The sequence below is a fragment of the Corynebacterium sp. HMSC064E08 genome (assembly GCF_001811805.1).
GTDB classification, from domain to species: domain Bacteria; phylum Actinomycetota; class Actinomycetes; order Mycobacteriales; family Mycobacteriaceae; genus Corynebacterium; species Corynebacterium jeikeium_D.
The window spans coordinates 79,584-137,254 of record NZ_KV806702.1 but is presented as its reverse complement, the minus strand read 5'-3'; the positions used below and the strand labels follow the sequence as shown (position 1 = coordinate 137,254).

50 protein-coding genes (2 of these 50 cut by a window edge) are annotated in these 57,671 nt (G+C 59.0%); 13 read left to right on the top strand and 37 right to left on the bottom strand.

Annotated elements, in window-relative coordinates; all coding sequences use genetic code 11:
- From serA to HMPREF2820_RS09150, 5 genes are all read right to left on the bottom strand, one after another.
- A protein-coding gene (gene serA, locus HMPREF2820_RS09170; RefSeq protein WP_016422498.1) for a phosphoglycerate dehydrogenase crosses the window boundary here: on the bottom strand, nucleotides 1–478 show its 5' end (the start). The gene continues 1,118 nt to the left of window position 1, outside the view; 478 of the gene's 1,596 nt are visible here — the first part of the coding sequence; it begins with the start codon at nucleotides 476–478; the stop codon falls past the left edge of the window.
- 238 nt (nucleotides 479–716) lie between these two features.
- Nucleotides 717–2,441: a hypothetical protein gene (locus HMPREF2820_RS09165; RefSeq protein ID WP_049172104.1), complete on the bottom strand. Its 1,725-nt coding sequence runs from the start codon at nucleotides 2,439–2,441 to the stop codon at nucleotides 717–719.
- 281 nt (nucleotides 2,442–2,722) lie between these two features.
- The gene (gene ilvC / locus HMPREF2820_RS09160; RefSeq protein ID WP_038628558.1) at nucleotides 2,723–3,739 is read right to left on the bottom strand and encodes a ketol-acid reductoisomerase; all 1,017 of its coding nucleotides are present in this window, start codon (nucleotides 3,737–3,739) and stop codon (nucleotides 2,723–2,725) included.
- A 53-nt stretch (nucleotides 3,740–3,792) separates the two neighbouring features.
- Nucleotides 3,793–4,296: an acetolactate synthase small subunit gene (ilvN, locus tag HMPREF2820_RS09155; protein ID WP_048735338.1), complete on the bottom strand. Its 504-nt coding sequence runs from the start codon at nucleotides 4,294–4,296 to the stop codon at nucleotides 3,793–3,795.
- A gap of 34 nt (nucleotides 4,297–4,330) precedes the next feature.
- Entirely contained in the window at nucleotides 4,331–6,241 is a 1,911-nt protein-coding gene (locus HMPREF2820_RS09150; protein WP_070603759.1) for an acetolactate synthase large subunit, read from the bottom strand.
- A gap of 360 nt (nucleotides 6,242–6,601) precedes the next feature.
- Between HMPREF2820_RS09150 and HMPREF2820_RS09145 the strand changes: the two genes are divergently transcribed.
- The 3 genes from HMPREF2820_RS09145 (at nucleotide 6,602) to ilvD (ending at nucleotide 10,812) form a co-directional block, all read left to right on the top strand.
- The gene (locus tag HMPREF2820_RS09145) at nucleotides 6,602–8,257 is read left to right on the top strand and encodes a mechanosensitive ion channel family protein (protein ID WP_070603848.1); all 1,656 of its coding nucleotides are present in this window, start codon (nucleotides 6,602–6,604) and stop codon (nucleotides 8,255–8,257) included.
- Nucleotides 8,258–8,314: 57 nt separating this feature from the next.
- Nucleotides 8,315–8,833 (top strand): PH domain-containing protein, encoded by a 519-nt coding sequence (locus HMPREF2820_RS09140; RefSeq protein ID WP_070603758.1) that lies wholly within the window; start codon nucleotides 8,315–8,317, stop codon nucleotides 8,831–8,833.
- A 134-nt stretch (nucleotides 8,834–8,967) separates the two neighbouring features.
- Entirely contained in the window at nucleotides 8,968–10,812 is a 1,845-nt protein-coding gene (ilvD, locus tag HMPREF2820_RS09135; protein WP_070429318.1) for a dihydroxy-acid dehydratase, read from the top strand.
- 15 nt (nucleotides 10,813–10,827) lie between these two features.
- Here the strand turns inward: ilvD and HMPREF2820_RS09130 are convergent, their stop codons facing one another.
- Both HMPREF2820_RS09130 and HMPREF2820_RS09125 read right to left on the bottom strand, forming a co-directional pair.
- Nucleotides 10,828–11,712 (bottom strand): hypothetical protein, encoded by an 885-nt coding sequence (locus tag HMPREF2820_RS09130; RefSeq protein ID WP_241482424.1) that lies wholly within the window; start codon nucleotides 11,710–11,712, stop codon nucleotides 10,828–10,830.
- Between the two features lie 75 nt (nucleotides 11,713–11,787).
- Nucleotides 11,788–13,161 (bottom strand): DoxX family membrane protein, encoded by a 1,374-nt coding sequence (locus HMPREF2820_RS09125; RefSeq protein WP_224784010.1) that lies wholly within the window; start codon nucleotides 13,159–13,161, stop codon nucleotides 11,788–11,790.
- Nucleotides 13,162–13,237: 76 nt separating this feature from the next.
- Here HMPREF2820_RS09125 and HMPREF2820_RS09120 point away from each other — a divergent pair, with 76 nt between their 5' ends.
- Entirely contained in the window at nucleotides 13,238–14,314 is a 1,077-nt protein-coding gene (locus tag HMPREF2820_RS09120) for a glucose dehydrogenase (protein ID WP_224433177.1), read from the top strand.
- Between the two features lie 12 nt (nucleotides 14,315–14,326).
- Here HMPREF2820_RS09120 and gatB read toward each other — a convergent pair whose 3' ends face one another.
- Nucleotides 14,327–15,835, bottom strand: coding sequence for an Asp-tRNA(Asn)/Glu-tRNA(Gln) amidotransferase subunit GatB (gene gatB, locus HMPREF2820_RS09115; RefSeq protein WP_070603756.1), 1,509 nt, complete (start codon nucleotides 15,833–15,835; stop codon nucleotides 14,327–14,329).
- Nucleotides 15,836–15,888: 53 nt separating this feature from the next.
- Between gatB and HMPREF2820_RS09110 the strand changes: the two genes are divergently transcribed.
- Nucleotides 15,889–16,722: a class I SAM-dependent methyltransferase gene (locus HMPREF2820_RS09110; RefSeq protein ID WP_070603754.1), complete on the top strand. Its 834-nt coding sequence runs from the start codon at nucleotides 15,889–15,891 to the stop codon at nucleotides 16,720–16,722.
- A 22-nt stretch (nucleotides 16,723–16,744) separates the two neighbouring features.
- On the opposite strand, the gene HMPREF2820_RS09105 is transcribed toward HMPREF2820_RS09110, so the two are convergent.
- The 7 genes from HMPREF2820_RS09105 to gatC all read right to left on the bottom strand — a co-directional run bounded on the left by HMPREF2820_RS09105 (nucleotide 16,745) and on the right by gatC (nucleotide 24,394).
- On the bottom strand, nucleotides 16,745–18,181 hold the full coding sequence (locus HMPREF2820_RS09105; RefSeq protein WP_246822254.1) for a YkvI family membrane protein: 1,437 nt from the start codon (nucleotides 18,179–18,181) through the stop codon (nucleotides 16,745–16,747).
- Nucleotides 18,182–18,366: 185 nt separating this feature from the next.
- Complete coding sequence (locus HMPREF2820_RS09100; protein ID WP_070603847.1) at nucleotides 18,367–19,398, bottom strand: ATP-dependent 6-phosphofructokinase; 1,032 nt, start codon at nucleotides 19,396–19,398, stop codon at nucleotides 18,367–18,369.
- Nucleotides 19,399–19,451: 53 nt separating this feature from the next.
- Nucleotides 19,452–20,576, bottom strand: coding sequence for an ABC transporter substrate-binding protein (locus tag HMPREF2820_RS09095; protein WP_070603750.1), 1,125 nt, complete (start codon nucleotides 20,574–20,576; stop codon nucleotides 19,452–19,454).
- A 10-nt stretch (nucleotides 20,577–20,586) separates the two neighbouring features.
- Nucleotides 20,587–21,387, bottom strand: a complete 801-nt coding sequence (locus HMPREF2820_RS09090) for an ABC transporter ATP-binding protein (RefSeq protein WP_070603749.1) — start codon at nucleotides 21,385–21,387, stop codon at nucleotides 20,587–20,589.
- Nucleotides 21,388–22,455, bottom strand: a complete 1,068-nt coding sequence (locus HMPREF2820_RS09085) for a FecCD family ABC transporter permease (RefSeq protein WP_083308471.1) — start codon at nucleotides 22,453–22,455, stop codon at nucleotides 21,388–21,390. It lies immediately after the preceding gene.
- Nucleotides 22,456–22,570: 115 nt separating this feature from the next.
- A complete protein-coding gene (gatA, locus tag HMPREF2820_RS09080; RefSeq protein ID WP_016422480.1) occupies nucleotides 22,571–24,085 on the bottom strand; it encodes an Asp-tRNA(Asn)/Glu-tRNA(Gln) amidotransferase subunit GatA in 1,515 nt (504 codons plus the stop codon).
- 15 nt (nucleotides 24,086–24,100) lie between these two features.
- Nucleotides 24,101–24,394: an Asp-tRNA(Asn)/Glu-tRNA(Gln) amidotransferase subunit GatC gene (gatC, locus tag HMPREF2820_RS09075; protein WP_070603746.1), complete on the bottom strand. Its 294-nt coding sequence runs from the start codon at nucleotides 24,392–24,394 to the stop codon at nucleotides 24,101–24,103.
- A 227-nt stretch (nucleotides 24,395–24,621) separates the two neighbouring features.
- Between gatC and HMPREF2820_RS09070 the strand changes: the two genes are divergently transcribed.
- Nucleotides 24,622–25,287 carry an ACT domain-containing protein gene (locus HMPREF2820_RS09070; protein ID WP_048735304.1) on the top strand — a complete coding sequence of 222 codons (666 nt, stop codon included), beginning with the start codon at nucleotides 24,622–24,624 and terminating at the stop codon, nucleotides 25,285–25,287.
- A gap of 144 nt (nucleotides 25,288–25,431) precedes the next feature.
- Entirely contained in the window at nucleotides 25,432–27,798 is a 2,367-nt protein-coding gene (locus HMPREF2820_RS09065; RefSeq protein ID WP_070603744.1) for a glycogen/starch/alpha-glucan phosphorylase, read from the top strand.
- A 37-nt stretch (nucleotides 27,799–27,835) separates the two neighbouring features.
- Here the strand turns inward: HMPREF2820_RS09065 and ligA are convergent, their stop codons facing one another.
- Nucleotides 27,836–29,956, bottom strand: a complete 2,121-nt coding sequence (gene ligA / locus HMPREF2820_RS09060; protein ID WP_141751997.1) for an NAD-dependent DNA ligase LigA — start codon at nucleotides 29,954–29,956, stop codon at nucleotides 27,836–27,838.
- 96 nt (nucleotides 29,957–30,052) lie between these two features.
- Here ligA and HMPREF2820_RS09055 point away from each other — a divergent pair, with 96 nt between their 5' ends.
- Nucleotides 30,053–30,721 (top strand): 3'-5' exonuclease, encoded by a 669-nt coding sequence (locus HMPREF2820_RS09055; protein WP_070603742.1) that lies wholly within the window; start codon nucleotides 30,053–30,055, stop codon nucleotides 30,719–30,721.
- 138 nt (nucleotides 30,722–30,859) lie between these two features.
- Nucleotides 30,860–32,020 (top strand): ATP-binding protein, encoded by a 1,161-nt coding sequence (locus HMPREF2820_RS09050; RefSeq protein WP_070603740.1) that lies wholly within the window; start codon nucleotides 30,860–30,862, stop codon nucleotides 32,018–32,020.
- Between the two features lie 5 nt (nucleotides 32,021–32,025).
- Here HMPREF2820_RS09050 and HMPREF2820_RS09045 read toward each other — a convergent pair whose 3' ends face one another.
- The 8 genes from HMPREF2820_RS09045 to HMPREF2820_RS09010 form a co-directional block, all read right to left on the bottom strand.
- Nucleotides 32,026–33,078, bottom strand: coding sequence for a uroporphyrinogen decarboxylase/cobalamine-independent methonine synthase family protein (locus HMPREF2820_RS09045; protein WP_070603738.1), 1,053 nt, complete (start codon nucleotides 33,076–33,078; stop codon nucleotides 32,026–32,028).
- Nucleotides 33,075–34,214 carry a tRNA 2-thiouridine(34) synthase MnmA gene (gene mnmA, locus HMPREF2820_RS09040; protein ID WP_070603736.1) on the bottom strand — a complete coding sequence of 380 codons (1,140 nt, stop codon included), beginning with the start codon at nucleotides 34,212–34,214 and terminating at the stop codon, nucleotides 33,075–33,077. The genes HMPREF2820_RS09045 and mnmA overlap by 4 nt, the downstream gene beginning before the upstream one ends.
- Nucleotides 34,215–34,277: 63 nt before the next feature.
- On the bottom strand, nucleotides 34,278–35,429 hold the full coding sequence (locus tag HMPREF2820_RS09035) for a cysteine desulfurase family protein (protein WP_070603845.1): 1,152 nt from the start codon (nucleotides 35,427–35,429) through the stop codon (nucleotides 34,278–34,280).
- A gap of 254 nt (nucleotides 35,430–35,683) precedes the next feature.
- Nucleotides 35,684–36,628 (bottom strand): electron transfer flavoprotein subunit alpha/FixB family protein, encoded by a 945-nt coding sequence (locus HMPREF2820_RS09030; RefSeq protein ID WP_016422471.1) that lies wholly within the window; start codon nucleotides 36,626–36,628, stop codon nucleotides 35,684–35,686.
- A 54-nt stretch (nucleotides 36,629–36,682) separates the two neighbouring features.
- On the bottom strand, nucleotides 36,683–37,468 hold the full coding sequence (locus HMPREF2820_RS09025; RefSeq protein WP_049194091.1) for an electron transfer flavoprotein subunit beta/FixA family protein: 786 nt from the start codon (nucleotides 37,466–37,468) through the stop codon (nucleotides 36,683–36,685).
- Nucleotides 37,469–37,805: 337 nt separating this feature from the next.
- Nucleotides 37,806–38,990, bottom strand: a complete 1,185-nt coding sequence (locus tag HMPREF2820_RS09020) for a THUMP-like domain-containing protein (RefSeq protein WP_070603734.1) — start codon at nucleotides 38,988–38,990, stop codon at nucleotides 37,806–37,808.
- A gap of 54 nt (nucleotides 38,991–39,044) precedes the next feature.
- Entirely contained in the window at nucleotides 39,045–39,884 is an 840-nt protein-coding gene (locus HMPREF2820_RS09015) for an NUDIX hydrolase (protein WP_070603732.1), read from the bottom strand.
- Nucleotides 39,885–39,890: 6 nt separating this feature from the next.
- Entirely contained in the window at nucleotides 39,891–40,727 is an 837-nt protein-coding gene (locus HMPREF2820_RS09010) for an ABC transporter ATP-binding protein (RefSeq protein ID WP_048735276.1), read from the bottom strand.
- Between the two features lie 140 nt (nucleotides 40,728–40,867).
- On the opposite strand from HMPREF2820_RS09010, the gene HMPREF2820_RS09005 reads away from it, so the two are divergent.
- Both HMPREF2820_RS09005 and glgB read left to right on the top strand, forming a co-directional pair.
- Nucleotides 40,868–42,898 (top strand): alpha-1,4-glucan--maltose-1-phosphate maltosyltransferase, encoded by a 2,031-nt coding sequence (locus HMPREF2820_RS09005; RefSeq protein ID WP_049194095.1) that lies wholly within the window; start codon nucleotides 40,868–40,870, stop codon nucleotides 42,896–42,898.
- Between the two features lie 180 nt (nucleotides 42,899–43,078).
- Nucleotides 43,079–45,274, top strand: a complete 2,196-nt coding sequence (glgB, locus tag HMPREF2820_RS09000; protein ID WP_049172061.1) for a 1,4-alpha-glucan branching protein GlgB — start codon at nucleotides 43,079–43,081, stop codon at nucleotides 45,272–45,274.
- A gap of 128 nt (nucleotides 45,275–45,402) precedes the next feature.
- Here the strand turns inward: glgB and HMPREF2820_RS08995 are convergent, their stop codons facing one another.
- Nucleotides 45,403–46,575: a serine hydrolase gene (locus tag HMPREF2820_RS08995; RefSeq protein ID WP_049172060.1), complete on the bottom strand. Its 1,173-nt coding sequence runs from the start codon at nucleotides 46,573–46,575 to the stop codon at nucleotides 45,403–45,405.
- 333 nt (nucleotides 46,576–46,908) lie between these two features.
- On the opposite strand from HMPREF2820_RS08995, the gene HMPREF2820_RS08990 reads away from it, so the two are divergent.
- Nucleotides 46,909–47,304 carry a TIGR02611 family protein gene (locus HMPREF2820_RS08990; RefSeq protein WP_016422463.1) on the top strand — a complete coding sequence of 132 codons (396 nt, stop codon included), beginning with the start codon at nucleotides 46,909–46,911 and terminating at the stop codon, nucleotides 47,302–47,304.
- A gap of 51 nt (nucleotides 47,305–47,355) precedes the next feature.
- On the opposite strand, the gene HMPREF2820_RS08985 is transcribed toward HMPREF2820_RS08990, so the two are convergent.
- On the bottom strand, nucleotides 47,356–48,405 hold the full coding sequence (locus HMPREF2820_RS08985) for a co-chaperone YbbN (RefSeq protein ID WP_070595727.1): 1,050 nt from the start codon (nucleotides 48,403–48,405) through the stop codon (nucleotides 47,356–47,358).
- Between the two features lie 84 nt (nucleotides 48,406–48,489).
- Nucleotides 48,490–48,795: a thiamine-binding protein gene (locus tag HMPREF2820_RS08980; protein WP_049172056.1), complete on the bottom strand. Its 306-nt coding sequence runs from the start codon at nucleotides 48,793–48,795 to the stop codon at nucleotides 48,490–48,492.
- A gap of 31 nt (nucleotides 48,796–48,826) precedes the next feature.
- Here HMPREF2820_RS08980 and mce point away from each other — a divergent pair, with 31 nt between their 5' ends.
- Complete coding sequence (gene mce, locus HMPREF2820_RS08975) at nucleotides 48,827–49,279, top strand: methylmalonyl-CoA epimerase (protein ID WP_005509354.1); 453 nt, start codon at nucleotides 48,827–48,829, stop codon at nucleotides 49,277–49,279.
- A gap of 364 nt (nucleotides 49,280–49,643) precedes the next feature.
- Here the strand turns inward: mce and nucS are convergent, their stop codons facing one another.
- From nucS to atpB, 10 genes are all read right to left on the bottom strand, one after another.
- Nucleotides 49,644–50,336 carry an endonuclease NucS gene (gene nucS / locus HMPREF2820_RS08970; protein ID WP_005509457.1) on the bottom strand — a complete coding sequence of 231 codons (693 nt, stop codon included), beginning with the start codon at nucleotides 50,334–50,336 and terminating at the stop codon, nucleotides 49,644–49,646.
- A gap of 77 nt (nucleotides 50,337–50,413) precedes the next feature.
- Complete coding sequence (locus HMPREF2820_RS08965) at nucleotides 50,414–50,917, bottom strand: DUF2550 domain-containing protein (protein WP_016422460.1); 504 nt, start codon at nucleotides 50,915–50,917, stop codon at nucleotides 50,414–50,416.
- Nucleotides 50,918–51,134: 217 nt separating this feature from the next.
- The gene (locus tag HMPREF2820_RS08960) at nucleotides 51,135–51,506 is read right to left on the bottom strand and encodes a F0F1 ATP synthase subunit epsilon (protein WP_016422459.1); all 372 of its coding nucleotides are present in this window, start codon (nucleotides 51,504–51,506) and stop codon (nucleotides 51,135–51,137) included.
- Nucleotides 51,507–51,517: 11 nt separating this feature from the next.
- Complete coding sequence (gene atpD, locus HMPREF2820_RS08955) at nucleotides 51,518–52,957, bottom strand: F0F1 ATP synthase subunit beta (RefSeq protein ID WP_005509621.1); 1,440 nt, start codon at nucleotides 52,955–52,957, stop codon at nucleotides 51,518–51,520.
- 2 nt (nucleotides 52,958–52,959) lie between these two features.
- Nucleotides 52,960–53,940 carry a F0F1 ATP synthase subunit gamma gene (locus HMPREF2820_RS08950; RefSeq protein ID WP_005509705.1) on the bottom strand — a complete coding sequence of 327 codons (981 nt, stop codon included), beginning with the start codon at nucleotides 53,938–53,940 and terminating at the stop codon, nucleotides 52,960–52,962.
- Between the two features lie 53 nt (nucleotides 53,941–53,993).
- Nucleotides 53,994–55,637 (bottom strand): F0F1 ATP synthase subunit alpha, encoded by a 1,644-nt coding sequence (gene atpA / locus HMPREF2820_RS08945; RefSeq protein WP_005509387.1) that lies wholly within the window; start codon nucleotides 55,635–55,637, stop codon nucleotides 53,994–53,996.
- Between the two features lie 54 nt (nucleotides 55,638–55,691).
- Nucleotides 55,692–56,510 carry a F0F1 ATP synthase subunit delta gene (locus HMPREF2820_RS08940; RefSeq protein WP_048735245.1) on the bottom strand — a complete coding sequence of 273 codons (819 nt, stop codon included), beginning with the start codon at nucleotides 56,508–56,510 and terminating at the stop codon, nucleotides 55,692–55,694.
- Nucleotides 56,511–56,515: 5 nt separating this feature from the next.
- Nucleotides 56,516–57,079, bottom strand: a complete 564-nt coding sequence (locus tag HMPREF2820_RS08935; protein ID WP_005509352.1) for a F0F1 ATP synthase subunit B — start codon at nucleotides 57,077–57,079, stop codon at nucleotides 56,516–56,518.
- A 32-nt stretch (nucleotides 57,080–57,111) separates the two neighbouring features.
- Nucleotides 57,112–57,363, bottom strand: coding sequence for an ATP synthase F0 subunit C (locus tag HMPREF2820_RS08930; RefSeq protein WP_016422456.1), 252 nt, complete (start codon nucleotides 57,361–57,363; stop codon nucleotides 57,112–57,114).
- 141 nt (nucleotides 57,364–57,504) lie between these two features.
- Nucleotides 57,505–57,671 carry the end of a F0F1 ATP synthase subunit A gene (gene atpB, locus HMPREF2820_RS08925; protein WP_016422455.1) on the bottom strand. The gene runs 628 nt beyond the window's last position, so only the last 167 of its 795 coding nucleotides appear in the window; the start codon falls outside the window, past its right edge — the gene reads right to left on this strand; it ends in the stop codon at nucleotides 57,505–57,507.

The following is a 57,671-nucleotide window of genomic DNA, read 5'->3' as shown; positions in this document are numbered from 1 at the left end:
CAAACAGCTGGCCGATGTGACCGAAACCGACGATACCGACGGTCTTGCCGAAGATTTCGACACCCTTGAAGGAAGAGCGCTTCCACTCCCCCTCACGCAGGGACGCGTCCGCAGCCGGCAGCTGGCGAGCGGTGGCCAGCAGCAGTGCGATTGCGTGCTCACATGCAGAGTGAATATTAGAGGTCGGAGCGTTGACAACCATGACGCCGCGCTTGGTAGCGGTATCGATGTCGACGTTATCCAGGCCAACGCCGGCGCGACCGACAATCTTCAGATTCGGAGCAGCCTCGAGGACTTCCTGATCCACGGTGGTAGCGGAGCGGACGAGAAGTGCGTCAGCATCACCAACCGCAGCCAGGAGCTCAGCGCGGTTCGGGCCATCTACCCAACGGACCTCAACGGAATCCCCCAATGCGTCCACAGTGGACTGTGCCAGCTTGTCGGCGATGAGGACAACGGGGCGAGCGTTCTGGCTCACAAGCATCTCCTGGTTTGTCTCGAAAAGTTTATGCAGTATGTGCGGTGTCACTTAAGAAAACTACTAAAGCGTGCACGCGCATTACGTCTCATCATAAACTCTGGGGGTGAGACACGGGGGGACTTACCTAAGCAAAACGGCGCTTACTACCCTTTGTTTAGGGAGTAAGCGCCGTTGCCCCCGACATTCAAGTCGGCAAATATTTCGCGTTATATTTTTATTTCTGCTGGTCTATAACCTACTGGTACGTAACCAACCACGGACGCGGCTCGATGTTCATGGTCTCCTCAGGAGTAAACATCGGCTGATCCTCGTCGATGAAGTTCTTCCACGCTTCGAAAATCTCCGGCTGCAAATCCTGCAGCATGACGTTCCAGGTCTCAAACTTCTCCTGCGCGGTGCCATGGCCGTCGGCATGCAGAACGAATGCGAGCTCCGGGTGCGACAGATCCAGCGTCTCGCGGTCGCGAATCATCTGTAGCTGGAACTGGTGCAGCATCAGCATCTTCTGCGGAAGGTTGTTCTTACGAGTCAGCTCAGCCAGCCAATCAGCAACGCGGTTGACTTCTTCAGCCTTAACGTGACCAACCTGGGTCGCCGGAACCTGCCCCGGTTCCATCTTCCACTCCGGGTCCAGCGCCAGACCGACGTTTGGCATCTTCAGCAGTTCTTCGTAGAACTTGGCCTGGTCCAGGAAGTCCGCACTACCCGGCTGCAGGTCGATGATGACGTAGCCGCCGGCCTTGGTCATGGCCTCGACGTACGGCTTCAGAGTCTCAACCGGAGCTGGCTCGGAGTAGTCACCGCGTGGACCCGGGTCAGCCTGCGCGACCGAAGCGATAATCTCGAAGGCCGGCAGTACCGGGTCATCGGCGAACTTCTCGTACTGCTTGACGTAGTCCTTCGCACGTGCGACGGCATCCTCCGGATCATCCTCGCCCATCACGCCCAATGGAGCGACACCTGGGTGACCATACGTTGCAATCAGATGACGACCGGGGAACAGCAGTGTGCCTCCACCTGGCAGCTCCTTAACCTTGTCATCTTTGGCAAGCTCGATGGACTGATCAAACTTGTCCTTATCGCCGAAAACCTTACCCAGAGCAATCAGGGACTCGCCGTCGCGAGCAGCGGAAATCGACTCAGAGGTAGCACGCGCGTCGCCCACCGGCAACCAACTGACCTTCAGGCCAGCGGCACGGGCCGTAGCAATGGAGGCCAAACCGGTACCCGGTGCGGCCAGTGCCAATGTGTCCTTGACCTCCTTCGGAGATCCCTTCGGCAGGGTGACGCTCTCCTGTCCCTTGTCGTCCTGCCCATCGCTGGCGCGATCCTGAGCCTCCTGGTTGGCTGCCCCATCCTTCGTTGCATCGCCCTCGACGACAGTTGGCTTCTCCGGATCCATCTCAACGACAGCGCGAGTCGGCTTCGACTCCGTCTCCTTGAGAACCTTAAACTCGGTACCGACGAGCTCCTTAAGGCCATCGGTCGTACCCGGATCCGCAATGATCTGACGGCCCTCTTCCCCAGTCAGGTCAACTGCCCCCACAGTAAGGACTGTCTTTGCGCCCAGGCGGTCAATCTCTTTTTCCACATCGGCGATATCGGCGCCGGTATCACGGCCACGAGCATCCTTCTTCGGGCTCTTGGCAGTAGTGTCATCTTCCGCATCTTCGGCAGAACCAGCCACTAGCATCGGCAGACCAGCAGCAACCGCGATGCCTGCCGCCCTACGCTGCTCAGCAGAGCCAGCCGAGGAAACGACAACCGCTTCCGAACTGTCGATCAGGCTTTCCGACGCTGCGATGTCGTCGCTAAGCACCGTCGATTCAGCGTCCACCTTCTTCGTGGAAACAGCGCTGTCGGAATTTCCACACGCGACCAAGGCGCTTGACCCCAACGCCAGGCTGACCGTCAGGGCAACGGTTGCCGTCACGCGCCGCGTCATTGCGGATACTCGCACATTTACCTCCGTGAAATGATTTGATTTCAACGATTAGACTATCGAACGTCTTTGTTGAGGGAGACCTTTCAACCCAGATTAGAACCCCGGATAGGACTGGGGCTACACCCGTTTGGCAGTAGTTGCTTTTGGCTCAGACGTTTATCCCACACGTCTACCCCACACGGTTCAGTGAAAGAATACTAGTGAGAGAGATACGAAAAGGGCCTCATCACGGCGGTGAAGCTCAGTGATGAAGCCCTACTTCGCGAACAAGCGGGGGATTCGCTTAAGCAACAAACTTAGGCAGTCTCAGCGCGAGCGTCGACCTTAACCCAGCTCATCAGGTCGCGCAGCTTGGAGCCGACCTCTTCAATCTGGTGGTTGTTGTAGGAAGCGCGCAGGTCCTCGAGCTCCTTGTTGCCGCCCTCGACGTTGGCAATCAGGCGCTTGGTGAAGGTGCCGTCCTGAATGTCAGACAGAATCTCGCGCATGTGCTGCTTGGTATCAGCGGTAATAACGCGCGGGCCAGACAGGTAGCCACCGAACTCAGCGGTGTCGGAGACCGAGTAGTTCATGTTGGCAATACCGCCCTCGAACATCAGGTCAACAATCAGCTTCAGCTCGTGCAGGCACTCGAAGTATGCCATCTCCGGCTCGTAGCCAGCTTCAACCAGAACCTCGAAACCGACCTTGACCAGTTCCTCGGTGCCACCACAGAGAACAGCCTGCTCACCGAAGAGGTCGGTCACAGTCTCTGCCTCGAAGGTGGTCGGGATAACGCCAGCGCGGGCGCCACCGATAGCTGCAGCGTAGGACAGAGCCAGGTCGCGGCCCTCGCCCTTCGGGTCCTGGTCAACGGCAATCAGGCACGGAACGCCCTTGCCATCGACGAACTGACGACGAACCAGGTGACCCGGGCCCTTCGGAGCAACCATACCGACGGTGATGTTGTCAGCCGGCTTGATGAGGTCGAAGTGGATGTTCAGACCGTGGCCGAAGAACAGCGCGTCGCCGTCCTTCAGGTTCGGCTCGATGTCCTCGCTGTAAACCTTTGCCTGGGTGGTGTCCGGAACCAGCACCATAATGACGTCTGCCCATGCAGCGGCATCTGCGTTGGACTTAACCTCGAAGCCAGCTTCCTGAGCCTTCACAGCGGACTTGGAGCCTTCACGCAGACCGATAACAACCTCGACACCGGACTCGCGCAGGTTCTGAGCGTGAGCGTGGCCCTGGGAACCGTAGCCCAGGATGGCAACCTTACGTCCCTGGATGATGGACAGATCAGCATCGTCGTCGTACAGCAGTTCAATAGCCATTAAAGTTAGCCTCTTTTCGAATCGGATTCGTTAAAAATCTTAGCGTTTAGTTGTTAGCGGGCCTGGAGCATCGGCTTCGGCCCACGTGCCATTGCGACGGTACCGGACTGAATGAGCTCACGGATACCAAACGGCTCGAGGACCTCCAGCAGGGCTACAAGCTTCGAGCGCTCACCCGTCGCCTCAATGATGACAGACTCTTGAGAAACGTCCACCACACGGGCACGGAAGAGATTGGCGGCATCGACTACCTGCGGACGATTGGTGTTGTCGCAGGAAACCTTCACCATCAGCAGTCCGCGCGACACCATGGTCTCTGGGGGCTGGCGGACCACTTTCAGCACGGGCACCAGCTTGTTCAGCTGCTTAGTAATCTGTTCGATCGGCAGCGTCTCCGTCTCAACCACGACGGTGATGCGGTTGACTCCCTCGGTCTCAGTTTCACCCGAGGTAATCGACTGGATGCTGAAACCTCGGCGGGTGAACATGCCCGCAATGCGGACCAGAATACCCGGCTCATCGAGGGTCAACACGGATAGAGTGTGCAGTTCAGCCATTTTGGGACTCACTTCCTGTTGCTTCGGATCCCGATTAGCGGGTCTTCATGGACGGGTGGTTAGCGTCGGGCTGCTTCGCGGCGTCCTCGGAGTTGTCCACAACAGTGCCGTGGATGTCAGCCGGGGCCTCAGCTGCTGAATTCTCATCGTTGAACAGCGGGCGCAGACCGCGGGCGTATTCGACCTCATCATTGGACTTGCCAGCTGCCACCATCGGCCACACCTGAGCATCCTCACCGACAATGAAGTCAATAACCACCGGTCGGTCATTAATCTCGCGTGCCTTCTTAATCGCCGCCGCGACATCTTCCTTCTTGGTCACGCGGATCGCCACGCAGCCAAGCCCCTCGGAGAGCTGGACGAAGTCCGGCAGGTAGGAGTTGTCCTCCGGGCGCAGCTTGGTGTTGGAGTAGCGCTGATCGTAGAACAGCGTCTGCCACTGACGAACCATGCCCAGATTACCGTTGTTAATCAAGGCAACCTTGATGGGAAAACCTTCCATTGCACAGGTGGTCAGCTCTTGATTGGTCATCTGGAAGCAACCATCACCGTCGATGGCCCAGACTTCCTTTTCTGGAGCAGCCGCCTTGGCACCCATCGCAGCCGGGATTGAGTAGCCCATCGTGCCGGCACCACCGGAGTTAAGCCAGGTGCGCGGGTTCTCGTACTGGACGAACTGCGCTGCCCACATCTGGTGCTGGCCGACGCCAGCGGCATAGATGGCCTCTGGACCAACGATGTCGGACAGAGTCTGAATTACAAACTGCGGAGCGATTGCACCATCAGCGGGCTCTTCCCACCCGAGGGGGAACTCGTCGCGGAGACCGTCGAGAAGCTTCAGCCAGTCGGCAATCTGCGGGCGACTAAGACCGAGCTTGGTGTAGGACTCGCTAAGTGCGGCAAGGACCTCGCGGGCATCGCCGACGATGGGAACATCAACTTCGCGGAGCTTGCCAATCTCTGCCGGGTCAATGTCGGCGTGGATTACCTTCGCGTTCGGCGCGAAGGAATTCAGATCACCGGTAACACGGTCGTCGAAACGCGCGCCAATAGTGATGAGCAGGTCGGACTTCTGCAGAGCAGCGACGGCTGACACCTTGCCGTGCATGCCCGGCATACCCATGTGCAGCGGGTGCGAGTCCGGGAATGCGCCGCGAGCCATCAGCGTGGTCACGACCGGAACCCCAGTCTGCTCGGCGAACTCGACCAGCTCCTTGGAAGCATCGGCCTTAATGACGCCACCACCGATGTAGAGCACCGGACGCTTTGCCGCAGCAATCATCTCAGCGGCTTCGTCGATCTGTCGCTGGTGCGGGGTTGTCACCGGACGGTAACCCGGCAGGTTGATCTCCGGTGGCCAGGTGAAGTCGATCATCGTGTTCTGGAGGTCCTTCGGGACATCGACCAGAACCGGACCTGGACGACCAGAAGAAGCCAGGTGGAATGCCTCAGCGAGCGCGCGCGGGATGTCCTCAGCTTCGGTGACCATGAAGTTGTGCTTCGTAATCGGCATGGTCACACCGCGGATGTCAGCCTCCTGGAAAGCGTCAGTACCCAGCAGCGGGCGACCGACCTGACCAGTGATAGCGACAACCGGAACGGAGTCCATCTGAGCATCCGCGAGCGGGGTCACCAGGTTAGTAGCACCCGGGCCGGAAGTCGCGATACAGACACCAACCTTGCCGGAAACCTGCGCGTAACCAGTGGCAGCGTGGCCAGCTCCCTGCTCGTGGCGCACCAGGACGTGGCGAAGCTTCTCCGAGTCATAAATCGGATCGTAGAGCGGAAGCACTGCACCACCGGGAATACCGAAGGCTACCTCGACGCCGAGCTCTTCAAGGGATCGGACAATGGCTTTTGCACCAGAAATTCGCTCGGGGGCGCTGGTACGCGCCTTGGCCGCGAATTGGGCGGGCGATGGGGTGTGCTGCTCGTGCGCGTTCACGATTTCGCTCCTGGATCATGGTGGGCAACTACTCAACTCACATTCCCGCTAAGAAGCTACGAATGTGGCGTTGGCTACAACCCTAACGTCCACATAGTGAGAAGTCAATCCCGTCAATTGGACACGCCATCCGTATCACACCCCGAGCACCCACCCGATTCCAACGAGAACCCCGCCCCAACTTTGGGAATCACTCTACCCAGAAACTCTCCGACCACGACCCCGGGGACACCCAAGCCTGCACACCCGAGCCCTACACGCCCAAGCCCCGCAAGCCCCAAGTCCAAAGCTCGTCTTTATGCATAATTCTTTACCTTTAAACTCAGCGCATATTAAGGCGAACGACCTACGGTGGATGGCATGGAATTCTTGCAATACATGTTGTTACGGACATGGCAATGGGTGGCCAATAACGGCCTTGCCATCGCATGTCTGGCCATTCTGCTAATTCTTGTTCCCCGCATCCGACGTTTCGTTCTGGCAATTGCGGACGGAAACATCTCCTCTTCAGAGGAGCAGTCCAAGGGACGGCGCGCACTGATTGGCGCTGTGGTTTACATCGTCGAAGTCATTGCATACTTCGTCTTAATCATCGCGATTCTGTCGAAATTCGGAATCTCACTGACCGCTGCCGCTATCCCCGCGACGGTTGTTTCCGCCGCTGTTGGTTTTGGCGCACAGGGAGTCATCGCCGACTTCCTTGGCGGATTGTTCATCATCGCCGAGAAGCAGTACGGCATTGGCGACTGGGTTGAGTTCCATGCCCCTTCGGGCACCGTGCAGGGTGACGTGGTCAATATGACATTGCGCGCCACCACCATCCGCACCCTCAACGGCGAGGAAATTATCGTGCCGAACTCCGAGGCACGCATGTGTATCAACTACTCCTCGCAGTGGTCCCGTGCTGTTGTTGAAGTTCCCGTACCGATGACCGCCGGTGGCTCCATTAAGGACCTGGAAGAGCGCACTGTCGCCGCCGCCAAGCGTGCAATCGCACTGGACTCCGTCAAGGACGCAGTTCTCTCTGAGATCAAATTGCAGTCCTCCACAGAACTCAATCCGCCAACGGTTATGGGACTGCCGTGGACCGTCACTATGCGCTTGATTGTCGACTGCAAACCGGGCGACCAATGGCTCATCGAGCGCGCCATCCGCGCCGCAGTCATCGACACTTGGTGGGATGACTACGGCGAGCGCGCCCAACAGACCCCGTTTGCTCCCGCCGAAGAAATCACCGGTCATGTCCGCGATGACACGATGATCGAACAGCTCAGGCAGGCCGATGCTAAGCAAGAGAAAAAACAACAGCTTGACGACGGCGACAGCGCTCCAACCGAAGTTGTCGAAGCGGTAGCGGACACTACTGCCCAGCCGGATACCGCAGAAACCAAACTGATGGAAACTCAGACCGTCGATAAGCAAGACGGGAACGAGCGATCCGACCTGCCGCATGCGGGTGCTGACCTCGATGATGCTCGACGCGAGCAAGAGGACAGCGGAAGCAACAATGCCATCCGCAAGCTGGTTAGCCACCCTGACTGGAAGACGCTCACGACGCGCCAGAAGATCCGGCGATTCCTCTCTGCCGGTGGACGTGCTCGCGTTTCGACAATCATGCTCTTGGCAACCCTAATTGTCCTCGGCGTTTTGAATCTCATGACGGTCGAGACCGAGGGCGGCCCATCCGGATGGCTAGCACCGAGCAGGTGGAGCGATCGGGTAACGACACAGGAAGAGGACTCGGAAGAGTCATCAGCTCCGCAATCATCGAACCAGCCGACTAGTACCACACAGAGTGTGCAGCCCACCGAGACTTCACAGCAGACTCAGACATCACAGAATCAGCCGTCCAAGACTTCACAGCAGCCTCAGAGCACGCAGAACCGCGCACCTTCGACCGCCACCTCCACCGAGCCAGACTCTACCCAGAGCAACACCGACAACGAGAACACTGGCGGATCACAGTCGACAGACTCCACTAACAACGCAGAACCAAACTCGGCCGGGGCGCAATAACGCGCAACTGCCTACCGCGCATTAACCAATCCGAACTACCCGCTACAATCAAAGGCCATGACTGACTCGACTCCACAGCTAAAAATTGCGACGCAGCGATTTCGCCCACAGAAGACGCATCTGTTCATCGTTGCGTTCATGCTCGTGCTGTGTGTAATTGCCACCGGTTTTGCCCCGTGGCTGGCCATTACCTTCCTGGCACCGTTGATTTATACGCTTTGGATTTTCCGAGTACGCACCACCGTAGGGCCACGCGGCATCACTGCGGTGTACCTATTGTCCAAGCGCCGTTCGGTGCCCTGGGGCGATTTTGCGGGCATCTTCTTCAACAAGGGCGGCCGCGCCTTTGCGGTAACCAAGTCAGATGAGCGCATCGCCCTGCCGGCCATCTCTTTTAATTCGCTGCCGGAGTTGAAGGAAGCCACTGGCGGTCTGATTCCAGATCCGATCGCTTCGGCTCGTATGGCGGAAAATGACAAGGTCGAGGTTTTCGACCGCGATGGCCACTCCGTAATGAAGAAGGTCAGTGAGGTTGAGGCTGATGCCAAGGCTAAAGGTGACGCCTCTGCCGAGTAACATATAAGCAGTCCACAAAGCCCCTAAATCTCATTATGCGGACACCAGTGACCACGAAATGAGACATTAGGGGCTTTTTGTGATTAATATGGATAATTAATTACCTTGCACCCTATCTAGGAAGGGCAGCCCCCATGATTCCCCTTCGCTCTAAAGTCACCACTGCCGGCCGTAATGCTGCAGGTGCGCGTTCGCTATGGCGCGCAACTGGCATGACCGATAACGACTTCGGCAAGCCGATTATCGCAATTGCCAACTCTTACACTCAGTTCGTTCCCGGTCACGTGCACCTGAAGGACGTTGGCGACATCGTCGCAGAAGCTGTAACCGCAGCCGGTGGCGTCCCCCGTGAGTTCAACACCATTGCTGTCGACGACGGAATTGCGATGGGCCACGACGGCATGCTCTACTCGCTGCCGTCCCGTGAGATTATTGCTGACTCTGTCGAGTACATGGTCAACGCTCACACCGCTGACGCATTGGTCTGTATTTCCAACTGTGACAAGATCACGCCGGGCATGCTCAATGCGGCTCTGCGTCTGAATATCCCGGTGGTCTTCGTTTCCGGCGGGCCGATGGAATCGGGATCGTCGATTGTTATCGATGGCGTCGTCAAGCCCGGCTCTGACCTCGTCTCGGCTATTTCTGCATCCGCGAACGACAAGGTCGATGACAAGAACCTGCTCGACATCGAGCGCTCGGCATGCCCGACCTGCGGATCGTGCTCGGGCATGTTCACTGCAAACTCGATGAACTGCCTGACCGAGGCCCTCGGCCTGTCCCTGCCGGGTAACGGTTCTACCCTGGCAACTCAGCAGGCGCGTCGCGATTTGTTCACGCGCGCCGGTGAACTGATTGTGGACCTGGCGAAGAGCTACTACCACGATGGTGACGAGTCCGTGCTGCCGCGCAACATCGCCAACCGCGACGCGTTTGTCAACGCAATGACGCTCGACGTTGCCATGGGCGGTTCCACCAACACGGTGCTGCATATTCTCGCTGCCGCCCAGGAGGGCGAGATCGACTTCGACCTCTCCGACATCGACGCGATTTCCCGCCGCGTGCCTTGTCTGTCCAAGGTGGCACCGAACTCGGACTACTACATGGAGGACGTCCACCGCGCCGGTGGTATTCCAGCCATCCTCGGCGAACTGCGCCGCGCGGGCCTGCTGCAAATGAATGTCCGCTCCGTTCACTCCCCATCTCTGGAGGAGCACCTGGACAACTGGGATATCCGCGGCGGCAAGGCCACTGACGAAGCGATTGAACTGTTCCACGCAGCCCCTGGCGGCGTGCGCACCACCGAGCCGTTCTCCACATCCAACCGCTGGGAGAGCCTGGATACGGACTCCGAAAATGGCTGCATCCGCGACTTCGACCACGCCTACACGAAGGAAGGCGGTCTGTGTGTCCTGCGCGGCAACATCGCCGAGGACGGCGCTATCCTGAAGACCGCCGGTATCGGCGAGGATCAGTTCCACTTCGAGGGCACCGCTCGCGTCGTAGAAAGCCAGGAAGAGGCTGTCTCGGTCATCTTGAACCGCACCTTGCAGCCGGGCGAAGTTCTCTTTGTCATCTACGAGGGTCCTTCCGGCGGCCCGGGCATGCAGGAGATGCTGCACCCGACCGCATTCATCAAGGGCGCTGGCCTGGGTAAGGTCTGTGCACTGGTCACCGATGGTCGCTTCTCCGGGGGTTCCTCCGGACTGTCTATCGGCCACGTTTCCCCGGAGGCCGCTGCCGGCGGCGCAATCGGTCTCGTCCGCAACGGCGACCCGGTGTACATCGATGTCGCTGAACGACGCCTTGAGATTCAGGTGTCCGACGAGGAGCTGGCCGCTCGTCGCGATGAGGAGCTCAAGCGCGATAAGCCATTTACTCCGCACAAGCCGCGTCCGCGCAAGGTCTCCAAGGCGCTGCGCGCATACGCCAAGATGGCGTCCAGTGCGGATAAGGGCGCGATCCGCATTGTCGACTAGCTAGATCAAACCCGTTTAAAGGCCTGTGCTTACCGCACGGGCCTTTGGCGTTTCTAGAGTGGCTTTGCGCCCAGTCTTCTGCGTGGGCTTCACCAAATCCCGGTACTCGACGTCGGCAATCCCCTCAGCGACGTCCTCGGTGTGTGCATATTTGCCGCCCTCGGTAATGGCCGCCATTACATATCCGGGGCCAAAAACAACGGAAGAGTGCCACGAACGCCGGTTGGACCAGCCCATTTTCGCGCCTTCAGAGCCGGGCAGCCCGGCAAGACCAAAATTCTGTCGATAGCCATCGGCAGCAATCGGCGACCAGTGTCGCATCGCCTCGAGCACCTCAGAATTAGGATGCTTCAGACGAAGCTGGGAAATAAAAGACACCACATCTTCCGCGGTGGTCCTCGATACTCCCCACTTTTCTCCGCCGGAAGTGTTGAACAGGCCGTACTCGGTCGCAATGGAATCGACCGATTCCGGGTACTTCCGGTAAAAGTCGGCGGCCAAATCGTCGTCGGAACGCGAAATCATCTTTTCGACGCGCTCGGCATCGTCGGCAGTGCCGTGTTCGAGCACATACTGACCGATATACAACTTAATCAGGGATAGCGCCGGCAGCGGGCGTTGCGATGCCTGGCTGCTGTACCCCACGCCCACCGGCTCGTAGCTCACCGCCATTTGCGTGCGCGGGTCAGTCTCAATCAACCCTTCGGCGTTGAGGTTCATGCGCGGCAGACTCACCTCATGAGTCGGCCAGGCGCTTGCCGACGAGACGGAGGCTGCAACCTCATTGTGCTCGCCGGCAGCGGCTGTCGAAGGTGAGTGAATCGACGTTGTAGCGCCTATCGAAGACATGAAAAAGACCACCGCGAGGGTGGTCTTTAGTACGTGTCTCGACTTTGGCATAGGGGGCATTGTACCCCGGCCCTAACGGAGAACCTAGTTTAGGTCGCTCGACTGTTTGTGCAGCTGCGAGCCGCCTTAGCCAACAAACGGCAGCGTGCCGGTCGTCAGCCACCACAGGCCAATTGCTGCGGCGATGGACAGAATTCCGAAGATCCACGACGATGCCAGTGGTCGACGAGCCCAGCCGCGTCCGAAATCGATGCCGATACGGCCCGGGCCGGTGAACTGCAAGCCAAGCGCCATGGCGGTCATCAACAGCTGTAGTTGGAGGTTACTGGAGTCCTGGCCAACGATATTCACACCATTGGCAGAGGTAGCCACATCAAACATGCTGAGGTAGGCGGACAATGCCAGCGCCAACGCCGCGGCCAGCGGTGTCGCGAGACCCAAGATAAGCAGGGCACCCGCGATAAGCTGAACCGTTGGGATGGCAGTGGCCATTACAGGGCCGAGGGCAAAGTTGTTCTGGCTAAACTGTGTCTCCAGCGCAGTGGTGCCACCGGAGTTGCCCCAGCCGAGCAGCGTTGTCAGACCATGGACCAGCAGTAGCGCACCCAATCCAAGACGCAGCAGCAGGAGGCCGAAGTCAGTGGTACCGCGACGGAACTCCGGTTCGTTGTCGTCGTAGAAGTCCGTGTCTTCATCGTCGTCAGCAGCGGCGGTAGTCGTAGCAGCAGTTGCCCCGGCGGCTCCTACGCCTGCTCCTGCAACACCAGCGGCGCCAGCTGCACCAGCGGTATCGCGGGACGCAGCCGGTTCAGCGAAATCCGATTCATCGAAATACTGAGTCTCAGCTGCGGAATTGCGTGAAGAGTCATAGGTCGGCTCCGCCTCATCGTCGAATGCTGGCTGTGCTTCCGACTTATTTGCAGTAGCTCCCGCTGCGGACGCTCCTGCCGCTTCAGAAGCCGAGAAGGCTTGCGTCGGCTGGCTGAAATCCTCGTCTGAATCAACGCGCTCACTACGAGCCGGCTGCTCAAAGATTTCGGTTGCCTCCGACTCCGGGGCCACCTCCGACTCTTTATCAGCCGCGGGCGCTGACTCAGTTTCAGCCTGTTCATCCCGCGGCGAAGGCTTACCGGCAGGGCTAATCACCTGAGGTGCCGTGCGGCCTGCAGCGGCGTAGGCGTCGTAGCGCTTCTTCGGCTCATCCTGAACTTCAGGCTCCGGTTCCGAGCTCGGCTCAACCTCTGTCTCTGCCACTGTCTCTGATGCAGCGGTAGGTTCCGGAGTCAGGTTTTCTTGGTCTGCCTCCGACTCCTCCGCTACGCGCTTTTCCGGCACACCCGGAAAAACCTGCGTTGCGGTGTTGTCGCTGTCATCACGGTTGGTTTCTTCGTTCATTGGCTCAGCGAGCTTGCGGTAGGTCGGGACGTCGAGATCGTCATCGAATCCGTCCTCCACATTCTCGAGGGCGCGGTCGTTCGGGTACTTCTCTGAGTCGCTCACATCGTCCACATTAAATCTACTGCCTCACTTTTGGTCGCAGGCGTGGCCGTGAAACGAGGCTGTATTGTGTATGCCTATGGGATTCCACCTCGTCCACACCAGCAGTGCACAGGCTCGCGCTCGCGGGCGGCGTCGTCGTGCTGCGCTCGCCGCTGGTGTCATCGGGATGGTCTCTCTTTCCGGCTGCATGAGTGCCTCGAACGCGCTTGAGTTGCCGTTTACGGAAGACAAGTCAGAGCCGACGGGCATTGCCATGCCGAAGTTTTCCTCCCCTGATTTGCCCTCTACCCCGGTCCCAACCACGGAAAGCAAAGCCAAAGACAAAGGTCCCTGCGACCTCGACGATGTCACTCTCGCGGCCTGCCTACCGCTTACCACCGCGCTAGCCTCAACCGGCCCTGGGGAGGCTCTCGTCGCCACCGACGACGGTGCACTCACCGTTGTCGCACCGGGTAAGACACCGCGTGAGGTCGCACGGCTCGGCGCCCCTGCAAAACAACTGCTGCCCAGTCCCTCGGTTGAAGAGGACCGTCAGGTCTTTGTTTTGCGTAACGACGACACCATTGCGCGCGTCACCCTCGTGGAGGGCAGCACCGCTGATGTGCGCGAACTTCCGGACCTCAGCGAGCCCGGCATTCTCGGAATCTATTTTGACCGAACTTCGGACACCCTGTCCCCGCGCAAATTGCTCGTGGGAGATCCAGGCATTGAGTTTCAGCAGTTCTGCCATGGTCCGGACGGAATGCCGCCGTTGGCAACCGCCATTCTCGACGGCACCCCACAGCTGGTTCAGCTCACCGGCCCTGTGATTAACCCCCTCGGCGGTGTGGACCTGAACGATTCCATCGGTGGATGCGCAGTGATGGGTGACCGCGTGGTCATTGCCATCCCAGACGCGCAGAAGGTCATCTCCATGCCGGTGGGTCCGAAGTCAAGTGGGCCCGACGCGGCGTGGGAGGTCAAGGGTTCCCCTGAAGTGCTTGTCGACGGCGACTTCGGCCACATCTCGTATGTAGCGGCTGTCGCAGCGAATCAGGGTATTGAAGTTTGGGGTGCCACGACCAACAAAACCGCCGGGGCACAACCGTCGGAGTCCGACGAACGCGTCGTCAGACTGCCGAGCGATGGTGCCGCCGGCGGTTCCCCGGATTAGCTTTCAGGGAGGCTAGCTCAGCTTCTTCGCAATCAGCTGGTTAACCTGAGCCGGGTCCGCCTTGCCACGGGTGGCCTTCATGACCTGCCCCACGATGGCACCGACAACCTTCTTGTTGCCAGCTCGGTACTTCTCCACGATGTCCGGATTAGCAGCCAGTGCATCGTCGACGGCCTTCTCAATAGCACCGTCGTCGCGAACGACCTCCAGGCCACGGGCAGCAACGACCTCATCAACATCGCCCTCGCCTGCGAGCACGCCGTCGACGGCTTTACGGGCCAGCTTGTTGGTAAGCTTGCCCTCTTCAATCAGAGCAATCACGCGGGCGACCTGTGCCGGAGTAATTGTGAGCTCAGCCAGCTCCACGCCTGCCTCGTTGGCCTTCTGAGCGAGGTAAGCGACCCACCAGGAACGAGCCTCAGCCGGGCCGGCACCAGCCTCAACGGTGTCGACAATCAGGTCGAGTGCGCCGGCGTTAACCAGGTCGCGCATTTCCTCGTCCTTCAGACCCCACTCTTCCTGGATGCGAGCGCGGCGAACCCACGGCAGCTCCGGCAGAGTTGCGCGGATTTCCTCCACCCACTCACGCGGAGCGATAACCGGTGGCAAATCCGGGTCGTTGAAGTAGCGGTAGTCCGACTGCGACTCCTTCGGGCGGCCCTTAGAAGTCGTACCGTCGGTCTCCTGGTAGTGGCGGGTTTCCTGAACGATCTCCTCGCCATTGGTAATCGCAGCAGCCTGGCGCTGCATCTCGTAGCGAACAGCCTGTTCAACCGACTTCAGGGAGTTGATGTTCTTAGTCTCGGTACGAGTACCGAACTCCTCCTGGCCAATTGGGCGCAGGGAAACGTTGGAGTCCACACGCATCGAGCCCTGGTCCATGCGGGCATCGGAGACACCGAGGGACTTCACCAGGTCACGCAGTGCAGAAACGTACGCACGAGCAACCTCTGGGGCTCGCTCCCCTGCACCGAGAATCGGCTTAGTCACAATCTCAATCAGCGGAATACCTGCGCGGTTGCAGTCCACCAGCGAACGCGTGGCGCCGTGAATACGACCATCGGCACCGCCCAGGTGCGTCAGCTTGCCGGTGTCTTCTTCCATGTGAGCGCGCTCGATTTCGACACGGAACTCCGTGCCGTCGTCAAGCTGAACGTCAAGATATCCGTCGTAGGCGATTGGCTCGTCGTACTGCGAAATCTGGTAGTTCTTCGGCTGGTCCGGGTAGAAGTAATTCTTGCGCGCGAAGCGGGAGGACTCAGCAATCTCGCAGTTCAGCGCCAAGCCAATCTTGATGGCCCACTCAACGCCCTGACGGTTAACCACGGGCAGCGCGCCCGGCAAGCCGAGGCTGCAGGGATCGACGTTGCTATTCGGCTCGGCACCAAAGTGCGCCGAGGAGGAGGAGAACATCTTGGTATTCGTCGAGAGCTCGACGTGAACCTCCATGCCCATTACCGGGTCAAAACGTTCGAGGACCTCATCAAAGTCCATCAAGTCATCAGCGTATGCAGCGGTCATGTTTGTAGAGTCTACTAGCGATGGCCCCGCGTGCGTGCCCTAGGGTATAAGTCGTGCCCGGAGTTAACGAACACCCACCGATTCCACCGACGTCAGCACGCGATACGCCAACGTTCCGCGATGCCGCTGACCGCCACCGCGCAGGCGCTACTTTCGACGACGAACTGCAGGAAAGCGCCGACGGCGCCTCGGGATACCACCGCGTGCGCCCCGGATATCCTCCAACCGTCATCGAAGCGCTTACCCGCCTTGCACCGCGCCCACAGGTAGTCGCCGATATCGGCGCCGGCACTGGAAAGCTCACCGCCTCGCTTGCCGACGTCTACCGCGATGCCACCCTGCTGGCACTCGATCCCTCCACCGCGATGCGGCAAGCACTGATGCACAATGTGCCAGCGGCGGAATGCCTGGAAGGTACTGCGGAGCGCACGAGACTGGTCTCCGACAGCGTCGATGTAGCAACATGTGCACAGACCTGGCACTGGGTGGACCCGACAGCTGCAAGTAGAGAATTTGCGCGGGTTTTACGCACCGATGGTGTGGCTATGTTGGTGTGGAACACCTTGGATGTCTCCGTACCGTGGGTGCATCGGCTCAGCCGCATCATGCACGCCGGTGACGTGTTGCGGCCCGGCTTCTACCCTGAAGTTGGTCCGGAGTTGGAGTTAGTCGATGAGGTACGTCTGGCGTGGGAGCAGACACTGACCATCGAGGACATCGTGTTGCTGGCACGGACCCGTTCCTATTGGCTTCGTTCCAAGCCCGCCACACGCGCCAAGGTGGAGGCGAACTTGCACTGGTATCTCCACGAGCACTTGGGGCACACATACGAAGAAGGCATCGCCCTTCCCTACCGGTGCGATGCCTTCTATTTTCGAGCTGCCTAGTCGCGCAAACTAGTCACGGTGACTACTTTTCCTTCTTTGGCTGCGGCTTTGCCACACGCTTAATTGCTTTCTTAGTCTGTCCGGCCAGCTTCTTCGGCGCAGTGGCTGTGGTCTCGCCTGGGAAGGAGTTCTTCGCAGTCTCGCGAGGATTGTCCGCGTCAGAGGCCTCTTCAATTTCGGAGAGCTTCTCCAGCCGCTCATTGTCCTTTTCTACGATGCGCTCGGCGTCATCCTCAGTGAAGTCCACGTTATCGTCGCTGACCAATTCCTCGACGATGTCATCGCGAACGCTTTCCTGAAGGTCGACGTTGGAAATGTTGGAGTTAGCCAAAGCTCGATCGAGCTTCTTCTGATCCGCGGTGGTGAACTTTTTGTTCGGATGCATCTTCCGGCGAGCGAGCTTGCGGATACGGCCGCGGCGCTTCGACTCCTCCATCAGCTTGTTACGTCCAGTCAAGTACGCACCACACAGAACAACGATGAGAGCAATACCGACGTATCCAAGGGCCGGGTAGATGGAGCCGACCAAAGCCTTGAACCCGAAGAAACTCAGGCCAAAACCAATCAGCACGGTCACGATAAACACCAAGCGGAAGCGGTGCGGAGTATTGCGCGTCAGGCGGCGGCCCAGCGCGTAGAACATGCCAATGGCCGTGTTGAAAATCATGGCGTAGATGATGATCGCCATCACGGTACCCAGGACCGGGTGGATTTCATTGACGATTGCCAGAGTCGGCATATCCTCATGGCCAACGTCCTTGACCTTGAAGAAGAGGGCAAAGGTCACCAGGGTCAGCAGACCTGCGTAGATGCTGCCGCCCATGAGACCACCGATGCCAGCTTCGCGCGGGTTCAGGTAGCTACCGCCGATGACGATGGACATTGACACGGCCACCATCACGCAGAAACCAACATAGTTCAGGGCAGAAATAGACCAGTGCGGCAGCGATGTCGACAGTTCATTGGTGTACTGCGCAGCCTCCGACATCGACGTGTCGGTGGTGAACAGAGTGTAGATACCGGCACCAAGCAAGAACACGATGATGAACGGAGTGATCATGCCAATCACGCGGCTGACCTTGTCGGCATCCAGCATGCCGACACCCAATGTCAGGGCAACCATGATGACGGCACCAATCCACACCTCAAGTCCGAACTGCTGGTTCAAGTTCGCACCGGCACCGGCGAACATGACGAAGCCGGTACAGAACAGCGTGATCATCACGGCGATATCCAAAATCTTCGAAACCCAATTGCGGGTGATTACGTCGAAGACCTCGGAGTGTTCGTCAGCCTGCAAATAGCTGGCAATTGACAGTACCGCCAGACCACTGGCAATCATCACGACGGAGGCAAGTATCACACCCCACAGTCCGTTGGTGCCGAATGCCACGAAGTACTGCATCATTTCCTGGCCGGAGGCAAATCCGGCACCGACAGTTAGGCCGACAAAGGCCATTGCAATTGTTGTGGCTCTTTTCCACATAGCGAGAAAATCCTAAATATGCTTCTATTTTTCAAAAAACTGGAACCTTATAAAACATACTGCCCGGGCTGGTGATTGAAACACCAACCCGGGCAGTACGCCTATTTTGTTATGAAGATGTTCCTAAATGTTTAGCAAAGCGTGCTTAACCGACGCGTTTAACCAAACAGCGCAGCAGCTGCGCGGTAACGCCCCTCAGGTACAACCTTTAGCTCGGAGACCGCATCATCGATGTCGATACGCTGAATGTCCTCGCCGTGGAGAGCAACAATCTTGCCGAAATCGCCCTCGTGGACCGCACGGGTCGCGTGGATACCGTAGCGGGTAGCCAGTACGCGGTCGTACGCAGTAGGCGTACCGCCACGCTGAATGTGGCCCAGTACCGTGGTGCGCACGTCGTACCCGGTGCGCTTCTTAATCTCCGCACCGATAACCTGACCGATGCCGTTGAAGGTTTGGTGGCCGAACTGGTCGACACCGCCCTCTTCGTAATCCATGGTGCCCGGCTTCGGGGTGGCGCCCTCAGCGACGACGATAATGCCGTACTTCTCACCCATCTGGAAACGGCGCTCCATCGACTTCACAATCTCGTTAATGTCGAATGCCTTTTCCGGAATGACAATGTGGTGAGCACCGCCGGCCATACCCGCATGCAAAGCAATCCAGCCCACGTGGCGGCCCATGACCTCAACGATCATGACGCGCTGGTGGGACTCTGCGGTGGTGTGCAGACGGTCAACCGCGTCGGTGGCAACGGCCACAGCTGTGTCGAAACCGAAGGTGTAGTCCGTACCGTTGACATCATTATCAATGGTCTTCGGAACACCGACGACCGGCACCCCATTGTCCGAAAGCCACTTGCCGGCCTTCAGCGTGCCTTCGCCACCGATTGGAATCAGGGCATCGATGCCCGCATCAGAGAGATTCTCCTTGATGCGGTCGAGGTTGGACATGAGAATGTCCGGGTGCACACGGCCGGTGCCCAGCATCGTGCCGCCACGCAGCAGCATGCGGTCAATCCGCTCGTCGTCGTAAAGCTGAACCCTACGGTCTTCCATAAGACCAATCCAACCGTCCTCAAAGCCGACAACGGTTGAGCCGTACTCACTCGAGCTGGTACGGACAATTGCACGGATAACGGCATTCAGACCGGGACAATCTCCACCGGAGGTAAGGGTCGCAATTCGCATGATGCCCACCTTAGTCGCGTTAGTCAGATCGTGCTTGACAGCCTTGGTCAAAACTACTTCTGCAGGTACTCTTGCCCCGGCAGCTCGGATGGCAGCTCCATCTTCGTCGTCACCTCCGACGCCGGCAGAAGACCATATTCTTCGAGTGCCTTGCGCACGTACTCGGCGGCATCGATATTCAGCGGAGACTCCGTCCACAATGCAATCGGCAGGTTAATAAAGCGATTTTCCTTGACCGCCTCTAGATCCTTCGTTGCCGGATTCGTGCGCAAAACCTTGATCTTCTCTTCGAAGGTCTGACCTGGGTAGTCCACCAGCGCAATGAAGTCGGGTTCCGTTTCCGCGACATGTTCCCAGGACATCGTGGTCCAGGTGTCCTTAATAGACTCGGCTGCATTCGTCGCGCCGGCCTTTTCCAGGATGCCCTGCGGTGCGCCAAAGGAACCCGAGGTAAACGGTGCGTCGCCGGCAGAGTCAAAGAGGAAGCCCACCGGCTTCTTGTCGCCCTTCGGCGCGGCATCCAGGGCTTGCAGACGGTTATCAATATCTGCAATAACCTTGTCGCCCTCACCGTCGTGTCCGGTCAAAGTAGCGATGTTCTTCAAATCGATTTTGACAGCTTCCCACGGGTCCACCAGACCACGAGTGTGCCCCGGGTCGCCACTGCCTTCCTTGCCCGCCGAGGCTGCGTCACCAGTGCGGCAAGATTCCGTCAGGGTGTAGGCACCGATACCGTGCTCGGAAAGCGATTCCGGGGTAATACCCTTATCCTCGCTAAATCCATAGCCCCAGCCCGCCAGCATCAGATCCGGCTCGGCCGCAATAACCTGCTCCAGATTCGGGTATTCCTTCGCAACTTCTGGCTTCTGCGCAATTTCATCGCCGTAAGCTGCGGTCAACACCGGCAGGTGCGAGGCCATAGAGCTCACTGCAGTGATCTCATCCGCGGCCCCCACAGCTAGTGCCAGCGAGGCGATATTACCGTCGTTGATGAGCAGCTTTTTAGCTACACCCGGGTAGCTGACTTCTTCACCGCAGTTGGTGAGGGTAAGGCCTGACGACGAAGCCTGCGTTCCCTCATCAGAGCCACAGGCGGCGGCTCCGAATACCAGTGCAGCCACTGCGATACCAGCTGCTGAGGCACGCAGGGGACGTCGGAAAGCATGTGCGTTATTCAAGGAAGTACTCCTAGTTGATGGTGGCAGCATCCAACTCGCTATCGATTGCGAGATGACGGCGGCCAGAGGGGGAATTGAGCTGACAGGATTCAACCTGAAAGATTTTGGCGACGAAGTCGCGGGTCAGCACGTCTACGGGGATGCCGTCGGCCGCGATACCGCCGTCCGCGACCACGATGACGCGGTCGAAGTGGTTCATCACCAGGTCCAAGTCGTGGATGGCGGCAATGACACACGCTCCGCTGGAGCGGGCCAGCCGGAGGACGGATTGTTGATGGCGCACGTCGAGGTGGTTGGTGGGCTCGTCGAGAAGCATAATCGGCGAGTCCTGGGCGATGGCGCGCGCCAAACATACGCGACGACGTTGCCCGCCCGAGAGCTGCCCACACAGGCGTTGCGCGACTGTTTCCAGACCTATGAGCGCCAGCGCACGGTCGACGTGGGAGTTGTCCTCGGCAGTGTTGCCACCCAAAAGGCGCTGGTAGGGCAACCGACTGAGGGAGACAAAGTCGCGCACTCGCATTTCGGCGGGTGGGACCTCGTTTTGTGCGACGAAAGCGAGATCACGAGCGCGGTGCTTCGAGCTGATTGAACTCATCGATGTGCCGTTAATCTCGACCTCGCCCGCGGCCGGTTTCGTAATTCCGCCGAGCACACGCAACAACGTGGATTTGCCCGCGCCGTTAACACCGATGATGGCGGTCATGGGCTCCGCGCCGAAGCTGAGGTTGACTCCGCTGACGATGGTGCGTCCGGCGATGTCACAGCGCACATCTTTCGCGGAGAGGACAGATTTTTGTGGGGCGCTCATTTACTCGGCACCTCCGTAGCTGTAGTGTGAGCGGCTCATGAGGTAGAGGAAGAGCGGTGCGCCAACCAGTCCCGTGACCACGCCCAGCGGCATTTCCTGGCTTCCGCCCACTACGCGCGCGATGATGTCCACCCAGATGAGAAACAGCCCACCCATGAGTGCAGCAACCGGTAGGACAACGCGGTGCGTGGCACCTACCAAGATGCGGGTCAAGTGCGGAATCACCAGGCCGACAAACCCGATACCGCCCGATACCGCCACGAGCGTGCCGACGAGGACAGCCTGGAGCACAAATACCTGCGTGCGTAGCCGAGAAACGTCAATACCTACGGCCGCTGCGGTGCTCTCACCAGTTGCCAGCGCATCGAGATGACGGGCCTTGAACAGGAAAAACAACAGTACTGCGATGAGGACGATGAGCGGGAAGAGTGTCTTCACCCATGTCGCACCGGCAACCGAGCCCAGCATCCAAAACATCACAGACTGCGCGGCCCTCGGGTCTGGCCCAGCGAAGACCATGAAGCTACTCAGCGCGGAAAACGCAGCGGAGAGCACAACGCCAGAGAGCACCAAACGCAGCGGGGTTAGTCCTCCCCCGGCCGTAGCGAAGGTGCCGACTGCGAGGGTGGCCATGACTGCACCGAGGAGTGCGCCGAATGTCAGCGGCGCGATGGGGCTACCGGAGAAAGCACCAAAGATGATCACCGCGGTCGCACCGGCGCCGGCACCCGCGGAAATACCTAGCAGATACGGGTCTGCCAACGGGTTACGGACCAATGTCTGCATAGCCACACCGGAGACAGCTAGCCCCGCCCCTACAATCGCTGCGAGAATTCCCCGGGGAGCGCGGAGATTCCAGATGATGGTGTCCGAACTGGCGGGCACAGACTCATCGAGCTCAGTGCCGAAGAGGTGATGCGAAATGACCTGTGTCGTGGTGGACCAGGTGATATCCGCCGAGCCGAAGACCACCGCAGCGACCAGACTGACGGCAATGGCTATGACAATGACCAGCCCATAAATCCACGGCATAAACCGCGGCGGGCTTTTAATTCTGACTCTCTTCATGTTTGCGTTCCTGCGCATGTATGAAATTTCCCCCGGCACGACAACAACCGCCGCTCTCCCACTTCGGTGAGAAAACGACGGTTGAAGAAAACCGACTAACGCTTATTGAGCGCTTTTATGCAATCGGGCCACGAACCTTTTCGTAGGCCGCGCCGACCTTGTACAGACGATCATCACCGTGGCGCGGAGCCATAATCTGCAGGCCCACCGGCAGGCCGGTGTCTTCAGCCAGGCCCGACGGCACGGACATGCCACACATGCCAGCCAGGTTGAGCGGCAGAGTACACAGGTCGAACATGTACATGCTCAGCGGGTCGTCAACCTTCTCGCCCAGCTTGAACGCAGTGGTCGGAGTGGTCGGCGAGATCAGGACATCCACCTGTTCGAAGGCCCGCTCGAAGTCCTGCTGAATCAAGGTACGGACACGCTGTGCCTGGATGTAGTAGGCGTCGTAGTAGCCGACCGATAGCGCGTAGGTACCGATGATGATGCGTCGCTTAACCTCATCGCCGAAACCAGCGGCACGGGTCATAGCCATGACCTCATCGGCGGAGTGCGTACCGTCATCACCAACACGCTGGCCGTAACGCATGCCGTCGAAACGAGCCAGGTTGGAGCTGACCTCACACGGCAGAATCAGGTAGTACGCGCTCAGTGCGTGGTCGAAGTTCGGGCAATCGACCTCGACAACCTCCGCGCCAGCTTCCTTAAGCTTGTCGACGGCCTCGTGGAAGCTGTCCAGTACACCGGCCTGGTACCCCTCGGTGCGGTCAAACTGCTTGACGATGCCGACCTTAACCCCCGTGAGGTCACCGGTAGCACCTTCCTTGGCAGCAGCAACCACATCGGCAATCGGCTGCTCCGTGGAAGTCGAGTCGTTCTCGTCGTGGCCAGCAATGATTTCGTGCAACAGCGCGGTGTCCAGAACGGTACGCGCGGTCGGGCCACCCTGGTCCAACGAGGAGGCACAAGCGACCAGGCCGTAGCGGGATACCGTGCCATAGGTCGGCTTCACACCGACCGTTGCGGTCAGAGCTGCTGGCTGACGAATCGAGCCACCGGTGTCAGTACCGATAGCCAGCGGAGCCATACCGGAGGCCAGCGCCGCGGAAGAGCCACCACCGGAACCGCCTGCGGTGCGCTCAACATCCCACGGGTTGTGAGTCGGGCCGTAAGCGGAGTTCTCAGTCGACGAGCCCATCGCGAACTCATCCATGTTGGTCTTACCCAGGATTGGGATGCCAGCTGCACGCAACTTGGCAGTAACCGTTGCGTCGTAAGGGCTCATGTAGCCCTCGAGCATCTTGGAAGCGCAGGTGGTCGGCGCATCGGTGGTAGTGAAGACATCCTTCAGCGCCAGCGGAACACCGGCCAGTGCGGAGGCCGGCTCCTCGCCAGCATCCAGCGACTCATCGACCTTGCGAGCTGCAGCCAGGGCCTCTTCGGCACCGACGTGCAGGAATGCGTGAATGTCCTCATCAATTGCCGCGATACGGTCGAGGAACGCCTGGGTGACCTCTACCGAGGTCAGCTCACGAGCGTGAATCTTCTGTGCGAGCTCAAAAGCGCTCAGCCCCAGAATCGGGTCCTCAGCAACAGCGGCATGCAGGTTCGGGTTAGCTGCAGTCATTTCTTCCACGTACTCCTACTCGCCGAGAATCTGGGGAACTTCGAAGCGCTGGCGGTCCTGCGACGGCGCCTGGTCCAGCGCCTGCTCCGCAGTCAGCGTCGGCTTGACGACGTCCTCGCGCATCACACCGGACAGCGAAGAGGGGTGACTCATCGGTTCAACATCATCCGTAGCCACCTTTTGAACGGCCTGGACGTGGTTAATAATGCCGTCGATCTGACCGGCGAACTCGTCGAGTTCCGCGTCAGTCAGAGCCAGACGGGACAATCGCGCTAGGTGGGCGACCTCATCGCGTGAGATAGCTGGCACGCTAGTACCCCTTTCATTTCTTCGTACGAAGCTAGTGCACAGAAGTTTAGTTGAAACTGATTTTGAACCGCGCGAGCGGGCTGTACTTGCCAACAGTAGTCGTTGTCGCCAAGCAGTTGTCCGCAGGGTCTTACATTTCAAAGGTTTACCCTGTAGCCTAAATCACTACTTCTATAGTTACACCGCAACAATCACTATCAATTATTCGAAAGGTTGTGCACACAGCCATGAGTTACCTCCTTCGCATCCAGCTTCCCGACGAACCAGGCGCACTTGGCTACGTCGCGGCTGCCCTGGGCGAAGTAGAAGGTGATATTCGCAGTGTCGATGTCGTAGATTACGGCGCTAATGGCGTTGTTGTTGACGACATCGTGGTCGACCTGCCCATGGGCCTGCTACCGGACACACTGATTACAGCGGCTCAGTCCATTAGCGGAGTGGAAGTCGATTCAATTAGGCCTTTCTCCGGCTCGGTTGACCGCCGCGGACAGATTGCACTGCTGGCCAAGTTCTCACAGCACACGAAGAACTTGGATCGTGCCCTCGGAGATGTCGTCGACGGCCTGCCTCAGACTATGACTGCCGGCTGGGCTATCGTCCTCGGCGAACAGAGCGATGGCCGCTGGGTACGTCGTGCTTCCTCTACCGCTGCTCCAGAGGATAACGGCCGGACTCTGCCGGAAGCCCCAATTGACTCGCCGCGAAACCTCGATCCGGACGAAGAAACGTGGCTGCCGGAGGACTGGACAGTTATGGACTCCTCCATTGCCGCCACTCCGATGGGCAAGGGCCTCGTTCTCGTTATTGGCCGGCCCGGCGGGCCGGACTTCCTACCAAGTGAGGTCGAGCACTTGGGCCGGATTGGCACGATTGTCGGCGCGATCATCGACTAGGAGCGGCTAATGGGCTGCCCTCTTCTGAGGGCTGCCCCCTTCTGCTCGAAGCTCTTACCCTAAGGCTCCTCCCCTATGGAGCGCAGTGATTCACGCTTAGCGGTAAAGTCTGGAACTGATACCAGTCAATAAGGAGCTTCTTTGATGTCGAACTTGAGTGACCTCGTCGGATCCCACATTCGTGCCGAGTCCGGCCGTGTCCCCCAGTCGTCCACTGAGATGGAATTCTGGTCCGGTCTGTCACGGGTTGTTGTAGATAACCTAGCGGACAACTGGCAGCGCACCACGGAGGCATACGCTGCTACCCGCCAGCAGCACTACTTCTCCGCCGAGTTCCTCATGGGTCGCGCCCTGCTGAATAACCTGCTCAATGCAGGTCTGGTGGATGAGGCCTCTGCTGCCGTGAAAAAGTACGGCAAGAATCTGACAGACGTGCTCGAGGCTGAACACGACGCCGCTCTCGGTAACGGTGGCCTGGGTCGTCTGGCCGCCTGCTTCCTGGATTCCTGTGCCACGCAGAATCTGCCGGTGACCGGTTATGGCATCCTCTACCGCTACGGTCTGTTCAAGCAGACCTTCGAAGATGGCTTCCAGGATGAGCACCCGGACCCGTGGATGGAAGAGGGCTACCCCTTCGTCATTCGTCGCGAGGAACTGTCCAAGATTGTCACCTTTGATGACTTGGTGGTGCGCGCTGTTCCATATGACATGCCAATTACCGGCTACGGCACCGATAACGTCGGCACGCTGCGCCTGTGGCACTCGGAGCCGATGCGTGAGTTCGACTATGACGCCTTCAACTCGCAGCGCTTCACCGACGCCATTGTCGAGCGTGAACGCGTCCATGACCTGTGCCGCGTGCTCTACCCGAATGACTCGACCTATGACGGCAAGGTCCTGCGTGTCCGCCAGCAGTACTTCTTCGTCTCCGCTTCGCTGCAGACGATGATCGATTCTTACATCGAGAATCACGGCGAGGACCTGCGCGATTTCCACAAGTACAACTCCATTCAGCTCAATGACACCCACCCGGTGCTCGCTATCCCAGAGCTGATGCGTCTGCTCCTGGATGAGCACGATATGAGCTGGGACGACGCCTGGAACGTCGTGTCCAACACCTTCGCCTACACCAACCACACCGTTCTGGCAGAAGCGTTGGAGACCTGGGAATACTCCATTTTTGACCGTCTCTTCGGCCGCGTTCTGGAGATCACCCGCGAGATTGACCGCCGCTTCCGCGAAGACCTGGCGGAGCGCGGCTTCGACCAGGGCAAGATTGACTACATGGCGCCGATTTCTCACGGTCGCATCCACATGGCGTGGATCGCCTGCTACGCCGCGTACTCCATCAACGGTGTTGCTGCTCTGCACACGGAGATCATTAAGCGCGAAACGTTGAAGGACTGGCACGATATCTGGCCGGAGCGCTTCAACAACAAGACCAATGGCGTCACCCCGCGCCGCTGGCTCAACCAGTGCAACCCGCGCCTGTCGGCACTGCTGACTCGCCTGTCGGGTTCGGACGCCTGGGTCACCGACCTGGACAAGCTCGCTGAGCTCGAAAAGTTTGCTGACGACGAGGCCGTGTTGCGTGAGATTCTCGAGATCAAGCACGAGAACAAGAAGGACTTCGCCACCTGGCTGGAGCACCGCCAGGGTATTTCGGTGAATCCAGACGCCATCTTCGATACCCAGATTAAGCGTCTGCACGAGTACAAGCGCCAGCTTCTCAACGCGCTCTACATCCTCGATCTCTACTACCGCATCAAGGAAGACCCAGCGCTGGACGTGCCACCGCGCGTGTTTATCTTCGGTGCCAAGGCCGCCCCAGGCTACGTTCGCGCGAAGGCCATCATTAAGTTCATCAACGCTATCGCGGACAAGGTCAATAACGATCCGGACATGGACGGTCGCCTGCAGGTCGCTTTCGTTGAGAATTACAACGTCACCCCGGCAGAGCACATCATCCCTGCTACCGACGTCTCCGAGCAGATTTCCACTGCCGGTAAGGAGGCTTCGGGTACCTCGAACATGAAGTTCATGATGAACGGCGCACTGACGCTGGGCACCATGGACGGCGCAAACGTCGAAATCGTCGACGCCGCCGGCGAAGAGAACGCCTACATCTTCGGTGCGCTGGAAGAGGAACTGCCGGAGCTGCGCCGCACCTACAGCCCGCGTGGCACTTACGAAACGGTGCCGGGGCTCAAGCGCGCTGTCGATTCGCTTGTCGACGGAACTTTTTCTGACGGTGGCAGCGGAATGTTCCACGACCTGCACTTCTCGCTGCTGGAGTCCAACGGGTACGAGCCGGCCGATGTTTACTACGTCCTCGGCGACTTCGCTGACTACCGCGAGACCCGCGACCGCATGGCGGAAGACTACCGCGACGAGCTGGCATGGGCCAAGAAGTGCTTCCTGAACATCATCCGTTCGGGCCGCTTCTCCTCCGACCGCACCATCCGCGATTACGCCAATGAGGTCTGGAAGCTGGAAGAGACCAAGATTTAGGCCCGGCTGGGTCAAATCCTGGCTGGGCTAGCCCCAGCTAGGCCTGACCAGTTTCCAGCAACCGCTTGAACCCATCCTCATCCAGGATGGACAAGCCCAGTTCCTCGGCCTTTGTGGCCTTGGAGCCGGCGTTTTCGCCAACCACCACGTAGTCGGTCTTCTTCGACACCGACCCTGCGGCCTTACCGCCACGGGAGATAATGGCTTCCTTCGCGCTGTCGCGAGTGAAGTCCTCCAAAGAGCCGGTGACTACCACGGTCAATCCCTCTAGCACCTGATCTGGACGATCGGCGACCTCATCGGCCATACGCACACCGGCAGCTTCCCAGCGCTCGACAACCTCGCGGTGCCAGTCCACCTCGAACCAGTCAGCCACGGAATCGCCGATGATCTCGCCAATGCCATCGATGGCCGAAATCTCCTCGCGGCTCGCAGCTCGCAGTGCCTCCATCGAGCCGAACTTCTGCGCCAAGGTCCGCGCCACTGTTGGACCCACATGACGAATGGACAGGCTGACCAATACGCGCCACAGCTCTTTATCCTTAGCTGCCTCGATATTGGCCAACAGCTTCTTACCATTGGCATTCAGCGTTTTCCGCGAAGCCGTAGTGTAGACCTCAGTGCCGAGCAAATCTTCCTCGGTGAGGTCGAAGAGGCGGGACTCGTCGTCAAGCACGCCGCGATGAATCAAATCGGCAGCGCCCCTCTCCCCCAGGTTTTCGATATCAAACCCGGAGCGGGAGGCGAGGAATTCAATTCGACGACGCAGCTGACCTGGGCAGTAGCGGGTATTGGGGCAACGCCAATCGGCATCGCTGTCCTTTGCCGGAGCCAAACGAGTACCGCACTCGGGGCAGAGAGTCGGGTAAATGTACTTTCGCTCGCTACCATCTCGGAGATCGGCCACGGGGCCGAGTACCTCTGGAATCACGTCACCGGCCTTGCGGATGGTCACGCGGTCACCGATGAGCACTCCCTTTCGGTGCACCTCGGAAGGGTTGTGCAGCGTCGCCATTTCGACAGTTGACCCGGCCACGAAGACCGGCTTCATCACGGCATATGGCGTCGCACGACCAGTTCGGCCAATGGAGACTCTAATGTCCAGCAGATCAGTCGTGACCTCTTCCGGCGGATACTTGTAGGCAATCGCCCAGCGCGGCGCCCGCGAGGTCGCGCCCAGCGCGCGCTGCTCGGAAAGGGAATCAACCTTGACCACAAGCCCGTCCATCTCGTGGATGGCGTCGTGGCGGTGCTCGCCCCAGTACTGCATCTGCTTAACGACGTCATCCGCGGAATGAACCTGCTTTGAATACGGCGACACGTGAAAACCCCACTCGTCCAAGGCACGATAGGCCTCGTGCTGAGACTGTGGACGCCAGCCCTCGATATGACCAATTCCATGGCAAATCATGGACAAGCGACGCTTCGCCACTTCTGCAACATCCTTCTGTCGCAGGGAACCGGCGGCGGCGTTACGGGGGTTGGCAAACGGCTTCTGACCCGCTTCGACGCGATCGGCGTTGATGCGTTCGAACTCTTCCAACGAGATAAAGACTTCACCACGTACCTCAAGCACGTCGGGGATGTTCTCGCCGCTGATTTCATGCGGAATATCTTCGATGGTGCGCGCATTGGCGGTGACGTTCTCCCCCACGCGGCCGTCTCCGCGGGTGGCCGCCCGGACAAGGCGGCCATTCTCATAGACCAGGTCGATAGACAGGCCATCGATTTTCAGCTCGGTCAGATACGTGCTGGCCGGGGTGCGAGCCAGCCAGCCGCGCAACTCCTGCTCATCGAAAACATTGTCCAAGCTGTAGAGGCGTTCGAGGTGCTCAACGGGCTCGAACACTTCCCCGTCGGCAGGCGTGTCGACCTGCGCACCGACCTGCTGCGTGGGGCTGTCCGGCACCACCAGATCGGGCCACTGCTCCTCTAACCGCTGCAGTTGACGGAACATCTCGTCATACTCAGCATCGGAGATAACCGGCTGCGCGGTGTAGTACAGCGCAGCGTTCTCACGAATGCGAGTTGCTAGATCTTGCCACTTCTCCCGGACGTCCGCCGGCGCTGGCTCGGAGGCGGGGGCGCTGGAAAACGAAGACAAATCGGAGGTTGACAGGTCGGAGTTCTCATCGGTCGAGGAAGTCACGTCGCTCATTCTATGTCATTGCCCGGATGCGCCGGGGGACACGGAAATTCTCTTGACCTTGTTCCTGCCCCTCAGCGAATCCGCACTCTCCGCTACAGTTGAGACATGCATAATTTCGATCCGCGACGCATGCTCGCGTTTGATCTGGAGACTACCGGCACGGATCCTCGCACCTGCAAGATTGTCACTTCCGCACTGGTCCGGCTAACTGAGCAGGGCAAAGATTCCACCATCATGCTCGCTAATCCCGGTGTCGAAATTCCGCAAGCTGCGTCTGATGTGCATGGCATCACCACTGAAAAAGCTCGCGCGGAGGGGCGCCCGCACGATGAAGTGCTAGCGGATACCATTGCCGGCCTTCGAGCTGCCTGGCGCGATGGTCTGACCGTAGTGGCCTATAACGCGGCTTATGATCTGACGGTACTGCGCTCGAAGGATCCCAGTTTTACTGTTGACGGCCTCGTCGTCGACCCCTTTGTGCTGGATAATTACTTCGACCCGGAACGTCGTGAAAAACGCACTTTGACTGATGTCTCCCGCCATTATCAGGTGCGCCTGGACGGGGCACATGATGCCACCGAAGATGCTCTGGCGGCTGCGCGCATCGCATGGGTGATGGCGCGCCACTACCGGGAGCTAACCGAAAAATCAGGGGAAGAGCTGATGGAGCTGCAGGCCGTCGCGTACTACCAGTACAAGAAGAACCTGCAGCAGTACCTGACCGAAAAGGGTAAGGATACGTCGGACTTCACCTTCGGGTGGCCGATGGACTGAGCAGCGGCCCCTCACCCTCCCCGGCTCTCCCAATATCCAGAGTTTTGTGATTATCCAACGGAAACCGAATATCCAAAATTCGGCGGGATATCCAAGTTATCCAAGTCGATGTGGATTATCCATTGCTATGATTGATGCGTGACCACTCGCAGCGACAAGGCCATCTCCATCCCACGCAATCCTTTCCACCCCACATTCGGCCGATCCCCGGCCATCATCGGTGGGCGCGATGTCGAGCTGGACTCGTTTGAGCTGGCTCTGGCGGAAGGCCCCGGTAATCCCTGGCGAACCGCGCTAATTTCCGGTACCCGCGGAATCGGCAAGACGGTACTTCTCAACGAGTTTGAAGCCGCAGCAAAGCAACTGGGATGGATTGTGCTGCGTGCTCACATCGGCTCTGAAATGATTTCTGAGCTCACCGATGTCACCATTCCGCGCGCTTTCAGTGCCATTGACAGTGCACCGACGGGCAAGGGCCGTCACCTCACCGGCCTGTCCATCGCCGGCATTGGCGGGTTTAAGACGGAAGTCAGCACTTCTCAGCCCGAGCCCGGCAGGAATCTGCTCAGCCAACTTCAGGATCTCTCGGCTCTCCTCATGCCACAGGGATCCGGCATCTTGCTCACTCTCGACGAGGTGCAAAGTGCAGACCCCGCACAGCTCAACGAAATTGCCCATGCAATCCAGGACCTAAATCGCGACGATGCGGAGATTGCCTTTGTCGCAGCCGGGCTGCCCAGCGGTATCGAAGACTTGCTCCAGCTAGAGGGCGCAACATTCTTACGCCGTGCCGAACGCGTGACTCTGGGTCGATTGGACGTGGATACCACCAAGGACATCATTCGCAGAACTGCAGAACTCGGCGAACGCGCGATGACCGAGGATGCCGTCGAGCTGGCCGCTGAACTCAGCCACGGCTACCCGTATCTCATACAGACCATTGGCTCAGTCGCTTGGGCTAAGGCCAGGTTGGCCCACTCGGACACCATTACCGCTCAGCATGCCTCGGATGCCACAGCGGAATCCATCCGCCGCATCGGGCTGCAAGTTCATGCGCCCAGCCTGCGGAAAGTGCCACCTCGCCAGATTGATTTTCTCAAAGCGATGGCGAGCCTCTCCGCCAATGGAAAGCCCGTGGCCACGAGCGCCATCGCAGAGACCATGGGACGCAAACTCTCTGGCATCTCACAGCTTCGCCATGACCTGATTTACCGCGAGTTGATTGTGTCAGCGTCGACGGGATACGTGGAATTCACACTTCCCTACTTCGCCGACTACCTCAATACGCTGGTGGAATAAGGTCACTATTCGTCGCGAGCCAAGTCACCGGCTGCCCGACGAAGAAGCTCCGTGGCATTGCGGCCTGCGCCGAGTTGCGCCTGTGCTTCTTCATTGGAGCTGGCAGCAAAGCCGCCCATCGGCGCCAGATTCAGGCTCTCAGCAATCTGTAGGCGCGAATAGCCCAGCTCATCCCAGAACAGCGCTGCTTGCTCAGCGAGTGCTCGAGCCGGTGTCGCCACCGGGACGCCCGTGTGCTCTTCTCGCTCCGTGACCGTCACTGGCACAATACCCAGCTCCAGGGACATATCGGCACCGACCACGGCAGCCGCAAAATCCAGTTGCTGCGTGGTGGTCAGTTCTTTGCGAGGTAGCCACACTCCGGCCGCACCGGAATCCGCCAAGGCCTGAACAGCCAGGCCATCGGGGCTCGACAGCGCGATGGTCACTTCGATTTCGTCGTCACGCAGCGGCCCCGTGACTTCGAGGAAGATCTCCGCGATCTCGCGGTGCCCCTGGGCGGGGAGATAACCCGCGTTGCCCATCAGCATGGACGGGGCCTTGATTTTGCCCTGTACGACTGCGCCGAGTGCGGGTTCTGCCAGAAGTACCTCGATGTCGCTGTCGAAACGCCGACGGACATCGGTGATGTGGGAAGCCAATCCCGCGGCTAGCGACTGCGCGAAGTATTTCACGGCGCCGCGGTCAACGGCGATGAGATGGCCTGCGGCATTTTCCACCGAAGCCGCCATCGTCCATGGGCCGAGAGCGGTCAGGCGAATCTTCTGCGGGGTGCGCCCCCACGCTTCCTCGCACGCGTCGATGTCGCGGTGGAGATAATCAGTGGCCAAGGCACTCGCGCGACCACGACGGTCGGTGACTTTCCAGGAGCGCGCTCCCCTGTCGACGACGAGGTCAGCCATGAGGGCGGCCGTGCGACCGACGGCATCGGCGCCGAATCCACGGGCAGGCAACGTCGGTAGCGTGACGTGACCTTCCAGGCATTCCCCAATGACAATCTCTGCCGCCTCGTGTGGATTGCGACCCGGCATCGGGCCAAGGCCGACAAAGGAGGTCACGACAAGTCCTCTTCACGGGCGGTCGAGACAATCGTGCCGGAGCCCAGCACGTAGTCGCCCGCAGTGTCAGTGTGGTACAAAACAGCGGCCTGACCAGGAGCGACACCACGAAGCGGATCGCTCAGGTGCAGCCGGAAGGCGCCACCGCGTCCGGTGACGTCATCGTCAGGTCCTGCCAGCACTTCAATACGGCAGTCGATGGGGCGACCGTGCGCACGCACCTGCACCTGCAGCTTGCCGGCCTCCGAGGCAGCGAGTACCTCATCCGGGTTGGCCAGCCAGATGGCACGGTCGGCCTCGAGCACGTTGACATTCAGGTCCGCAGCCGTGCCGATTGTCACCGTGCCGGTCTCTGCATCAATGCCGGTGACATAGCGCGGCTTGCCATCCGGCATCGGCCCCGCCAGGCCAATCCCCTTGCGCTGACCAATGGTGAAACCGTAGACACCGTCGTGCTCAGCGACGGTGTCGCCAGTTTCCTTATCCACAATGGTGCCCGGGCGACGGCCAATCTTCGCGCCCAGGAACGCCTTGGTATTGCCATCCGGGATGAAGCAGATGTCGTAAGAGTCCGGTTTGTTGGCAGTGCCTAGTCCCATCCCGCGGGCTTCTTCACGAATCTCTGGCTTCTCGGTGTTTCCTACCGGGAACATCGAGCGCTGCAGCTGCTCGCGATCCAGCACGCCCAGGACATAGGACTGGTCCTTCTTCGCATCGCGGCCACGGCGCAACAGGCCGTCGTCGCCAAGCAAAGCGTAATGCCCCGTGACCACCGCGTCGAAGCCGAGCGCCAGACCTCGTTCCAACAGGGCTGCGAACTTGATGCGTTCATTGCAGCGCAGGCATGGGTTCGGCGTCTCGCCGCGCTCGTAGGAGTCGTAGAAGTCATCCATGACCTCTTCTTTGAAGCGCTCGGAGAAATCCCAGACGTAGAAAGGAATGCCCAGCTCATCGCAGACGCGGCGGGCATCGCCGGAGTCCTCTAGCGAACAGCAGCCGCGGGATCCGGCGCGAACGGACTGAGGATCTTTCGACAGCGCCAAGTGCACGCCAACGACCTCGTGACCTGCGGCCAATGCACGCGCCGCAGCCACGGAAGAATCCACACCACCGCTCATTGCTGCAAGAACTCGCATTGCGTTGCAACCTTTCCCCTCTAGATTTTGTGCACGTGTCACCGTACCACCACGGGGCAAAAACTAAGCCATGCCCGCACGCCGCGCCCGCTCGACCGTTTCCGGCAGCGCCGAAATGACGGCGTCGACATCCGCCTGCGTCGAGGTGTACCCCAGCGTAAAACGAATCGACGACCGCGCTTCCGGCTCCGAAACGCCCATCGCCATCAGCACGTGCGAGGGACGGTTAACGCCCGCGCTACATGCCGATCCCGTAGAGCAGTCAATTCCCGCCGCATCGAACAGCATGATCAAACTATCGGCCTCCGCGCCCGGGAAGCTGGCGTAGACATGCCCCGGCAAAGCGAGCTCGCTGGTGTGGATAATCGCACCGTCGATGTGCGCGATTGCCCTGATGAGCTGCTGCGTCAGACCGCGGATTCGCTCATTGTCCGCCGCCATCGCGTCCACCGCCGCGCGCAGTCCCGCCGCCATGCCCGCCGCCGATGCCACGTCCTGCGTGCCCGAACGCAGTCCGCGTTCCTGCCCGCCGCCGTTGTTATGCGGGGTAAGTTTCGCTTCACGACGAACAAGCAGCGCCCCAATCCCACGGGGACCGCCGAACTTGTGCGCGGAGATGGCCATTGTAGAGGCGCCACTTGCGTGGAAATCAATTGGCAGATGTCCGGCTGCCTGCACAGCATCGATATGGAAAGGCACGCGAGCCTCCTTCGCCCGCTTGCCAATCTCCTCCACCGGCTGGATGGTGCCGGTCTCATTGTTCGCCCACATGCACGTCACCAGCGCGGTGTTCTGCCGACTAATCTCCGGGAACTGCACCATGTCAACGCGACCATCAGCACCTACAGGAGCCTCAACAATCTTGGCCCAGTGTTCCTTTTCCAGATGGTGACATGTCTTCAACACTGCATCGTGCTCGATTGGTGGAACCACAATGTCCGAGCCAGAGGCCTTGAAGTACAGGCCTGAAATCGCTAGATTGTCGGCCTCAGTTCCACCGGAAGTAAGAACTACTTCGATGGGATCGGCACCGAGCAGCTCTGCAATTTCTTCTCGGGACTCTTCCAGAACCTTTTTCGCAATGCGTGCGGTGGCGTACTGCCCCGAGGGGTTGGCCAGACCTAGGTTCTCGACCATTGCCGTGCGCGCTTCTGGGCGCAATGGTGTAGTCGCGGCATGATCCACAAAGTGACGGGTCTTCGCAGCAGACTTCATTTCACTCTTCTCGTCCGGAGCGGCAACGATGTGGTCATTAAGCATGCAGGCAGTATAACGCTGCGTGCGCCTTATGCTCACTATCCGCCATAGTTAAACCTCACTGTCTGCACGAACAGATGAGTAGGACCAAAAAAAATGCTCGGAGCGGGAACAGACAGGAAATCTGTGCCCACCCCGAGCGGGTAGTTGCTAGCCGAGTTGACTCTCGGCCAGCAGCCTTACGCAACTAGCAGCCTTAAGGCAAGTGCGTATTACTTCAGGTTCTCGATAGCCTGCGGGACAACGTCGAACAGGTCACCGACGACACCGAAGTCAGCAATCTCGAACAGCGGAGCCTCTTCGTCCTTGTTGACCACAACGATGGTCTTGGAGGTCTGCATACCTGCCTTGTGCTGGATAGCACCGGAAATACCCAGAGCAACGTAGAGGTCCGGGGAAACGGTCTTACCGGTCTGGCCAACCTGGAACTGCCCCGGGTAGTAGCCAGCGTCAACAGCAGCACGGGAAGCACCAACAGCTGCGCCGAGAACGTCTGCCAGCGGCTCAACAACGTTCTTGAAGCCATCCTCGGATGCGACACCGCGGCCACCGGAAACAACCAGCTTAGCCTCGGTCAGCTCCGGACGGTCGCCGCCCTCAGCCGGTGCGAAGGAAACAATCTCGACAGCGTTGTTGCCGATCTCTGGGAATGCAATCTCGGTAACGTCAGCGGAACCGGACTTCTCCTCCGGGTCAACGGAGCCCGGACGCAGAGCGTAGACCGGGGATGCGCCGTAGCCGACACCGTCGACGATGTACTCGCCACCGAAGATGGAGTACTTAACGGAAGCGTCATCGTTGATAGCAACAACGTCGGACAGCAGACCGGAACCGGTCAGCGCAGCGACGCGGCCAGCGATTTCCTTGCCGGTTGCGGAAGCGGAAACCAGCACCGGAACCTCACGCTCGGAGGCCAGGCCGACGAGAACGTCAACCTCAGGGGTGATCAGGTACTTGTCGGCATCGTCGGACTCAGCAGCGAGAATCTCGCCAGCGCCGTAGGAGGCCAGGGTGTCTGCGAAGCCAGCAGCGGTACCCGGGGTACCCACGACAACTGCGGCCGGGGTGCCGAATGCGGAAGCAGCGGTCAGCAGTTCAGCGGTGGTGTTCTTCAGCTCGCCATTTGCGTGCTCGACGAGAACGAGGACGTCGGTCATAGTGATCTTTCTCCTACTTGTATCTCTATTTGTCTTCTATTCGCGTCAAGCGCCTTAGATGAACTTCTGGGCCTTGAGGTACTCGGCCAGCTTGGCGCCGCCGTCTCCCTCATCGTTAATGCGCTCACCAGCGGTCTTAGCCGGCTTCGGAGTGGAGCCAGTGACACCGGTAGCAGCGTTTTCGAGACCAACCTGCTCTGCCTCAGCAGCAACATCGTCCAGAGTCAGCTCGGTGACCGGCTTCTTCTTAGCGGCCATGATGCCCTTGAAGGATGCGAAGCGCGGGCTATTAGCCTTCTCAGTGACGGAAACGACTGCCGGCAGGGATGCCTTGAGCTGGTAGATGCCGTCTTCGACCTCGCGCTCACCGGTGATGGAGTCACCGTCGATAGCGACGGAACGCAGGTGAGTCAGAACCGGAAGGTCGCGGTAGACACCGAGGATAGCCGGGACGGAAGCGGTGCCACCGTCGGTGGAGGCGTTACCGGTGACGATGAGGTCAACATCTTCGAGGGTGTCAATGACGTTGGACAGAGCCCATGCGGTCTGAACAGCGTCGGAACCTTCAAGTGCGTCGTCCGAAAGAATGACGGCGTCGTCTGCACCCATGGACAGAGCCTTGCGCAGTGCCTCGATGGCACGATCCGGGCCAACAGTTGCGACGGTAACGTTTCCGCCGTGCTCTTCCTTCAGCTGCAGGGCAGCCTCAACAGCGTTCTCATTAATTTCGTCGAGAACTGCGTCTGCAGACTCACGATCGAGGACAAACTTGTCATCGGTGAGCTTACGCTCGGACCAGGTGTCCGGAACCTGCTTGACCAGAACCACGATGTTCGGCATTTTTCTGTCGTCCTTACTGGTTGATTACTGGTGAACGTTTATCTGACCTTACTTCGCAAGCCGCCTCACAATAAAGTGAACCAGACCACGCTCTAGGTCGTCTGTGTTGAAGATAACAGAACCTATCGCCAATGCGAAGGTGATCCAGATAACAATGTCGTTATTTTTTTAAATTTTTTTCTACACCACGAGCACAGCCCGCCCGCCAACATGCTATTTCCGCATGTCAGACGTTAATAGTACGCAATCAACTGCAGCTATCTCCGCAGTATTCGCCGACAGCAAACACCGATCCCCAACGGGCTACCCCCACCAGTTTTCCGTCGTAAAGCGGTCCTCAACCGATCTCCCGGGGCTGACAGATAAACGCCGTCGCGCTCCGTCCGATGCGCGTGACAACCACCGCCAATGCCCTGGAGCCCTTAAGCTTCCACTGCTTGCGCAACGCGTCGGGGTTGGCGTCTACCCCGCGCACGAGAATCTCCACCGATCCGCAATCCAACGCTGCCAGTGCCTTGCGAACCTGCTTCAACCCCACTTGCTCAATAACTTCGAACCCGGCAATCCCCTGCGGCAAAACATCGCCACTGACGTGCGCAATCCGCTCATCGAGCTGCCAGAGCCCATGCGCCGCCGCAAAATGCCGCACCAGCCCGGCGCGCACAATCGCCCCATCCGGATCAATGATGTACCGGCCGGCAGCGCGCACATCGGCGTCGTCAGGCATGGTGTCGTCGTAGGTCTGCACGTCCACCGCCGACAACTCTAACGGCCTGTGCTTATCGACGGTCTGGATAACCATCGCCGATCGCGTTACGGATTGCCCATCGGTAACTCCGGCCAGCCCCGGCGTATATAGACATGCCTCCTTGACCGCACCGTCCACCGAAGTGACAGCCACTTCCCCGCTCCACTCGCTGAAGTCGAGGCCTGGCGCGCATTTGATAGCTAGTTCTTTGTCGGGCCAGGCGGCTATGAGCGCCGGCAGCGATGGGAGCAAGTCCTCCGGGTTGGTGATCCTACGCCCACCGGAGCGGCGGGCAGGGTCAGCGACAATGACGGGTGCGTCAAAGGCCGGTTGCAAAGCATCGGCCTGCGCGAAGATGTTCTTGCCGACGTTATGCCGCGCCGTGGCCAGCCGTGCAAGGTCGAGATCAGACCCGACGACGGTCAGGCCCTCGTGGTCAATTGCTGCCACTTCAGTACCAATGGAGCAGGTCACATCGGCCACTGCTTCGACACCGAGATGCGCAAGCCGACGGGCGCGAGCCAGCGCGACGACAAAGGGCGTGGCCTGTTGCGCTGCTTCGGAAGAGAAGATCCAGTCCCCTGGCAGTTTGCTGACCGCCGAACGCCGAGCTGCCGCGACTTCAATGACCGCGCGACCAAACTCGCCACAGTGTTGGCGTAGATGCGCGGAGTCTGCAATCAGAGACTTTTTAGTGAGCGCGAGCTGGTCGGCCTCATCTAGCCACTCCGGATGAGCAGCAACAGCGGCCACCTCTGCAGCGGACAGGGACACTCGTTATCTCCTTCCAACTAGGGATCAGCCGGTTAACGGGGGTTGAGTAGTCGTCTAACGGTTCATACCTTTGCGCAAATGCCCCATGTGGGTGGCAACGGCAAAGTACTCATCCATAAAAGGTTCCCCGAGGAAGTCACTACTGGTGCGTCGCACCGGAGTGTTTCTGGCCGCCTCGAGAGCCTCCGCCACAGTACTGACACCGTCCAAGCGAGTCAGTTGCGACCAGGTCGGAGGCATGAGGCCAAGTAGCCCACGGCGCCATCCATCCAAAATCGTAGTCGGTCGGAACCAACCTGAAGATGATGCCTCAGAGGTGTCACCGTCGGCCCTTTGACCGTCGGGAAGCGCGGCGAGGAAGAAATAGGTGTCGTAGCGAATGGGGTTGGATTCGGGTGTCACCCAGTTAGCCCAAGGACTGACGAGTTCGGCATCGAGCGCCAGATTTTCATTGCTAAGGAAATCCGTCAATGACAACTCGTGGGCTTCCAACTGTCGTCGCTGACGGTGGAAGCGGTGACCATCTGCGACAATCTCACCGCCAGCATCGCGAACCAACAGAGTGCCTGTTTCCTCAAAGGTCTCACGCACGGCCGCGCAGGTGAGCGCGTGCGCCCGCGCGCAGTCGACGTTAAAAGCCTGCGCGATCCGCGACTCAGGGTCGGCTTCCGACGGCTCGGTCACGGCCATGACCTCATTCGCGACAGCGGGGAAATCACGCTGGTCTACTCCACCGCCGGGGAACACGGTCATGTTGGCCGCAAAGCGCATTGAGGATACGCGTTCTTGAACGTAGACCTCGAGCCCGCAGTGGGTGTCGCGGAGCAGCAACACAGTCGCAGCCAGTTTCGGCGACGCGGGTGTATTCGGGGTTTCAGGTGTCGGAACCGCCATGAGCGTCTACTTCTTCCGGTGCTTTCCAGCAGGCCGTGCCCGGCGCGCAAAGTAGCGATCATCGATGCGATCGACGACGATTTCCTGGTGGAAAGCCTTGGTCAGGTTCTCACTGGTCAGGACGTCGTCAATAAGCCCCTGTGCGATGACATTGCCTTCGTCGAGGAGCATCGCATGGGTGAAGCCGTACGGAATTTCTTCCGGGTGGTGCGTAATCATCACCATCGCCGGCGCATCCGGGTCGAGTGCGAGTTCGCCTAAGTAACCGACGAGGTCCTCGCGACCGCCGAGGTCGAGTCCGGCTCCCGGCTCGTCGAGAAGCAGCAATTCGGGGTTGACCATCATGGCTCGTGCGATGAGTACGCGCTTGCGCTCTCCCTCACTGAGAGTGCCCCAGGTGCGGTCTGCAAGATGCTCAGCACCCATGCGCTCGAGAATCTCGGAGAGCTGTTCGAAATCCATCTCTTCATAGGTCTCACGCCAGCGCCCCAGGACGGAGTAACTGGCGGAAATAACAAGGTCCGCGACCTTTTCGTCATTGGGAATGCGGTGAGCAATCGACGATGATGTCAAACCAATCATGGTGCGCAGATCACGCATGTCGGTGCGCCCAATCTGCTCGCCCATCACATGGGCCACCCCTGAAGACGGGAACTCCTCCGCTGCAGCAATGCGCATTAAAGAAGTCTTGCCTGCGCCGTTCGGCCCCATGATGACCCAGCGCTCATCAAGTTCTACTTGCCAATCCACCGGCCCGACCAGCGTACGGCCACCACGGATGAGGTTTACGTCGCGAAAGTCGAGTAGCAAATCTTCGTTAAAGTCTTCTTCCAATTCAGCCACACATCCATGGTGCCCTAACTTTGCCCAAATGTGCGCTTGGACATTCTCATCTATCCTCGGTAGAGAGCAAATCGAGTTCACTCGAGATGGTTTTGCTTCGATTTTCACCTAGCTCGCCGACAATTAGGAGAACGTCTTTTATGACTGGTCGAATCGGTATTGATGACATCCGTCCTCAAATCAACGGTGGTGCAACTCCATCGAAGGCCGTAGTGGGTGAAGTCGTCCCAACCTTTGCCGTCATTTGGCGAGAAGGCCATGACGCGATGAACGCCACGCTCAACGTCAAGGGGCCGAAGGAATCAGCTTTTGCTTCCCGCTCACAGCGCATTCCAATGCACTTTTCTGACCATGATCCAAATCAGGTCAACGCCACCTTCGTCCCAGACGTTCCCGGGCTGTGGACCATTCGCATTGATGCCTGGTCCGACCCGATGGCAACGTGGCGCAACGCTATCACCAAGAAGTTCGAGGCGGGTCAGAGCGAAGCTGAACTCGCTAATGATCTAGAAATTGGCGCCGCTCTCTTCGACCGCGCCGCCGCTGGTGCCGCTGCTATCCACCGCAACCACCTACGCTCCATCGCCGCAGGTCTGCGCGGCGACGGCGATCTTCGCGCCCGCATTGCAGCCGCGCTTTCCGACGAGACCCGCGCCATTTTGCAGGCGCACCCGGTGCGCGACCTTTTGACCCGCGGAAAGACCCGCAAGATCAAGGTTGACCGCCGCGAAGCCCTGTACTCCTCTTGGTATGAGTTCTTCCCTCGTTCCAACGGTGGTTACGGCGAAAATGGCGAGCTGCTGCACGGCACATTCAAGACTGCGGTTGCACAGCTTGATCGCGCTCAGCGCATGGGCTTCGACACGGTCTATCTGCCCCCGATTCACCCAATCGGTGAAATCAATCGCAAGGGTCGCAACAACACCCTGACCCCGGAACCGGGCGATGTCGGATCTCCGTGGGCTATCGGCTCCGCAGAAGGTGGCCACGACGCCATCCACCCGAGCCTCGGTGACGAAAAGGACTTCAAGGAATTCATCAAGGCTGCTAAGGAGCGCGACCTCGAGGTCGCTATCGACCTAGCGCTCCAGTGTGCACCGGACCACCCCTGGGCTAAGGCTCACCCGGAGTGGTTCACCGTGCTGCCGGACGGCACCATTGCCTACGCCGAGAATCCGCCGAAGAAGTACCAGGACATCTACCCGCTGAATTTCGACAACGATGCCAAGGGCCTGTACGCAGAGGTTCTGCGTGTAGTGAAGTTTTGGGTCAAGCGTGGAGTCAAGGTCTTCCGCGTGGATAACCCCCACACCAAGCCGGGCAACTTCTGGGAATGGCTGATTGAAACCGTTCACGAAACCAACCCGGAGGTCATCTTCCTCGCCGAGGCCTTCACCGCCCCGGCCCGCCTCTACGGCCTGGCCAAGGCTGGCTTCACTCAGTCCTACATCTACTTCCCGTGGAAGACTACGAAGGAAGAGCTGACCGAATTCGGCGAGGAGATTACCCGCCATGCGGACATCGCTCGCCCATCCCTATGGGTCAATACCCCAGATATTCTGCATGACTTCCTGGTCAAGGGCGGCCGTGGCGCCTTCGCCATCCGCGCCGCGCTGGCTTCCACCCTATCTCCGCTGTGGGGCATGTACTCCGGCTTCGAGCTGTTTGAAAACGTTCCGGTCAAGGAGGGCTCCGAGGAGTACCTCGACAGCGAGAAGTACCAGCTCCGCAGCCGCGATTACGACCAGGCACTGGCCACCGGCAACTCGCTGGAGCCGTTCATTGCCACGCTGAACAAGATTCGCCGCGAGCACCCTGCTCTGCAGCAGCTGCGCAACCTGCACTTCCACGACATCGACAATGACAACCTGCTGGCTTACTCGAAGCTCGATCCGGTCACCGGCGATGCCATCCTCGTTGTTCTCAACCTCGATCCGTGGAATGCCCAGGAAGCTACCGTGCACCTCGACATGGATTGCATCGGGCTCCGCAACCACGACCGCATGGATGTCACTGACCTGATTACCGGCAACCAGTTCAACTGGGGCAAGGACAACTACGTCCGCCTGGCACCGTGGGAAAACGTTGCGCACATCATCAAGCTGCCGGAAATCGATGTCAAGCTCCGCCACAAGTTGGCTTGGCGCGACGTCCCCGACTACGAGGGCTAGAACGCTTGCTGGGAACTTTCGGGGTTAGTGGGCCGCTGACCTGACCACTGTCGCAACGATTCGTCGTTAGGCTGGCGGGTGAGTTAGCAGCCCACTGTCCCCTACCTCCCTCTATTTCTTTAAAACTTAACTCAACAACTTCACATTCACCTACCTAGAAACGCTTCGGAAGGACCTTCCATGGGAGCCCACACAGATCCCCGCCTCGCAATTGATTCCGGCGATATGGATCGCCTGCGCTACTGCACCCATCACGATCCGCACAGCATCTACGGCGCACACGTCGTGGACGGTGACACGGTTATTCGCACGAGGGTCTTCGGCGCTCAGGCAGTTACTGTCGTCAGCACGCGCGGCGAGTTTGAAGCGGAGAACCTGGGCGACGGTTTCTTCACCGCCCTCGTCCCCGGCGGCGATGACTTCGACTACCGTCTGCGCATTACGTGGGACTCCGGCGAGACCGTAGAGCGTGCCGACGGCTACCGTTTCCTCCCCACTATCGGCGCTGGTGACCTACACCTAATCGGCGAGGGACGTCATGAGGAACTGTGGAAGGTTCTCGGTGCTCACCTTCGCAGTTACGACACAGAGCTGGGTACGGTCGAAGGCACCTCGTTTACGGTCTGGGCTCCGAACGCACGCGGCGTCGCCGTGGTCGGTGACTTCTGTATGTGGAACGGCGCGCAGTACCCAATGCGCTCTATGGGTGGCGCAGGTATCTGGGAGCTGTTCATCCCGGGTGTGGGTGAGGGCGAAGTCTACAAGTTCGCCATCACGACACCGGAGGGACAGCGTCGCGATAAGGCCGACCCGATGGCGCGTGCTGCTGAGCTCCCACCGGCTACCGGGTCGATTGTTGCGACCTCCGACTACGCCTGGAGCGACCAAGCGTGGATGGAAAAGCGCGCCAACACAGACTGGACCGAAGAGCCCATCTCTATCTACGAGGTCCACTTGGGTTCCTGGAAGCAGGGCCTGAGCTACGAGGTTATGGCGGAGAAGCTGGTGCGTTACGTGGTCGACATGGGCTACACCCATGTGGAGTTCATGCCAGTATGTGAGCACCCGTTCACCGGTTCCTGGGGTTATCAGGTTTCCGGCTACTACGCTCCGACCAGCCGCTTCGGCACCCCAGATCAGTTCCGCGGTCTAGTTGATGCCTTCCACGCCGCTGGCATCGGTGTCATCATGGACTGGGTTCCGGGGCACTTCCCGAAGGACGAGTTCGCACTTGCCCGCTTCGATGGCACGGCTTGCTACGAGCACCCGGACTGGCGCCGCGGCGAGCAGCGCGACTGGGGCACCTACGTTTTCGACTTCGGCCGCAACGAGGTACGCAACTTCCTCTACGCCAACGCACTGTACTGGGCAGAAGAGTTCCACATCGACGGTCTGCGCGTCGACGCAGTGGCTTCCATGCTGTACCTGGACTACTCCCGCAATGAAGGCGAGTGGCTGCCGAACCAGTACGGTGGCCGTGAAAACCTCGATGCTGTTCAGTTCCTGCAGGAATTCAACGCCACGGTACACAAGCACAACCCGGGCTTCCTCACCGTGGCCGAAGAATCTACTTCTTGGCCGGGTGTGACCGCACCTACCGAGCACGGTGGCTTGGGCTTCTCTATGAAGTGGAACATGGGCTGGATGAATGACACGCTGGAGTACTTCAGCAAGGAGCCGATTTACCGCTCCTACCACCACCATGAGCTCACCTTCGCTATGGTCTACGCCTACTCGGAAGAGTTCATTCTGCCGATTAGCCACGACGAGGTCGTGCACGGCAAGGGCTCGCTGTGGGAGCGCATGCCGGGCGGCGATTGGGATAAGGCCGCAGGCCTACGTACTTTCCTGACCTTCATGTGGGCGCACCCGGGCAAGCAGCTTCTATTCCAGGGTCAGGATCTTGGCCAGAACCACGAGTGGAACCACGATGAGTCCGTGGCTTGGGACAACCTCGAAGGTTGGAGCGGCGAATTCCACCGCGGCATTCAGCTGCTGGTTAAGGACATCAACGCCATCTACAAGGAAAACCCAGCGTTCTACACCCAGGATGACCGCCCAGAGGGCTTCCAGTGGATTAACGCGGATGATTCCACAAACAATGTTGTGTCCTTTGTCCGTTACGGCACCGATGACTCGGTCGTCGCCTGCGTCTATAACCTGTCGGGAACCACGCAGGAAATCTACAAGATTGGCGTACCGCGCGGTGGCCAATGGACGGAGATTCTGAACACAAACGCATCGCGTTACGAGGGCTCCGGCTACGGTGAAAACGGTACTGTGACCGCGGTCGAGCACGGTTGGAACGGCCAGGCTCACTCGATTGATTTGGTGCTGCCGGCCAACACCGCCGTTTGGCTGAAGTGGCAGGGCTAGTCCCGAATCCAGCCAAACAAAAGACAATCACATAGGAATTGCCCGTGCTGCACGGTTTTCAGTGATCTGAGTTTCGGCCTGAAAACCTGACACACGGGCAATTTTGTTTTGGGGAGCGTATCCAGGTTTTATCCTCGGAACGGATTGAACCAGTCAGGTTCCAAAGATTCGTTGTAATTCGCAGAATCTGAATCATCGGTGTACGCGGATCCATCCATGCTGTCGGTTCCGATGCGATCCGGAATGCCGTCGCCATCCTCATCCGCGCTCCACGTCGCAGCCTGCTTGGCAGTCAGTGGCTTGCCATCCTTACCAAGGCGATTGTAATCCGGCAGAAGCGGGGCTATTTGGGAACCCAGCTGGCCGAGCAGGCCGTCGGTAAGCTCATTGAGCGGCACCTCATCAAAGCGCGTCGTAATGGCGTAAGCGATGGGTCCGGCTGCGGTGTACAAAATACCGTGGTCATTAACGCCCTCGGCAGTGTCACCGGTCTTCTGGACTGCGGAGCCGACGTACATCACAAACTTCTGCGAACCACCGTAAGTGAGGTAGGTCAATGCAGTTTGTGCCGTGTCCTTGGTAATGAAGTTGTGCTTTGAGGTGCCATCGGCCACTTCCTGGAGACGTGCCATGAACAGCGCAGCTTGAGAGGGAGTAAACCAGGACCGATCACCGCTGGGATTGGGGATGTTGAACTTGTTGCCCAGGTGGTAGCGCTTGTCATCAACACCGGCTTCCTTGATGGTTTTGTTGACCTCGTCGAAACCAGCGACAGCGTCAATCAACCCATTCGCCGCGGTGTTGTCCGAATACCGCATCACGTACTGCAACAGCCCGTCGAGCGTGTATTGGCCAGGGCCAATCACGCTTCCGCCAACACCATTGTCCCAATCGACCGTCACCGTCTTGTCTAGGTCATCGCCGAATTTCTTCAGCGCAGTAACCACTAACGGAGCCTTGATGGTCGATGCGGAGTACTCCTTCGTATCCTCGCCTACCGACGCCGTGAGCCCTTTGTATGGACCGTCAATGACACGCAAATAGACACCTAAATCAATGCCATAGTTGTCGGAGAAACTCTTAGCCGCAGTATCGAGGACGTCCTGTGCATCAGACCAGGTGACTTCCTCGGAAGCATCCCAACCGTTATCTGGAGCATTAGGTTTTGTGGTAGCAGTGGTGGCCTTGGACCCGGTGGTGCTTGGGACATCGATGGTGCACCCCGCCAACAGAGTCGAGGCCGAAAGCGCAACAATGACCGAGGCGGAAGTAGCGCGAAGGGCTTTGGGGCGAAGTCGCATGCAAAACTCCTGGCTGCAGAAAACTGAAGACCAAAGGCACCTAGCGCAGTATGAACTGTCTGAGGTGAACAGGTGGATGAGATGCAGTGGTAACTGCTGTAAACCACTGAGAACTGTTGGAAGATTACCACCTTCCGAAAAATCTCGTTGCACTGGGGCGCAGCTTTTGTGCAACAATGGATTAAATATAGACATGATTAAAAGAATCAATGTCCAACGGTGCACCCAGGCAGTTGAGCTGCACATTTGATGCTTAATGCTTCAACGATGCCTCGTCCGAGACCGCTGCTAGAAATAGCGCACGGCACCGAAAATCGGAGGAAGTGAATCGCAATGAAGGAAAAGGTACATCGCTTGATGGACCGCATGCAGATTCGCCATGCCCATATGCGCAACACCTGGTATGGGCCGGTACTCTCCCCGGTTCTTCTCGTCGCAGGCTTCGTATTGCTCATTGTTGGCATTATCATTTTGCCAACTCCTGCTCCCGGATGGCTCTGCATCTTTGTTGCACTGGGAATTCTCTCGTTGGTGCATCCGCCGACACGTCGCCTGAACATCTGGTTGGCAGCAAAATTGGACGCCTTTTACGCCTGGTATGCGGAGCGTCATGTGGCAATGAAAGCAACACTTTTCCTGTTGCTAATGGCGTTTATGGCCGCTGTAATGGGCAGCGTCTACTACTTCATGGCTCCGGATGACTGGCCATACACCGACGCTTCAAGCTAGGAGCCTGAGCGCTTTCCAGGCTCCTAGTACAGTGCCCCTAGTCCAGTACTCCTAGTACAGTGCGCTAGCCATCCTCCGGCGTGCATCCAATGCCACTGGATCTGCGGTATCGAATAGCACAAGCAGCTCTAGTAGACGCGACTTGATGGCCTCACGGTCATCGCCAAACACCTGCGGGAGCAACTTCAACAAACGATCGAGCGCCTTCGCTGGATCGTCGACAAGCATCGTGACATCCGCGGCATCGAGGGCGAGCGCGACGTCCTTCGGCGCAGCGTCGGCCTTTGCAATTGGATCTGCGCTGCGATCGATTTTGGCAGCGCGGGCGAAGAAGGACACATTCGCGTGAGCGCGCTTCAGCCCCTGATTTGCGGGCTCGGACTGCAGCATAGCGTCATACAGCTCCAACGCTCCGTCGAAATCGCCCTCCTCGAGCAACTCTTCAGCCTGCTCCAAACGCGGGTCATCGGTGGGTACGGGATTGCCGAAGAAGTCAGTCGGCTCCGGAGCCTCCGGCCCGCTGCCCTCCCCAGCCATACGAGTTCCCGCCGGCAACCCCTTGAGACGACCCCGAGTGGCCTCCATAACCTGCGCCAGCCACTGCTCCAGCCAATCCCTGGTTTTCTCGCCGACAAACATGCCAATGGGACTGCCCATAGCCACAGCCGTGACTGTCGGCACTGCCTGCACACCGAATGCCTGGGCCAGCTGCGGATGCTCCTCAGCATCTGCCCACGCCAGGATCCAGTTCAAATTAGCCTCACGGGCCATGCCTTCTAGCTCAGCCCGAAGACGCAACGAATCAGCTGCTCCAGCCATGCCGATCAAGACAATAACCGGGACCTGCTCCGAGCGCAGAACGACTTCTGCCTCAAGGGTCTGCGGGACAATCTCAACTACAGGAGGAAGCCCATTTCCCTGATCACTGGTTGCCCGCTCGATCTCCTCTCGGCGCTTACGTTCGGCTTCGGCGCGCTGGTGGAGCTGCTCCAAATCAACCGTGCCGGGTGGTGGCGGCGGAGTCGAGCACTCGCGGTGACCGTGTGCTCCATGCGAGTGACCATGAGAATGGCCATGTGCGTGACCATGTCCAGCTGGCATCGTCAAAGGGGTTCCTCTCCAGTGTCGTCGTAAAGCCTATGTAAAGACCTATGTAGAGCCTACGTGTCCAATCCGAACAAGAGACTAGTCGGTGGCTTTCAGCGCATCCTCGACCGCATCCACTTTCGCACGCAGCTGCCCGGTATATCCGTTGCGAATGTCCGCTTTGATGACCAGAGAAGTACGCGGACTGACACGGCTGACTGCTTCCGTGGCTCGCTTAATGACATCCATCACCTCATCCCATTCGCCTTCAACAAGGGTGAACATGGCATTGGTCTCGTTGGGCAGGCCAGATTCGCGCACAACACGCACGGCTTCAGCAACAGCCTCAGCCATTCCCTGCTCAGGATCGGAGAAAGTGGGGGCAACAGAAAATGCGACAATCATGGCGCCGATAATAGCGAGTACCCTGGGAACTATGAGTGAGACACAGATTCCCGTTCCCCATAAGTACGTAGTCGCTGTTGATCACGTCGGCGTCGCAGTCCCGGATTTTGATGCCGCTATTGAGTGGTACCGCGCAAACCTTGGTTTCATCAACTACCACGATGAAGTCAATGAAGAGCAGGGTGTCCACGAGGCCATGGTCGGCCCGGCTGACAAGGTTGAAGGTGGCACTCTCGTTCAGATTCTCGCGCCACTGAATGACCAGTCCACGATTGCAAAGTACCTGGACAAGAAGGGTCCAGGAATCCAGCAGTACGCAGTTCGTGTCACTGATCTGGAGGCGCTGATGGCGCACCTGAAGGAGCAGGGCACCCGGGTGCTGTATCCGGAGCCGAAGATCGGTACCGCAGGTTCGCGCATCAACTTCATCCACCCGAAGGATGCCGGTGGCGTCCTGCTGGAGCTCGTTGAGCCGGCTAAGTAAATCTATCCCCAGCGGCGCGTGATAGTGCGGTGAGCTCTGTTGCGCCAGCAGTTAGTGTGCCAATGGCGCCGGTCATCGGCGCCTGCACCATAATCCTGCGGCCAAGCTACGATGTGCGAGGTCCCGGGCATGATTTCCTGGTCGCACCCTGGACAGCGATAAACCTTGTTCGACTGTCCAGCGCTGATGTTACGCACCGCAAAGTCCACGTCCTGCCAACCGGCAGGCCCAGATTCAGTGCGGGTGTTTTGGAAAGAACTGCCAAATGTGGGCAGGCTGCCGCGATTCTGGCCGTGGTTATTACGCCCGCCGCGTTGGTTGCCTCGTTGATTACCGCGCCGCTTGTGGTTTCGCCTAGGCATGGCTAGAACAACCGCAATTCATTGGACTCCAGGCCACGCAGGGCGTCGTAATCCACGGTCACACAGCGAATCCCACGATCCTCTGCCAGAGTCTTGGCCTGTGGCTTAATCTCCTGGGCAGCAAAAATCCCTTCCACCGGTGCCAGCAGCTCATCGCGGTTCAGCATCTCCAAGTAACGGGTTAGCTGCTCAACGCCATCGATACCGCCCCGACGCTTAACCTCGACTGCAACGGTGGCGCCGTTTTCATCGCGGCCAAGCAGGTCCACCGGTCCGATCGGGGTTGGGTATTCGCGCCTAATCAGGGTGTAGCCCTCGCCAAACGTTGTGAACTGATCTGCAAGCAGTTCCTGTAGATGCGCTTCTACCCCGTCCTTCTCCAGGCCAGGGTCCTCTCCCAGTTCGTACGTGCTATCAGCCAGCACCTTGCCGATAGTGATACGAAGTTGCTCGCCCTTCTTATTCTCAACGACCCAGAGCTTTTCACCAGTGTCTTCCCCCGACTCGTCGAGAATATCCTTCTCCGTCAGCGTGCACGGCGGTGTCATCCAGTTCAGAGGCTTATATGCACGGTCGTCGGCATGCACAGAAACTGACCCATCTGCTTTCACCAACAGCAAGCGCGGGGCATGAGGCAGATGGGCATTCAAGCGACCGACATAGTCAACAGTGCATTCAGCAATCACAAGGCGCATTCCCCTACCCTAACGTGACTGCCGCGCGGGAGAAAACAATACCCACTAGAGCCTTAGCAATAGCCTGTCGTAAGAGACTAGTACTGACTTCCCCGGCCACGGTTATAAGCCGAACGGAAACGTCGCTCAATATCTGTAGGAAACTCACGAGTCTGGCGTGACGACGGCTTCGACTCCACCCACGCCACCAGCGCAGTGTCCGAGGACGAGTCCACGGCAAACTCCCATTCGGTATTTTTCCCCGTTTTAATCCTGACTACCCGAAGCCCGGGCGCGAAAAAACCCGCCTCGATGTCAGTCGGATCTCGGCGATCCACAATAGTGACATCGTGACGGGCAAATTCGGCATCACAGCCAGGACGCAGCGAACGTAGCTTGTACATCTTCAACGTCGACTCTGAATAAACAATGACACCATGGCGCCAATGACTGCCATCACCTGCAGGAAGGCGACGAGCAATAACAGGAGTACCTTTTGCATGCAGGCTGGCGAAACGCCACAGGGCAAGGACCCCGCCGACGATCAACATCGCACCGATAATCATGAACATGATTGACATCATGGTTACGCTTGAAAACACTATCTGCCAGCCTCGCATCCGGGTGAATAGACGACGAACCTTGGTTCAAAAGCGCTTTAGAGGCTTTTTACAAACCCTACCCGATTGTTGCACTGACATGAAAAATAACTAAGAAAAACGGGGCGGGAAGCTGGCAAGATTTCTCTTGCGAGCTCCCCGCCCCGTTTAAAGAAGCAGGAAGAATACGGTCGTGCGACCGGATGTTCAGGCGAAAAGACTAGTTGGTGGAAGCGCGACGAGCCGCGCGGACCTCCGACTCAGCCTGTGCCTTTACTGCAGGGTCATCCGAAGTCAGGTTGGACTCGGCCTCGGAGAGGTTAACCTCGTCAGCCCAGATTGCCTTATCCGCGAGGATCGAAACCTTCGAGGTAGACACGGAAATGAACCCACCCTGTACCGAAGCGACAAGAACCTTGCCGTCTGCGGTCTTGATGGTCACCGTGCCGTTGTTGACCAGCTGGCCAAGCAACGGCTGGTGTCCGGGCAGCACGCCGATCTCACCCTCGGTGGTCTGGGCAGAGACCAAGGTGGCCTTGCCCTTCCAGAGCGGTCGCTCAACGGCAACCAGTTCAGCGGTGATTTCAGCCATGAGGATGCCCCTTACTTCTTCTGCATTTCAGCGTACTTCTTCTCGACATCGTCGAGGCCACCCAGGCCGTCGAAGGCCATCTCCGGGTAGTTGTCGAAGTCGCCCTTGCAGATGCGGTCGAAGGCAACGATGGTGTCCTTCAGCGGGACGTACGAACCAGGCAGACCCGTGAACTTCTCAGCAACGAAGAAGTTCTGACCCAAGAATCGCTGGATACGACGTGCACGCTGCACGGTCACCTTGTCCTCCTCAGACAGCTCGTCCATACCGAGGATGGCGATGATGTCCTGGAGTTCCTTGTTCTTCTGCAGGATGTTAATAACCTGCTGAGCAACGCGGTAGTGCTCCTCACCGACGATCGACGGCTCGAGGATACGAGAAGTCGAAGTCAGCGGGTTCACTGCCGGGTAAATACCCTTCGATGCAATCGAGCGGTCGAGCTCGGTGGTTGCATCGAGGTGGGCGAAGGTCGTTGCCGGAGCCGGGTCGGTGTAGTCATCGGCAGGCACGTAGACGGCCTGCAGAGAGGTAATCGAACGGCCCTTGGTGGACGTAATGCGCTCCTGCAGAACACCCATCTCGTCAGCCAGGGTCGGCTGGTAACCCACGGCGGAAGGCATACGACCCAGCAGGGTCGAAACCTCAGAACCGGCCTGGGTGAAACGGAAGATGTTGTCAATGAAGAGCAGCACGTCCTGGTGCTGAACATCGCGGAAGTACTCTGCCATGGTCAGACCCGACAGCGCGACGCGCATACGGACTCCCGGAGGCTCGTCCATCTGGCCGAAGACGAGGGCGGTGTCCTGGAGAACGCCCATCTCTTCCATTTCCAGGAAGAGGTCGGTGCCCTCACGGGTACGCTCACCAACACCGGCGAAGACCGAAGTACCGGAGAACTCGCGTGCAATACGAGTAATCATCTCCTGGATCAGAACGGTCTTACCGACACCGGCACCACCGAACAGACCAATCTTGCCGCCCTTAACGTACGGGGTCAGCAGGTCGATGACCTTAATACCGGTTTCCAGAATCTCGGTCTTGCCCTCGAGCTGGTCGAAGGCCGGCGGCTCACGGTGGATGCCCCACTGCTCACCATCGCGACCCAGGCCCGGCTCATCCAGGCAGTCGCCCATTGCGTTAAAGACGTGACCCTTGACGACGTCACCAACCGGAACCGAAATCGGCTTACCGGTGTCCTTGACCTCTGCACCGCGGACCAGGCCGTCGGTCGGAGCCATAGCAATGGTACGAACCATGTTGTCACCGAGGTGCTGTGCAGTCTCGAGGACAATGGTCTTGGCGACCGAAGGAAGGGTAACTTCCACGGTCAGCGCGTTGTAAAGTGCCGGCAGTTCGTTACGCGGGAACTCCACGTCGACGACGGCACCGATGACACGCACAACACGGCCCACAGCCGTGGTGGTGTTCTGCTCACTTAGAGCTGTGCTCATATCTAGTCACTTTCTCCGCTGTCGTCGAGCGCACCGGCGCCACCGACGATTTCTGTGATTTCCTGGGTAATCTGTGCCTGACGTGCCTGGTTAGCAACACGCGAGAGGTCCTTGACCAGCTCGGTAGCGTTGTCCGTCGCGGACTTCATAGCGTTACGACGGGCAGCGGACTCAGAGGCAGCGGCCTCGAGCATCACTGCGAACAGAGTGCGGGACACGTACTGCGGCAGAAGCTCTGCCAACAGGGTGTCTGCATCAGGCTCGAATTCATAGTCCGGCTTGAGGTCATCTGATCCATCGGACAGCATGTCCTCGCCTTGAGCAATCTCGACATCCTCGTACACAGGCTCAATCGGGAGCATCTGGTGTGCACGCGGAATCTGAGAAAGCATGGACACGAATTCCGTGTAGACAACGTGGACCTGGTCGAAGCCCTGAACGGCCTCGCCGTTGGTGCCACGCAGGCCTTCGCGGTACTTGGCAGTGCCCTCGGCCGTAGCGTTGAAACCATCAATGAGGTGACGACGCACGTCGTGGGTTGCGGCGTAGTCCGGATCCTGGGAGAAGCCCTCCCACGTACCGGCGAGCTCGACACCACGGAAGTCGTAGTAGTCGGTGCCCTTACGGCCAGTCACGTAGAGAACGACCTCATGCCCCTGCTCTTCCAGAGCGGTACGCAGTTCTGCAGCCTTCTTCAGGACGTTGTGGTTGTAGCCGCCACACATGCCGCGGTCACTGGTGACAACCAGGACTGCAACACGCTGGTTACCCTCACGCTTTACGAGCATCGGGTGATCCAACGACGAAGCCGATGCGAGACGTCCGATGACCTTCTCGATTTCGTCGGCGTACGGCTGGGAGTCTGCTACGCGACGCTGCGCCTTAGTAATGCGCGAGGTTGCGATAAGCTCCTGGGCCTTGGTGATCTTCTTGGTCGAGTTCACCGACTTGATTCGGGCTCGAAGTTCACGAAGATTCGCCATGTCCTATTCCCTCCCTTCAATTGCGAAAACGGTCATTGAGTAGCTCAACCTGCCTAGTTCTGGGCAGTCTTGCGGGAGACCGTAATCTGCTGCTTCTTGAGCTCGCCCTCGTCGAGTGCCTCGACCGGAGCCTCGGAAGCCAGCGGTGCGCCCTCAGAAGTCTGGAAGGACTTCTTGAAGTTAGCGGTAGCGGACTTCAGAGCAGCCTTGGACTCGTCAGAGAAGGCGACGCCGCCGTCAATCTGCTCGAAGACTGCAGGCTGAGTGTCCTGCAGGTGCTCAAGCAGCTCGGCCTCGAAGCGACGGACGTCCTCAACCGGGACATCGTCGAATTCGCCCTCACCAGCGAGGTAGATGGAGGTCATCTGGTACTCGACCGGCTGCGGGTGGTTTTCCTTCTGCTTCAGCAGCTCAACCAGACGCTGACCGCGCTCCAGCTGACGCTTGGAGGCATCGTCCAGGTCGGATGCGAACATTGCGAATGCTTCCAGGTCGCGGTAGGACGCGAGGTCCAGACGCAGGTTACCGGAAACCTTCTTCATGCCCTTGGTCTGTGCGGCACCACCAACACGGGAAACCGACACACCGACGTTAATAGCCGGACGGACACCCTGGTTGAACAGGTCGGACTCGAGGAAGACCTGGCCGTCGGTAATGGAAATGACGTTGGTCGGAATGAAGGCCGACACGTCGTTTGCCTTCGTCTCGATGATCGGCAGTGCGGTCAGCGAGCCTGCACCCATGTCGTCGGAGAGCTTCGCAGCACGCTCCAGCAGACGGGAGTGGAGGTAGAAGACGTCGCCCGGGTAAGCTTCGCGTCCCGGCGGGCGACGCAGCAGCAGCGAGATGGCACGGTATGCCTCTGCCTGCTTAGTCAGATCATCGTAAATGACCAGGACGTGCTTGCCCTGGTACATCCAGTGCTGACCCAGTGCGGCGCCTGCGAATGGTGCAAGCCACTTGAAGCCTGCGGCATCCGACGCCGGGGCAGCAACGATGGTGGTGTACTCGAGTGCGCCCTGCTCCTCGAGGGTCTGGCGCACACCAGCAATGGTGGAGCCCTTCTGACCGATAGCAACGTAGATGCATCGCACCTGCTTGCTCGGGTCACCGGACTCCCAGTTAGCCTTCTGGTTCAAAATGGTGTCCAGGCAGACCGCGGTCTTACCGGTCTTACGGTCACCAATGATCAGCTGACGCTGACCACGACCAATTGGGGTCATTGCGTCGATGGCCTTAATACCAGTAGCCATCGGCTCTTCAACCGGCTGACGCTGCAGCACGGTCGGTGCCTGCAGCTCGAGGACGCGGTCCTCTTCAGCCTCAATGTCACCCAGGCCGTCAATCGGCTGGCCCAGGGGGTTAATTACGCGACCGAGGAACTTGTCCCCGACCGGAATCGAAAGGACGTCACCCGTCCGCTTTACCTCGTCACCCTCTTTAAGCGACTCGAAGTTACCCAGCACCACAACGCCGACCTTGTCGGTGTCGAGGTTCTGAGCGACGCCAATAACGCCGCCCGGGAACTCCAGAAGCTCATTCGTCATGACCGACGGCATTCCCGAAACCTGGGCGATACCATCAGCTGCACTGATAACAACGCCAACCTCCTCGCGGGAGGCCTCCGGGGAGTAGCTCGAGGTGTAGTTCGCAATCGCGCTACGGATCTCGTCGGAGGAGATCGTCAGCTCCGCCATGTTCTTCCTGCTCTCGGTAATATTCTTCCAGTGATTAATCGTCTAAACCATCCGTCAGCCGAGGCCGACGCGCAGCTTCTCAAGCTTTGTTGAAAGGCTACCGTCGATGACCTCGTCGCCAACCCGGATGACCAGTCCACCGAGAATCGACTTATCGATCACGGTGTGGATGGACATCGCCTTGCCGTAGACTCGGCCGAGCTTGTCCGCCAGTGCTCGCTCTTGCTCGTCAGAGACGGCCGTGGCACTGGTCACGCGAGCGACGACGTGGTTCCGCAGGCCGGCGGCTAGCCGGGACAGGGAGTCAATGTCGTCCGCGGGGCGCTTGGATGGGCGGCCAACAGCCTGCAGTGCCAGGGTTTCGGTCACGGAAGTGACCTTGCCGTACAGCACAGAGGCGAGGAGCCCACGCTTGGCTTCGGGGGTTGCGGCCTTGTCGGCCAGCAGCTGTTCAAGCTGCGACTGCTCAGCCAGGATGTGTCCCAGTTGGAACAGCTCAGACTCAACGGTCTCAAGCTGTCCCTGGCCTTCAGCAGAGCGAAGGAGGGCTCGACGGCCCAGCTCTACCAAACCCTCACGCATTTCACGCGGGGTGGACCATACCTGCGCGGCAGCATCCACGACGAGGTTAAGAGTCGTCTCAGATACCTTGCCCGCGAACAGGCTCCGGACAAGGCCGGAACGCTGTTCCGCAGTCGCCGAGGTGTCGGCGACAGCGACACGCAGGCCGCGGTCGGAGTCCAGGACCTCGACGATGTCGAAAAGCTCGGAACCAGTCTGAGCAGCCTGAGCAACAGCGACATTGTCGCCACCGATAGCGGCGTCCAGTCGCTGGCTAAGGGCTGCCAGGGATTCGCGGCTTGCTGCGTGCATGTCGCCTACTTTCCGGCCGGGGCCACGGTGTCAAGGTTGGACAAGAAGTTGTCAATCGTCGACGAGTTACGAACGTCGTCGGAAAGCTGCTCGCCCAGAAGGCGCTCAGCGAGATTGATGGAGTTCTGGCCCATTTCCTTGCGCAGCTCTGCGACTACCTGCTCACGCTGGGCAGCGAGCTGCTTCTCACCGGACTCGATGATTCGTGCGCTCTCGTCATTAGCCTTGGTCGTAGCGTCTGCAATGATGCGCTGACCCTGTGCACGGGCTTCGTCGCGAATCTTTGCTGCTTCAGTACGGGCCTCTGCGAGCTGACTGTTGTACTTTTCCAGAGCGGCCTTGGCTTCAGCCTGTGCAGCTTCAGCGCGTTCAATGCCGCCCTCAATCCGGTCCTCCCGCTCGGTCAGGACCTCCTGGAACTTCGGAAGAACGAGCTTCCAGAAGAGAACCAGGATAACTACCAGCGGGACAACGGACCAGACGATGTCATAGGTCTTTGGCAGCAGCGGGTTAATGGACTCTCCCATCGGGAGGTCACCCGCCGCTAGCAAAAAGGTGAAATCTGTCATGGTTTACGTGTTCTCCGCTTGAAGGTCCGGACTTAGAAAACGAAGCCTGCGACCAGGCCGATCAGGGCGAGAGCCTCAGTGAAGGCGATACCCAGGAACATGGTGGTACGCAGCTGGCCGGCCATCTCAGGCTGGCGTGCCATACCCTCAACGGTCTTGCCGGCGACGATACCGATACCGAGGCCCGGGCCCAGGGTGGACAGACCGTAACCGATGGTCTTCAGGCCAGCGTTGGTGTCGACAGCCTGGACAGCGTCCTGGGCGGAGAGGATGACGTCGTTCATTATGAACCGTTCCCTTTCTTAAAGGATGGCCCCGGATTAAAGATTGTTCTAAGTAGGCCCGGGGCTTTTGTGGGTCAAGTGGGTCTTGCTATTAAATTTGCGAGGCCTTGTTGCCGAATTTGCGGCCTCATTAGTTATGGGTTAGTGCTCGTCTGCGTGCAGCGACAGTTCGATGTAGACGGCGCTCAGCAGGGCAAAGATGTATGCCTGCAGGAAAATCACCAGCATCTCGAACAGCGTGAATGCTACCGCAGCGACAAGGGTCAACCCGGACAGGGCGGTCCAACCATTCAGCTGCCAGAAGAAGA

Excerpts from the sequence above, each read along its gene's own strand:
- HMPREF2820_RS09105 (WP_246822254.1), bottom strand. The coding sequence starts at position 18,181 with ATGGCCTTTGTCGGCCTAACTGTCGGTGCCGGATTTGCCTCCGGCCAG.
- HMPREF2820_RS09025 (WP_049194091.1), bottom strand. The coding sequence starts at position 37,468 with ATGCCGAACATCGTGGTTCTGGTCAAGCAGGTTCCGGACACCTGGTCC.
- HMPREF2820_RS09015 (WP_070603732.1), bottom strand. The coding sequence starts at position 39,884 with ATGGCGGTTCCGACACCTGAAACCCCGAATACACCCGCGTCGCCGAAA.
- gatA (WP_016422480.1), bottom strand. The coding sequence starts at position 24,085 with ATGACTGCAGCTAACCCGAACCTGCATGCCGCTGTTGCTGAGGACCCG.
- HMPREF2820_RS09090 (WP_070603749.1), bottom strand. The coding sequence starts at position 21,387 with ATGAGCGCCCCACAAAAATCTGTCCTCTCCGCGAAAGATGTGCGCTGT.
- gatB (WP_070603756.1), bottom strand. The coding sequence starts at position 15,835 with ATGACCGCTGCATACGCTGATGACTTGATGGACTTTGATGAGGTCCTC.
- atpD (WP_005509621.1), bottom strand. The coding sequence starts at position 52,957 with ATGAGCACAGCTCTAAGTGAGCAGAACACCACCACGGCTGTGGGCCGT.
- HMPREF2820_RS08990 (WP_016422463.1), top strand. The coding sequence starts at position 46,909 with ATGAAGGAAAAGGTACATCGCTTGATGGACCGCATGCAGATTCGCCAT.
- atpA (WP_005509387.1), bottom strand. The coding sequence starts at position 55,637 with ATGGCGGAGCTGACGATCTCCTCCGACGAGATCCGTAGCGCGATTGCG.
- HMPREF2820_RS09100 (WP_070603847.1), bottom strand. The coding sequence starts at position 19,398 with ATGCGAATTGCGACCCTTACCTCCGGTGGAGATTGTCCCGGTCTGAAT.
- HMPREF2820_RS09005 (WP_049194095.1), top strand. The coding sequence starts at position 40,868 with ATGACTGGTCGAATCGGTATTGATGACATCCGTCCTCAAATCAACGGT.
- HMPREF2820_RS09030 (WP_016422471.1), bottom strand. The coding sequence starts at position 36,628 with ATGACCGACGTCCTCGTTCTCGTCGAGCACGCAAATGGCGAGCTGAAG.
- HMPREF2820_RS08935 (WP_005509352.1), bottom strand. The coding sequence starts at position 57,079 with ATGACAGATTTCACCTTTTTGCTAGCGGCGGGTGACCTCCCGATGGGA.
- mnmA (WP_070603736.1), bottom strand. The coding sequence starts at position 34,214 with ATGCGAGTTCTTGCAGCAATGAGCGGTGGTGTGGATTCTTCCGTGGCT.
- HMPREF2820_RS09035 (WP_070603845.1), bottom strand. The coding sequence starts at position 35,429 with ATGAAGTCTGCTGCGAAGACCCGTCACTTTGTGGATCATGCCGCGACT.
- HMPREF2820_RS09070 (WP_048735304.1), top strand. The coding sequence starts at position 24,622 with ATGAGTTACCTCCTTCGCATCCAGCTTCCCGACGAACCAGGCGCACTT.
- HMPREF2820_RS09085 (WP_083308471.1), bottom strand. The coding sequence starts at position 22,455 with ATGAAGAGAGTCAGAATTAAAAGCCCGCCGCGGTTTATGCCGTGGATT.
- ilvC (WP_038628558.1), bottom strand. The coding sequence starts at position 3,739 with ATGGCTATTGAACTGCTGTACGACGACGATGCTGATCTGTCCATCATC.
- ilvD (WP_070429318.1), top strand. The coding sequence starts at position 8,968 with ATGATTCCCCTTCGCTCTAAAGTCACCACTGCCGGCCGTAATGCTGCA.
- HMPREF2820_RS08960 (WP_016422459.1), bottom strand. The coding sequence starts at position 51,506 with ATGGCTGAAATCACCGCTGAACTGGTTGCCGTTGAGCGACCGCTCTGG.
- HMPREF2820_RS09055 (WP_070603742.1), top strand. The coding sequence starts at position 30,053 with ATGCATAATTTCGATCCGCGACGCATGCTCGCGTTTGATCTGGAGACT.
- HMPREF2820_RS08950 (WP_005509705.1), bottom strand. The coding sequence starts at position 53,940 with ATGGCGAATCTTCGTGAACTTCGAGCCCGAATCAAGTCGGTGAACTCG.
- HMPREF2820_RS08985 (WP_070595727.1), bottom strand. The coding sequence starts at position 48,405 with ATGCCAGCTGGACATGGTCACGCACATGGCCATTCTCATGGTCACTCG.
- HMPREF2820_RS08995 (WP_049172060.1), bottom strand. The coding sequence starts at position 46,575 with ATGCGACTTCGCCCCAAAGCCCTTCGCGCTACTTCCGCCTCGGTCATT.
- HMPREF2820_RS09130 (WP_241482424.1), bottom strand. The coding sequence starts at position 11,712 with ATGCCAAAGTCGAGACACGTACTAAAGACCACCCTCGCGGTGGTCTTT.
- HMPREF2820_RS09140 (WP_070603758.1), top strand. The coding sequence starts at position 8,315 with ATGACTGACTCGACTCCACAGCTAAAAATTGCGACGCAGCGATTTCGC.
- glgB (WP_049172061.1), top strand. The coding sequence starts at position 43,079 with ATGGGAGCCCACACAGATCCCCGCCTCGCAATTGATTCCGGCGATATG.
- HMPREF2820_RS09145 (WP_070603848.1), top strand. The coding sequence starts at position 6,602 with ATGGAATTCTTGCAATACATGTTGTTACGGACATGGCAATGGGTGGCC.
- mce (WP_005509354.1), top strand. The coding sequence starts at position 48,827 with ATGAGTGAGACACAGATTCCCGTTCCCCATAAGTACGTAGTCGCTGTT.
- HMPREF2820_RS09120 (WP_224433177.1), top strand. The coding sequence starts at position 13,238 with ATGGGATTCCACCTCGTCCACACCAGCAGTGCACAGGCTCGCGCTCGC.
- nucS (WP_005509457.1), bottom strand. The coding sequence starts at position 50,336 with ATGCGCCTTGTGATTGCTGAATGCACTGTTGACTATGTCGGTCGCTTG.
- ligA (WP_141751997.1), bottom strand. The coding sequence starts at position 29,956 with ATGAGCGACGTGACTTCCTCGACCGATGAGAACTCCGACCTGTCAACC.
- HMPREF2820_RS08940 (WP_048735245.1), bottom strand. The coding sequence starts at position 56,510 with ATGCACGCAGCAAGCCGCGAATCCCTGGCAGCCCTTAGCCAGCGACTG.
- HMPREF2820_RS08930 (WP_016422456.1), bottom strand. The coding sequence starts at position 57,363 with ATGAACGACGTCATCCTCTCCGCCCAGGACGCTGTCCAGGCTGTCGAC.
- HMPREF2820_RS09065 (WP_070603744.1), top strand. The coding sequence starts at position 25,432 with ATGTCGAACTTGAGTGACCTCGTCGGATCCCACATTCGTGCCGAGTCC.
- HMPREF2820_RS08980 (WP_049172056.1), bottom strand. The coding sequence starts at position 48,795 with ATGATTGTCGCATTTTCTGTTGCCCCCACTTTCTCCGATCCTGAGCAG.
- ilvN (WP_048735338.1), bottom strand. The coding sequence starts at position 4,296 with ATGGCTGAACTGCACACTCTATCCGTGTTGACCCTCGATGAGCCGGGT.